We start from the raw sequence: 54,995 nt of genomic DNA on the forward strand, positions 1-54,995 counted from the left end.
CCGAAGCGCAGCGTAGGGCCCAGGTAGGGGCAAGATTTTTTGGTTTCTTTTTCATCGACTGGAAAAAGAAACTCGCGCGTAAGGCGCGAAACAAAACGTTCAGCACACGCGGTAATGCAGAAACACAAATGTCGCCTGGTAAACCGCAAGGTGCGCGGAGCACACCCTACAAAAGCGTCGCGCGTAAGGCGCGAAACAAAACGTCCAGCACACGCGGTGCAGAAGAACACCACCGCTCCCAGAAACCCCCAATCAAAACACCTCATTGGGCTGCACAATCCCATGCTTCTTCATCTTCCGATAAAGCGTCGACCGCGATATCCCAAAGCTCTGCGCAGCAGCCGTGATATTCCACTGATACTGCCGCAGCGTGGCATACAAATGCCGAACCTCATCCCCACCTAATTGCTCTGCCAGGCTATTGCTCAACAGCGCAACCGGCGCAACAGGCGCCACCCCAGCAACCTGCAATTCCGCCGGCAAACACTCCCGATCAATCACCCCATCTTCGGCCAGCGCCACGGCATAGCGCAGGCTATTGAGCAACTGCCGAATATTCCCTGGCCAGCCATACCCTAGCAGTCGCGCCCGCGCCTCGGCGTCCAGGCGCAAACCCTTGGCGCCCGGCTGCGCGGCCAACAACTGCTCGATCAATTCTTCGCGATCACTGCGCTCGCGCAACGCCGGCAAATGCAGGGTCATGCCACTCAACCGATAAAACAGATCCTCACGAAAGTGCTTGGCACTGATCATCCCGGCCAAGTCCTGGTGGGTGGCCGACACCACCTGCACATCCAACGCCACCGGTGCTTCAGCACCTATCGGTGAAATCTCGCGCTCGGCCAATACCCGCAACAATCGGGTTTGCAGATGCGCGGGCATATCGCCGATTTCATCGAGAAACAGCGTGCCGCCATTGGCCAGTTCCAGCTTGCCTTTCTGGCCTTTCTTGTTGGCGCCGGTAAAGCTGCCGCTGCGGTAGCCGAACAGTTCGCTCTCGATCAGGCTTTCCGGAATAGCCGCGCAGTTCAGCGCCACAAACGGCCCGCTGCGGCGAGCGCTGGCCTGGTGAATGGCGCGGGCGAAGGCTTCTTTGCCGGTGCCGGTTTCGCCGGTGATCAGCACCGCAATACCCTTGTCGAGCACCTTGCGAATGCGCCGTACGCCTTGTTGCAGCAGGGGGTCGTTGCCGCCTAACTGGTCGAGTTGCGGGTGTTGCGGCGCCGCCGGTTTCGCTGGCGGAGTAATCACTTGCGCCGGCCGCACCCGGCCCACGGGAATGCGCAGGCCCACGTCCACCAGGGCTTCATCCACCAAGGCGCGCATCTGCACGCCACGGGCGCCGCCGCTGGTCATGCTCAGCAGCTCGTCGACGCTGGCCGGCAGCAGGGTGTCGATACGCCGGCCGAGCAGCGCCTGGTGTTGCACCTGGTCGTAGGCGACAAAGGCCGCGCGGTTGGCGCCGATGATGCGGCCGCTTTCATCGACGGCCAGCAGTTGTTCGTTGGCCAGGTCGGTGATGTCGTCGCGCGGCTTTATGGCCAGGGTCAGGCAGTCGCGGTAGCGCTGGCGGAAGTGGGAGTTTTCGATCATCCGCGCGTACATGATCACCAGTTGCAGGGTCAGGTACTGCGCTTCTTTCGGCCCGTCGCTATTGAGGCTGGTGGCGTTCAGGCAACCGCGCAGCAAGCCCTGGGCATCGAAGATCGGCGCTACCGAGCAGCTCAGGCGAAAGTTGGAGGTCAGAAAGTGTTCTTCGCGGTGGATGGTCATCGCCTGCTCGGCCGCCAGTGCGGTGCCGATGCCGTTGGTGCCGGCCACCGCCTCATCCCAGCGGGCGCCGACGATCAGCCCCGACTGGGTATACGGGTCGCGCTGGTTGGGCAGGCGTGAGTCCAGGGTAATGCCGTGTTCATCGCTGAGCAGCACGGCAAAGCCGGCCTGCACCACGCGCTTGGCCAGGCCCGTCACGCCCTGGCTGGCGATGGCCAGGTAGTCCTGATGTTGCTGCTGGTGCTGGCGAATTTCTTCGGCGGTAAGGATATGTTTGACGTTCACCGCGCGCGGGTTGAGCCGGTGCAGGTTGACGCTTCTGTACAGCGATTCGGCAATCACCCGGTCGGGGCGAAAACTGCGCTCGGGGAAGTGGTCTTTGACAAATGCGGCCAGTTCGCTGGCGTTGGTTTCCACGGCATGCAAAGGCATAGCAGTACTCCCGGTGACCGATGCCGCTAGCGGGTGAGGCGAATCGGCGTCTTGTTGTTTTGGTCATGCGCGGTGCAGACATGTTTCGTACTGCAACCATAGCCCGATGGTCTACCTCTTGCAGTCATCCTTCCGTCGCATGCCGGCTGATGCAGCAAGCGACATGCCGTAAGCCCGGCATCCGGCCACAAGGCCCGAGCCAGCGCGCTGCAAGGCGTGCACGGTAGGAGAGGGTGGCCGGTGCAGGTGTGCCACGGATGACACACCTGTCGCAACGCGCTTGGCCAGGTGTCGCAGCGGCGCTACTAAATCAGGGGCAAAACTCGTTCGAAAGTAGCATTCGGGCAGTGGCACCCCCGGTGGTTAACTCAGGTAGCTGGTGAAAACCGGCACGTGCAAACGCAGTACTCACTCAACAAGAAGAGGATTGACCCATGTGGACTAAACCCGCCTACACCGACCTGCGTATTGGTTTTGAAGTGACCATGTACTTCGCCAACCGTTGAGCGGCTGACGTGCCCCGGCTTGCCGGGGCATTTGCTAAAGCGGCCCTCAATGAGATCGTCTTATGTATATCCAGATTCTCGGTTCCGCTGCCGGGGGTGGCTTTCCCCAGTGGAACTGCAATTGCCGTAATTGCCGAGGCGTACGCGCCGGCACCCTGCGCGCGCAGCCGCGCACCCAGTCGTCCATTGCCTTGAGCGATGATGGCGAACACTGGATTGTGTGCAACGCCTCGCCGGATATCCGCGTGCAGCTGGAGTCCTTCCCCACGCTGCAACCTGCGCGCAAGTTGCGCGACACCGCCATTGGCGCGGTGATTCTGCTCGACAGCCAGATCGACCACACCACCGGCCTGCTCAGCCTGCGCGAAGGCTGCCCACATCAGGTGTGGTGCACGGAGATGGTCCACCAGGACCTGAGCACCGGCTTTCCCCTGTTCCCCATGCTGACCCATTGGAACGGTGGCTTGCAGCACAACCTGATTGCGCTTGATGGCGAGCCCTTCAGCATTGCCGCCTGCCCGGCTCTGCGCATTACCGCCATCGCCCTGCGCAGCAGCGCGCCGCCCTATTCGCCGCACCGCGGCAACCCGCACCCGGGCGACAACATCGGCTTGTTTGTCGAAGACAGCCGCACTGGTCGCTCACTGTTTTATGCACCGGGCCTGGGCCAGGTAGACGACAAGGTGCTGGCCTTTATGGGCCGCGCCGATTGTGTGCTGGTGGACGGCACGCTGTGGCGCGACGACGAAATGCGTGTGTGCGAAGTGGGCGACAAGCTCGGCAGCGAGATGGGCCATCTGGCCCAGAGCGGGCCCGGCGGGATGATTGAAGTGCTCGATGGGCTGGTTCCGGATGGAAAGCCAGCGCCGCGCAAGGTGCTTATCCATATCAACAACACCAACCCGATTCTCAACGTCGACTCGCCCGAGCGCGCGATTCTTGAGGAGCACGGCATTGAAGTGGCGTGGGATGGGATGAGTATTGAGCTTTGACGGCCCAACCTCGTCGTCCTCGCGAAGGCGGGGACCCAGAATGCTGAATGGTGCGGGAGTTGGCGCACGACAGGAGATTCTGGATTCCCGCCTGCGCGGGAATGACGGCGAATAACCCGATGCAGCATCGATAACAATAAAAGGATCACTGCATGCAACGCACTGCCCTAACCCCCGCCGACTTCGAGCAGGCGCTGCTCGCCAAGGGCGCCTATTACCACATCCATCACCCCTTCCATGTGGCGATGTACGAGGGCCGCGCCAGCCGTGAACAGATTCAGGGTTGGGTTGCCAACCGCTTTTACTACCAGGTGAATATCCCGCTCAAAGACGCCGCCATCCTCGCCAACTGCCCCGACCGCGACACCCGCCGCGAGTGGGTGCAGCGCATCCTCGATCACGACGGCGCGCCGGGCGAGGAGGGCGGTATCGAAGCCTGGTTACGCCTGGCCGAAGCCGTGGGCCTGGACCGCGAGCAGGTGCTGTCGCAGGAGCTGGTTTTGCCCGGCGTGCGCTTTGCCGTGGACGCCTACGTGAACTTCGCCCGCCGCGCCAACTGGCAGGAGGCGGCCAGCAGTTCGCTGACCGAACTGTTCGCCCCACAGATTCACCAGTCGCGCCTGGACAGCTGGCCGCAGCACTACAGCTGGATCGACCCCGCCGGCTACGACTACTTCCGCACCCGCCTTAAACAAGCCCGTCGCGATGTGGAGCACGGCCTGCGTATCACCCTGGCGCACTACACCACCTTCGAGGCGCAGCAGCGCATGCTGAACATTCTGCAATTCAAGCTGGACGTACTGTGGACCATGCTCGACGCCATGAGCATGGCCTATGAACTCAAACGCCCGCCGTACCATTCGGTGACCGACGCCAACGTATGGCACCGGGGGATCACCTTATGAGCGCTGTTGTAGGGTGTGCTCCGCGCACCAAGCGATTCACCGGCGTGCGCCATGGTGCGCTGAGCACACCCTACGGGAGTTCGCCATGACACCTGTGGATAAAGTGCCGGTGCTGCGCCGTGGCTATCGTTTTCAATGGGAGCCGGCGCAAGCCTGCCACGTGCTGCTCTACCCCGAAGGCATGATCAAACTCAACGACAGCGCCAGCGAGATTTTCAAGCTGATCGACGGCCGGCAGGATGTGGCTGCCATCATCGCCAACCTGAGTGAGCGCTTCCCCGATGTGCCTGGCATAGACGAAGACATCTTCGCGTTTATGGAGGTGGCCAGTGCTCAGTTCTGGATCGACTTTCTCTAAGGTAGCGAGCGCTAAACCCAACGTGCCCAAACCCGGTCCGCCCCTCTGGCTGCTGGCCGAGCTCACCTACCGCTGCCCGCTGCAATGCCCGTACTGCTCCAATCCCCTGGACTTCGCCAAGCACGGTAAGGAACTGACCACCGCGCAATGGATTGAGGTATTTCGCCAATCGCGGGAGATGGGCGCCGCGCAGTTAGGGTTTTCCGGCGGTGAGCCGCTGGTGCGCCAGGACCTGGCCGAGCTGATCAAGGCTGCCCGCGACATGGGCTACTACACCAACCTGATCACCTCCGGTATCGGCCTTACCGAAAAGCGTATTGCCGAGTTCAGCGAGGCCGGTCTGGACCATATCCAGATCAGTTTTCAGGCCGCCGACGAGGAGGTGAACAATATGCTCGCCGGCTCGAAAAAGGCCTTTGCCCAAAAGCTGGCCATGGCCCGCGCGGTAAAAGCCCATGGCTACCCGATGGTGCTGAACTTTGTGACCCACCGGCACAACATCGACCGTATCGAACGCATCATCGATTTGTGTCTGGAACTGGAAGCCGATTTTGTCGAGCTCGCCACCTGTCAGTTCTATGGCTGGGCCGAGCTCAACCGTGCCGGGCTGTTGCCTACCCGCGCGCAACTGGCCAACGCCGAGCGCATCACCAACCAATACCGCGCGCGCCTGCAAGCGCAGAATCACCCGTGCAAGCTGATCTTCGTCACGCCCGACTACTACGAAGAACGCCCCAAGGCCTGCATGAACGGTTGGGCCAACCTGTTTCTCGATATCACCCCCGACGGCACCGCCTTGCCCTGCCACAGCGCGCGGCAATTGCCGGTTGAGTTTCCCAATGTGCTGGAGCACAGCATCAGCCATATCTGGAACGAGTCCTTCGGCTTCAACCGCTTTCGCGGCGACGACTGGATGCCCGAGCCATGCCGCTCGTGTGATGAAAAGCACAAGGACTTCGGCGGTTGCCGCTGCCAGGCATTTATGCTGACCGGAGATGCCAGCAATGCCGACCCGGTGTGCAGCAAGTCGGCCCATCATGGCGTGATTCTGGCGGCGCGCGAGGAGGCCGAGCGGGCATCGCAAGGTATGCAGGCGTTGACCATGCGTAATGAAAAGGCATCACGGTTGATCGTGAAGGTTTGATCGTTGCCCAGAGAGGCGTACGCTCTGGCGCATCAACCAGAGCCTGCTCTTATGCCCACTAGCGATGCGCGTTATGGTTTTTTCTCAAGCGACTGGTCGGCCCGCCACGCCGCGTCGGCCAGCCGCGACTTTGCCGAACTCAAGGTCAATGCCCACGGCCTGTTCTGGGTGGAATTCAACCCTGAAGATGGGCGCAATACGCTATGGCGCTGGCAAGGCCAGCAAGCCCACTGCCTAACCCCGGCGCACCTCTCCCTGCGTAGCCGCGTGCATGAATACGGCGGCGGCGTGTTTTGCCTCACCGAGGTCGGTGTGGCCTTCGTCAACGACAGCGATCAGCAGCTCTACGAACAGCGCCTGGACGACGGCAGCGTGCGGCGCCTGGGTGACGCCTCGCAATGCCGCTACGGCGATTTGCACTACGACCACGCAGGGCAGGCGCTACTCGCCGTGGAGGAATGCCACGGGCCGGGGCGGGTGCGTAACCGTCTGGTGAGCATTGCCCTGACTGACGGCTACCGAACTGTGCTGGCCGAAGGCGCCGACTTCTACACCTCGCCCGTGTTGAGCGCCGACGGTCAGCGCCTGGCCTGGATCGAATGGGATCGCCCCGCCCAACCCTGGACGCAAACCCGACTGTGCAGCGCCCGTCGTGACAGCCGTGGGCAGTGGCCGCTGCTGCGGGTGGTGGCTGGCGGCATTAGCGAAGAGTCCCTGCAACAACCGCGCTTTGATGAAGGCGGTCGGCTGATCTGCCTGAGCGACCGTGACGGTTGGTGGCAGCCATGGGGCGAAGTGGACGGGCAGTGGCAGCGCCTGCCCCATGGCGTCGAAGCCGACCATGGCAGCGCGCCCTGGCAACTGGGCGCGTGCAGTTATCTGCCAATAGGCCAAGGCGGGTTGTTGCTCAGCCGTCTGGTCAAGGGTTGGGGCGAATTGCTGACCCAGCGTGTTGACGGCGGCGAGCAACGACTGGCGACCGACTACAGCCGGTTTCGGGCGTTGGCGGCAGACGCCGATTTCTTCTACTGCATCGCGGCGGCGCCAGATCGCCTGTCGGCGGTTCTGGCAATTCGCCGCAGCGATGGCCAAATGCAAGTGGTAGCCGGTGGCGAACAGCCTTTGGCACCCCAGCACGTTGCCTTGCCCGAGCCCCTTGAATACCGCAGCAGTGGCGAGTGCGCCCAGGGCTTTTTTTATGCACCGCCGCAGGCGTCAGCGCTGGCCGAAAAGCCCCCGCTGGTGGTGTTTCTGCACGGCGGGCCGACGTCTGCGTGCTACCCGGTGTTCGATCCACGTATTCAATTCTGGACCCAGCGCGGCTTTGCCGTGGCCGACCTCAACTACCGTGGCAGCAGCGGGTTTGGCCGAGCTTACCGGCAGCGATTGCACGAGCAGTGGGGCGTGGTCGACGTGGAGGACGCGGTCGCAGTGGTCGCTCACCTTGGCGAAGCGGGGCGGATCGACCCGCAGCGAGCGTTTATTCGCGGAGGCAGTGCCGGCGGTTATACGGCGCTGTGCGCGTTGGCATTTCATGCCGTGTTCCGTGGAGGCGCGAGTTTGTACGGCGTAAGCGACCCGCTGGCGTTGCGGCGAGTGACGCACAAGTTTGAAGGGGACTATCTGGACTGGTTAATTGGCGACCCCATCGCCGACGCCGAGCGCTATGAAGCGCGCACGCCGTTGTTTCATGCCAAACGCATTACCGCGCCGGTGATCTTCTTCCAGGGCGGACGGGACGCGGTGGTGTTACCTGAACAGACGGCCAGTATGGTGGCGGCGCTGCAGGCGCAAGGGGTGTTGGTGGAGCAGCATTTTTACCCGGACGAGGGGCATGGATTTCGGCGGGCGGAACATCTGCAAGAGGTGTTGGAATTGGAGTTGGGGTTTTATCAGCGGTTGCTTTGAATTGTTGCGGTGGTCTTCAGTAGCGTGAGTGCTGTGGGTTTTGGTTTGCGCCTTACGTGCGACTTGCTTTGCCCTCCACTCTGCCTTCTGGGGCGGGTAGATCAAGATCAACTGCCCCTCACCCCAACCCTCTCCCGCACGCGGGAGAGGGGGCAGATCGAAGTGAGGCGGCCGCCATACGTCACCCCTCGCCCGTTAGGCCGGCCGGGCAGGCGAGAGGGGCTGTTGATTTGGCTCTTGATCTACCGCTTGTGATCTACCCGCCCCTTTAGCGCCAGGCCGAGCGGAGTCGTTGCGTAAGGGGTCGTAGCGGCCGGGAGCCGCGCAGAGGGATGAGGGCCATGGATGGCCCTTCAGCCCGGCCCCTGGAGCGACGACGTAGCGAGGGAAGTTTTCACGCAGTGAAAACCCCAGGTAGGGGCAAGATTTTTTGGTTTCTTTTTCATCGACTGGAAAAAGAAACTCGCGCGTAAGGCGCGAAACAAAACGCTCAGCACACGCGGTAACGAAGAAAATCGCCGCTCGCCGGAAAACCGAAAAGGTGCGCGGAGCACACCCTACAAAAGCCTAGCGCGTTGGGCGCGAAACAAAACGCTCAGCACACGCGGTAACGAAGAAAATCGCCGCTCGCCGGAAAACCGAAAAGGTGCGCGGAGCACACCCTACAAAAGCCTAGCGCGTTGGGCGCGAAACGAAACGTTCAGCGCACGCGGTAAGGAAAACCACCGCAACACTCCAAGCAACCATCCAGAAAGCACCCAAGCGCCATACCTTAAGGTCGCATTGCAATACCCCACCAATCCAGTAGCCTCACCCCCACTCAAAACAAAAAAACACCAGGCCCCTCGATGAGCCACGATCTCAGCCTTTTGCGTAAATTCGTATCCCCGGAAATCGTCTTCGGTGCCGGTTGCCGCCACCATGTTGCCAACTTCGCTGCCAACTTTGGCGCGCGCAAAGTCTTGGTGGTCTCCGACCCCGGCGTACTCGCCGCCGGCTGGGTCGCCGATATCGAAGCCAGCCTGCAAGCGCAGAACATCGCCTATTGCCTGTACACCGACGTCTCGCCCAACCCCCGCGTGGAAGAAGTCATGCGCGGCGCCGAGGTGTACCGCGAGAACAACTGCAACGTCATCGTCGCCGTCGGCGGCGGCAGCCCCATGGATTGCGCCAAGGGCATTGGCATTGTGGTGGCGCACGGGCGCAGCATTCTTGAGTTCGAAGGGGTGGACACCATTCGCGTGCCCAGCCCGCCGCTGATCCTTATCCCCACCACCGCCGGCACCTCGGCGGATGTCTCGCAGTTTGTGATCATCTCCAACCAGCAGGAACGGATGAAGTTTTCCATCGTCAGCAAGGCGGTGGTGCCCGATGTGTCGCTGATCGACCCGGAAACCACGGCCAGCATGGATCCGTTTCTCTCCGCCTGTACCGGCATCGATGCGCTGGTGCATGCCATCGAGGCCTTTGTGTCCACCGGCCACGGCCCGCTCACCGACCCCCATGCCCTGGAGGCCATGCGCCTGATCAATGGCAACCTGGTGCAGATGATCGCCAACCCGCAAGACATCGCCCTGCGCGAAAAAATCATGCTCGGCAGCATGCAGGCCGGGCTGGCGTTCTCCAATGCCATTCTGGGCGCCGTGCATGCCATGTCCCATAGCCTGGGCGGCTTTCTGGATCTGCCCCACGGCCTTTGCAATGCCGTGCTGGTGGAGCATGTGGTGGCGTTTAACTACAACTCGGCGCCGGACCGCTTCAAGGTGATTGCCGAAACCCTGGGCATTGACTGCCGTGGGCTTACTCACAATCAGATTCGTGGCCGTCTGGTAGAACACTTGATCGCTCTCAAACACGCCGTGGGCTTTCGCGAAACCCTGGGCCTGCATGGCGTCGGCACCTCGGATATTCCGTTCCTGTCGCAACACGCCATGGGCGACCCGTGCATCCTTACCAACCCCCGCGAGTCGAGCCAGCGGGACGTCGAGGTCGTGTATGGCGAGGCCCTCTGAGGCGCAGCAAAAGGCTCTGGCCGGCTTGCTCGGCCTGGGCAGTCAGTCGGCGCGCAAAAGCCATTACCCGGAACTGTTAGCGCGGCTGGAGGAGTTGGAAACCGAGCGCAACCGCTATAAATGGCTGTTCGAGCATGCAGTGCACGGCATCTTTCAGGCCAGCCTGCTTGAGGGCTTGCGAGCCGCCAACCCGGCGCTGGCGCGGATGCTCGGTTATGACGACCCGCAGCAGGTGCTCTGGACCCTCACCGATATGGCCAGCCACCTGTTTATGGGCGGTGAGGCTGAGCTGTTGCATATTCGCGAGCGGCTGCGGGTTGATGGTGGCCTGTTCGGCTATATCACCCGCTTGCGCCGTAAAGACGGCAGCCATGTCGATGTGCTGATGAACTTGCTGCTCAAGCCCGATGAAGAAGGGTTGGTGGAAGGCTTTGTCGCCGACATCACCGAGCGCATTCAGGCCCAGCAGCGTTTGCAGGCCTTGAACGACGAATTGGAAGAGCGGGTGGCCAGCCGCACGGCCCAACTGCAAACCCTCAACCAGCAACTGCGCGAGGCCCGCGATGTGGCCCAGGCGGCGAACCTGAGTAAAGACAAATACCTGGCCGCTGCCAGCCATGATCTGCTGCAGCCGCTGAATGCGGCGCGGCTGCTGGTGTCGACCCTGCGTGAGCGGCAATTGCCGGCCGCCGAAATTCTGCTGGTGGAGCGCACGCACCAGGCACTAGAAGGCGCCGAAGATTTGCTCACCGACCTGCTGGATATTTCCAAGCTGGACCAGGCGGCGATCAAACCGGATATCGATGTATACCGTCTGGACGAAGTGCTGGCGCCCTTGGCCTCGGAGTTTCAGTCGGTAGCAGCCGCTGCGGGGCTAACGTTGCGCGCGCGCATTCCAAACTATGCCATTCACACCGACCTGCGCCTGCTCACCCGCATTCTGCGCAACTTTCTCAGCAACGCCTGTCGCTACACCAGCCAAGGCGGCGTATTGCTGGCGGCGCGGCGCCGTGGTGAGCGGCTGGTGCTGGAGGTATGGGACAGCGGGCGGGGGATTGCCGCAGACCAGCTTTCGGCGATCTTTCTGGAGTTCAATCAGCTCGATGTGGGGCGCGCCGCCGACCGCAAAGGGGTAGGGCTGGGGCTGGCGATTGTCGAGCGCATTGCGGCCATCCTTGGGTGCCCGGTGCAGGTACGCTCCAGGCCCGGCCGCGGCTCGGTATTCAGCATTGACGTGCCGCTGTGCCGTGACGTACCGGCACCAGTGGCGGTGGCCACACCACAGCCGGTGATCGGCAACCCGCTGCCAGGGCGGCGTTTGCTGGTGCTGGATAACGAAGTGAGCATTCTTGAAAGCATGGCCGCGCTATTGGGCCAGTGGGGCTGCGAGGTACTGACCGCCACTGATCAGGAGGCCGCCTTGCAGGTGCTGCAAGAACAGGCACCGGAGTTGATTCTGGCCGACTTTCACCTCGACCACGGCATCACCGGATGCCAGGTGGTGCAGCATTTACGCGAACATTTCGGGGTGGCGATACCGGCGGTGATGATCACCGCCGACCGCAGCAACCGCTGCCGCCAAGCGCTTCAAGCGCTGGGGGCGCCGTTGCTCAACAAGCCGGTGAAACCGGGGAAGTTACGCGCGGTGTTGAGTCAGTTGTTGCGTTAACCCGCAGGCGAGCCGATAAAAACCCAGATCAACCGCCTCCCTGCGTATGCTTTTTGCCATCGAACCTGGATCCCAGCCTGCGCTGGAATGACGCAGGAGGGTACAAAAAACACCGTCGTCCCAGCGCAGGCTGGGACCCAGAGTTTCGCAGGAGCACGGCGCTCCTGCTGCGAACCAAGCGCTCTGCTGTTGATCTGGCTGCTGATTGGCCTTTACTCAATCGCCTCATACGGCAAGCCCACATAGTTCTCCGCAATGGTTTTGCGCCCCGCTTCGGAGCTGACAAAGTAGTCCAGCTCCGTCTGCTGCATCCGCAGGCTAAACGCATCGGTATCGGGAAAACGGTGCAGCATCGAGGTCATCCACCAGGAAAAGCGCTCGGCCTTCCACACCCGGCGCAGACAAATCTCGGAGTATTTCTCCAGCAAGTCGGTGCGCCCCTCGCCGTACACCTTGAGCAGAATGCGGTACAGCGTGCTCACGTCACTGGCCGCCAGGTTCAAGCCCTTGGCGCCGGTAGGCGGCACGATGTGGGCGGCGTCGCCGAGCAGAAACAGCCTGCCGTATTGCATCGGCTCGACCACGAAGCTGCGTAGCGGCGCGATGCTTTTTTCTATCGACGGCCCCGTGATCAATCGCGCCGCGACCGGCGCCGGCAAACGGGCTTTGAGCTCGTCCCAGAAGCGCTCGTCGGACCAGTCCTCCACTTTCTCATCGCTACCCACCTGCACGTAGTAACGGGTGCGTGTGGGCGAGCGCATGCTGCACAGGGCAAAGCCGCGCTCGTGGTTGGCGTAAATCAGCTCTTCGTTTACCGGTGGCGTGTCGGCCAGGATGCCCAGCCAGCCGAAGGGGTAAACCCGTTCGAATTCCTTGAGCACACCGGCAGGGATAGCTTGGCGAGACACGCCATGAAAACCGTCGCAGCCGGCGATGTAGTCGCAGTCCAAACGCAGGGTTTCGCCGTTGTGCTCAAAGGTAACGTAGGGCTGCTCGCCCTTGAGGTCGTGGGGCTGCACGTGGCTGGCGCTGTAGTAGGTGGTGGCGCCAGCGGCCTCGCGGGCGTGCATCAGGTCGCGGGTGACTTCGGTCTGGCCGTAGACCATCACGGTCTTGCCGCCGGTCAGGCCCTTGAGGTCGATATGTTCACTGCGCCCGTCAAAGGCCAGTTCGAAGCCGTCGTGTACCAGGCCTTCTTCGTCCATGCGCTGGCTGACACCGGCTTCGCGCAGCAGATCGACCATGCCTTGTTCCAGCACGCCGGCACGGATGCGGCTGAGTACATAGTCAGGGGTTTGGCGTTCGATGATGACGTTGGCGATACCGGCGTTGTGCAGCAGTTGGCCGAGCAACAAACCGGACGGGCCGGCGCCAATAATGGCGATCTGGGTTTTCATGGGCGTTTTCCTGTCTCTGTCGAGACTTAGTTGTTTTTATAACGCCTGTATTTTTTGTGGTTAATGCCTGGCTTAGAAGGCAATATCGAACAGCTTTCTGGTACTTTTCGTGGGTGTTGCTTGTGCTCAAAACCGCAGAAAATCCCGTTCCGGTATTCAAACTCTATGGTGAAACCGGCGCCTGGCCGACGCCGGACCTGTTTCATTGCGAGTCCATTCCCGAGCGCAGCCGCTTGCACCATTGGGAAATCAAACCGCACCGCCACAGCGACCTGGTGCAGTTGTTGTATGTGCAATCGGGCCAGGCGCAGTTGCAGGTGGAGGACGTGTTGACCCAGGTGGTCAGCAGCTCCTTGCAGGTGGTACCGGCACTTTGTGTGCACGGGTTTCGGTTTTCCGATGATGTGCAGGGCTACATCCTCAGCCTGGCCCAACCGCTGGCCGAACAACTGGCCGCAACATTGGACAGCCAGGTGCTGCGCACGCCGGCCTGCTTTGCTATCGGCAGCGAGGGGCGCTATCTGGACGCCCTGTTCGAGTCGATTGCCGCCGAGTACGACCAGCAGCAGAGCGGCCGCGACCTGATGTTGCAGTCGCTGATCAGCGTATTGCTGGTGTCGCTAAGCCGCCGCGCGCGGGCGCAGTCGTCTGCGCAGGGGCCGGACCGTGGCCGTGAGCATGTGGATGCCTTTACCCGCCTGCTTGAAGCCCATTACCGCCAGCACCTGCCCATCGAGCATTACGCCAGCGCGCTTTCCATCAGCGCGGCGCACCTCAATGCCCTGTGCCGACGTCTGGCCGGGCAATCGGCGTTGCAGATGATCAATCAACGGCTACTTTTAGAAGCAAAACGCTGCCTGGTGTACAGCGCCATGACCGTTAATCAGGTCTCCGACAGCCTGGGGTTTTCCGATCCGGCCTATTTTTCCCGCTTCTTCAAGCGCGGCACGGGGCTCTCGCCCAAGGGCTTTCGCATTCAGCGCTAGCGTTGCCAGCAAGCGCTTGCTAGCTTCAAGGGTGTGGCCCACACGCGGTGTCGGTGCGCTGAAAAAAGTTGCCTATGATTTCTAATAAGCCGTTCAACTGAGAGTGAGCTCATGGATATAGAAACACTGTTCGCCGACCTGCACGCCCTGCCCAGCATTCCCAAGGTAGCCCTGGAACTGATTCAGCAATTCGACAGCCCCACCTCCAGCCTGGACGCCGTGGCCCGCAATATCGCCCTGGACCCGGTAATCGCCGCGAAGGTGCTGCGCCTGGCCAACTCTTCGCGCTACCGTGGCGCGCGTGAATCCACCAGCATTGAGGACGCCGCCTCGCGCCTGGGCTTCAACACCTTGCGTACCCTGGTGATGGCCTCGGCCGTGACGGGCGCGTTCAAGGCCGACGCCACGTTCGATCTCAAGGGCTTCTGGATTCACAGCTTTCAGGTCGCCAGTATCAGCCGCCTGCTGGCCAAGCAAGCCGGCCAGGACGCCGATACCGCCTTTACCTGCGGCATGATGCACAACATCGGTGAGCTGCTGATTCAGACTGGCGCCCCGCAATACGCGCCCAAATTGAACGCCAGCAAGCATGGCAACGCCGCTGGCCGTGCCGCCAATGAAACCCTGCAACTGGGCTTTGGTTACCCGGAAGTGGGCGCCGAACTTGCCCGGCGTTGGCAGTTGCCCAAGTTGATCCAGACCGCTATCGCCCTGCAGGGCAAGCCGTCCCAGGCCCCGGCCGATAACCCGTTGCCCAAAACCCTGGCGCAGGCGGTGCTGATTGCCGAAGCGCTGCAAGAACACGGCGGCGCGACCGAGGAGGCCAAGGAATCGTTGAGTGGGCCGTTGGTGGAAGACCTGGATTTGGACGCGGTGTTTGCCGCGTTGCCAGCGGTGCTGGAAGCGGATAAAGCCTTTGCCGAATTGCTGGGTTAACTGCGGTCCCTTTTGCCGGTTAATCACGTACCTGGATCCCCGCCTGCGCGGGGACGACGGAAGTTTTTGCTGCTACCACCGTCGTCCCCGCGTAGGCGGGGACCCAGGCGCGGAGGTCTTCCATTCATCCTGGCCTAAAGCCGAGCCGGCAGCTCATCCTCTTGCGGCAACCGACACCGCCCCACCTCCCACCACGTCGGTAATAGCCGCCGTACCGCCGCTTGGCTAAAGCGGTCATCCATCAGATAAACCACCCCTGAATCCTGCTGCGTGCGGATCACGCGCCCGGCCGCCTGCACCACTTTCTGTAAACCGGGGTAGAGGTAGGTGTAGTCGTAGCCGCTGCCAAACATGGCCTGCATGCGTTGCTTGATCTGCTCGTTGATCGGGTTGATCTGCGGCAGCCCCAGGGTGGCGATAAAGGCGCCGATCAGGCGGTTGCCGGGCAAATCGATGCCTTCGCCAAACGCGCCGCCCAGCACAGCAAAGCCGATGCCCTGGCCGCTTTCCTGAAACCGTTCGAGAAAATGGTGGCGCTCGGCTTCGTCCATTTGTCGCGATTGCACCCAGATTGGCACCCGCGGGTGCGCCGCCACGAACTGGTCGCGCACCTGCTCCAGGTAGGCGTAGCTGCTGAAAAACGCCAAGTAGTTGCCGGGCCGCTCGGCAAACTGGCGGGCCATCAGCGCGGTGATGGGGGCCAGCGAGCGATCACGGTCGACGTAGCGGGTGGAGAGGTTGCTCACCGCCTGTACCTGCAACTGCTCGGCAAGAAACGGCGATTCCACATCCAGCCACGGCGTCTGTTCCGGCAAGCCGAGCAGGTCGGCGTAGTAGTTGGCCGGGCTCAGGGTGGCAGAAAACAGGGTGCAGCTATGGGCCGCGGCCAGGCGCGGGGCCAGAAACGGTGCCGGCACCACATTGCGGATACACAGGGTGGACTGCGACTTGCCGCCCGGGCCCAGGTGGCGGCTGATGTCGAACAGCGAGTGCGCACCAAACACCTCGGCCAGGCGGCAGAACAACATGGCATCGAGGTAGAAATGCAGCAGCTCGGCTTCGTTGCCGGTGGGTTGGTCGGTAAGGTGGTCGGTGATGGCGCTGACGGCTTTTTGCAGGGCCATGATGAACAGGTCCGGTGCGGCAGGGTACACCTGGTACAGCGCTTCCTGGTCTTGGTGCAGCTGGTTCCAATGCCGGTTGACCCGGTCCAGCACGCTTTTCAGGGCCTTGGGCGCCAGGCCGCGCATGATTTTGAAGCGCGCCTGCTGCAATTCGGCGCTGTACATGCCACGGCCGCGCTCCACCAGGTTGTGCGCTTCGTCCACCAGCAGGGTGACTTTCCATTCGTTGAGCTGGGTAAGGCCGTAGAGCAGGGCGGTCATGTCGAAGTAATAGTTGTAGTCGCACACCACCACATCGCTCCAGCGGCACAGCTCCTGGCTCAGGTAATACGGGCAGATGCCATGGGCCAGGGCGGCATCGCGCACGGCGTTCTGGTTGAGCCACTGGCTGTCGAGTGCGGCTTTGCGCGCGGCGGGCAGGCGGTCGTAGAAGCCTTTGGCGAGCGGGCAGGAATCGCCGTGGCAGGCTTTGTCCGGGTGTTCGCAGGCTTTGTCGCGGGCCACATGTTCCAGCACCCGCAGGGCGATTTTCGGCTCCTGGGCGCGCAGGGTTTGCAGGGCATCCAGCGCCAGGCGCCGGCCCGGGGTTTTGGCGGTGAGAAAAAACAGCCGGTCGAGCTTTTGCTCAGGGAAGGCTTTGAGTTGCGGAAACAGCGTGCCGATGGTTTTGCCAATGCCGGTGGTGGCCTGGGCCATCAGGCTGTGGCCATCGCGGGCGGCGCGGTACACCGCTTCGGCCAACTGCCGTTGGCCGCTGCGAAAGCTGGCGTGGGGGAAACGCAGTTGCTCCAGGCTGGCATCGCGCGCAAGGCGGTGCGCCTGTTCCTGCTTGGCCCAGGTGATAAAGCGCTGGCAATGCAGTTCGAAAAACGCCTGCAAGGCGCTGGCGCTGAAGGTTTCGCGAAAGCTGGTTTCCTTGTGGGTGAGCACATTGAAATACACCACCGCCAGGTCGACTTCTTCCAGCTCGTACTGCGCGCACAGCAGCGCGCCGTACACCTTGACTTGCGCCCAGTGCAGCAGCCGGTGGTTCTCCGGTATGCGCGAAATATCGCCACGGTGGGTTTTGATTTCTTCCAGCAGGTTGTCGTCGGGGTTGTAGCCGTCGGCACGGCCGCGTACCCGCAGCCCTTCATATTCGCCGGCGAGCGGCAGCTCGGCGATATAGCCCGAGCCGCGCCGGGCCACCACGCTCATATGCCCGGCAATGCCTTCCTGGGCGGTGGGCGAGGGGGTGAAGCGCAAGTCGAGGTCACCCTGCTTGGCGGTGAACTCACACAAAGCCCGAACGGCTACCTGGTAGATCATGCCTCGCTTGCCCATTGCACATAACAGACGTCCACCGGCATACCGTGCTCGGCGCAAAAGGCCAGCCAGCGTTTCTGGTTGTCTTGCAGGCGGTCGCCGGGGCCTTTTACCTCGATCATCCGGTAGCGCTGTTCGGCCGGCCAGAACTGGATCAGGTCGGGCATGCCGGCGCGGTTGGCTTTGATATCGCCCAACAGGCGCTGGAACCACGCGCGCAGGTGGGCGGCGGGCAGGCAGGCGAGGGCCTGTTCCAGCAATTCTTCGGTCAGCAAGCCCCAGTACACGAAGGGCGACTGGATGCCGAATTTTTCCTGGTAAGCGGCACGGATGCGGGTTTTATAGGCCTCGCTGTCCAGCGCGGCCAGGCAGTCGGCGAATAGCGCGGCGCGGCGCTGGGAAAAGTCGGCGCGGAGCAAATCCACCGGGCCGCTGTGAAACGGGTGGAAAAACGCCCCCGGCAGCGGCGCGTAAATGGCCGGCCAGCACAGCAGGCCGAACAGGCTGCAGATCAGCGTGTTTTCCACGTAATGCACCGGCGCATGCGCTTCGCCCAGGTGCAGTTGCACCCGTTGTTCCACGCTGAAATCCGGGTGAAAGGGCAGCGTCAGCTCGATCAGCCCAGCCTCCACCTTGGGTGGCTTGCTGGCTTTGGCCAGGCCCAGTTGCCGGTTTAGGCGCGCAAGGGCGCGGGCCACCAGTTGTGCTTCGGCATCATTGACCGGCGCGGCCGCCGCCTGCTGCGCCAGGGCGTGGGCCTGTTCGTAATGGGTGAGACGTTCCAGCACGCGGATCTGCCGTTGCCGTGCCTGTGGATAAGCGCTCACGCCATACAAAGCCAAGGCATGCTCCAGCTCGCCGAGGCGCTCCAGATGCTGGCCGATGGCGAAAAGCAGCTTGCCGCGCCGCTCCACCAGCAAGGGGTTGTCGGTGTGCACCTCGCCAATCTGCTCCAGCACCTCGGTCAGCGGCTCGCCGGCCTCGAAGCGTTGACGGCACTGCCACAGGTGCAGGTAGGTATCCACGTCTTCACGGCGGGTGAAGCCGCGTGAGTCGGCGCCCAGTTCCACGTATTCGTAGCGGAAGATGCCCAGGTCCGAGAGCACAAATTCCACCCAGTCCTGGTGCAGGTTGCCAAAGAACATCAGGCGCAGGCGGTCGACGAGTTCGCCAATGCCCAGGGTCAGCAGCGGGTCGTCCAGCTGCGGGCACCACTGGCTGAATGGCCGTTCGCCTTCAAGCTGGCTTTCCAGCTGTTCGAGCAGTTGCGGTTTATTGGCGCTGCGGCTGGCGAGCAGGGCGCCGAATTGGTGTAGCACCTCGTCTTTGCGCAAATAGGCGAAGAGTTCCTGCACGCTCAACGCGTATTGGTTGCTGACCCAGCCGTGGGCAAGCAGTGGCTCGGCTGCCTGGCGCGGGCAGCCGATTTCCTCGTAGCTCAGTTTGCTGGCGCGAAAGTGCGGGCCCTTGCGCATGATCATGCGCGTGAGCAGGGCCTGGGAGGCCAGCGGCAGCTCGGAAAATTGACGCACGAATGCCGCTTCGTGCGCGTCGAACAGGTCGTTGTAGCGCGCAGCCAGCCAGGCCAGCGCTTTATGAAAGTTGGCCAGGTAATAGAAACGGGGATCGTCGAGGGAGTGCATCGGTACGCCAAACCACTGTGTGCATGTACAGATACCAGCGCAGCGGCGCGCTGGCAATCGCAAATTGATCGGTGGCGGCGTAGCGGTCGGTTAGGTTCAGTTGTAGGTGAAGGTGAGCACCTGATTGTCGACGCTGGCTTCGCCGGGGTTGAGCGGCAGGTATTGGGTTGTAAAGGCGGGGAAGTCACGGGCGCAGGTGCTGGGGTTGCAGGTTGGGTAGACGATCGAGCCTTCGAACTGCAGGGTGCCGCCGTCGGCAAAGGCGGGCAGGGTGGCGACGAGGGCGAACAGCAGGACAGCGAGGCGGGTAGGCATGGTAATGGCTCCGGGGTTAGCTTGCAGGGGCAAGTTAAGAGCGGAGGAGAGCTGTCTGCCAGATAGATAATTTTGTTTTGTAGGCGTGTTCTGGAAAAGAGCATTTTCTGAACACTGTAGGACGGGGTGCTGTGGTTATCTGAAGGTTTGCGCCGGGTTTTGCGGGTTCGCCCCTATCTGCCTTCGGCCGAACTGCCCGACGACGACTGCGTGCCATCGTGATCGGCTCTGAATCGCTTGGTGCGCGGAGCACACCCTACAAACGCTGAGCGTGCGGGCATAAAAAAGCCCCGCACTGGGCGGGGCTCTTCACAACGGTATGGGCTTAGCTGCCTTTCACCGCTTTGCCGTCGACGCTGCCGTCTTTGAGCATGATCTGGTATTCCTTGCCGTCTTTCTCTACCTGGAACAGGCGCACCAGCAGGTAGTTCCAGTCTTTGGCGAACCACAGCACGGTTTTGCGGCTGCTCTGGGTAGGGTCGCGCACGCGCTCTACCTTGATGGCGTCTACGCTGCCGGCCATTGTTTCGACCTTCTCTTCGCCCAGCACGCGAAAGTCGTAGGTTTCGATATCGCCGCCGTCCACCACTTGGTAGCTCATGGTTTTCTTGCCGGCTGCCACGTCGGCTTGCAGCACCACCTGGTAGGTGGATTTATCTTGCACGCCACGGTTGAGCGGCAGGGAAACCTGGTCGCCACGGTCACTGCCGATGACTTTCTTGGCGTCCCAATCGAAGTCCAGCTCTACGGTTTTGCCCTTGCCCAGGCCGCTGCGTTCGTAGCGGTAGGTTTGTGGCAGGAAGGATGTGCCGTCCAGACGGAAGACGCTTTCTTCGGTGAGGCCGGCCACCAGCATGGAGGCTTTGAAGTTCAGCAGCCAACGGCCGTCAGCCTGCTTTTGCAGACTGCGCTCGGCAGTACCGCTAACGGGAACCTGCTTCCAGTCGGCGGTGTAGCTGGCCGAGAAGGGTTTGAGTTCCAGGGCCTGCGCCGGCAGGGTGAGCACGGCGAGGACGAACAGCAAGGCACGACGCATAAAGTCTCCTAGGTTCGGATCAGGTGGCCGGTGGCCGGTAGCAACTGCTCGTTCAGCATTGCCCCCTCGCTACCAAGACGCAAGTCGCCATTGGCGAACCAGCGCACAGCGAGCGGGTATATCTGGTGTTCTTGTGCATGTACACGGTTGGCCAGGCTTTGTGCCGTGTCATCCACGCGTACCGGCACAACAGCTTGTACGACCAGAGGCCCCCCATCGAGTTCCTCTGTAACGAAATGCACGCTGCAGCCGTGTTCGCTGTCGCCGGCATCCAGCGCCCGTTGGTGGGTGTGCAGGCCTTTGTATTTGGGCAGCAGGGAGGGGTGGATATTCAGCAGCCGCCCTTCATAGTGGCGCACAAAGGCACCACTTAAAATGCGCATAAAACCTGCCAGCAGCACCAGGTGCGGTTGGCAGCTGTCGATCAGCGCCATCAGCGCGGCGTCGAAGGTTTCACGGTCGGGGAAGTTTTTGTGGTCGAGCACATGGGTGGCGATGCCGGCTGCCTTGGCCCGTTCCAGGCCAAAGGCATCGCTGCGGTTGGAAATTACGGCGCAGATCCGGGCGGCGCTTTCGCTGCCCTGAATGTCATCGATCAACGCCTGCAGGTTGCTGCCCGAGCCGGACAGCAACACCACCACATTGCAGGGTGAGGCGTTGGGCATCAGTGGGTTTTCAGGTTGTTCAACACAACACGTTCGGCATCAGCGGCACCTGCGTTGATCTGGCCGATGACCCACGGTTGCTCACCGCTGGCGCGCAGGTTGGCCAGGGCGCTTTCCACGTGCTCCTGGGCTACGCAGATCACCATGCCCACGCCGCAGTTCAGCACGCGGTGCATTTCGGTTTCGTTAACGTTGCCTTGCTCTTGCAGCCAGTCAAACACCGCCGGGCGTTTCCAGCTGGCCACGTCCACCACCGCTTGCGCGCCGTCTGGCAGTACGCGTGGAATGTTGTCCAGCAGGCCGCCACCGGTGATGTGGGCCATGGCTTTCACGGCGCCGGTGTCTTTGATCAGCTTGAGCAGCGGTTTTACGTAGATGCGGGTCGGCGCCATCAGCAGTTCGGTGAGGGCTTTGCCTTCGAGCTGCACGGTTTGGATATCAGCGCCGGATACTTCGATAATCTTGCGGATCAGCGAATAGCCGTTGGAATGCGGGCCGGACGAGGGCAGGGCGATCAGCGCGTCGCCGGTGGCCACTTTGGAGCCGTCAATGATTTCGGCTTTTTCCACCACGCCCACGCAGAAACCGGCCAGGTCGTAGTCTTCGCCTTCGTACATGCCCGGCATTTCGGCGGTTTCACCGCCCACCAGCGAGCAGCCGGCCAGTTCGCAGCCAGCGCCAATGCCGGTGACCACGGTGGCGGCCACGTCAACATTGAGTTTGCCGGTGGCGTAGTAGTCGAGGAAGAACAACGGCTCAGCGCCGCACACCACCAGGTCGTTGACGCACATGGCGACCAGGTCCTGGCCGATGCTGTCGTGCTTGTTCAGGTTCAGCGCCAGGCGCAGCTTGGTGCCCACGCCGTCGGTGCCGCTGACCAGAACCGGTTGTTTGTAGCCGGCCGGAATTTCGCAGAGGGCGCCGAAGCCACCCAAGCCGCCCATCACTTCCGGACGCGCAGTGCGCTTGGCCACGCTTTTGATGCGCTCGACCAGGGCTTCACCTGCATCGATATCGACGCCGGCGTCCTTGTAGCTAATGGAGGGTTGCTTGCTCATAGATCCAGGCCTTTATGAAAGGGATGTTCGGGGAGCGACCGGAACATGAGGTGGCGGTTAGCCTGGCCGGTCTGCGAAGGCGCGCGATTTTATCAGGCTTGCCGGCAGGCGGCCATCCGCACAGCCGGACGGCCTTGAAAAATCCACAACTTAAGTGGCCTACAACCGAAAACGATCCACCGACAACGACAACTTGCCCGCCAACCCCGACAGTTCATCCGTCGTTGTAGCGGTTTGGTCTATCACCGTACTGTTGCTAACCGACATGCTGGCAATGGTTTCCACCTGATGGGCGATCTCGTTGCTGGCCAGGCTTTGCTCGCCAATCGTGCGGGTGATGTCGTTCACCAGTTGGGTGGTGCTGAGCGTCGCTTCGAGAATTTCGCGAATCGCCTTTTCCACGTCGGCGGTCACCGCCATGCCTTTATCCACCTGGGCCACGCCGGCTTCCATGCTGGTGGCGGCATCGCGTGTGCTGGTTTGAATACGCTGCACCATGGCGGCGATTTCCTGGGTGGAGGCGCTGGTACGCCCGGCCAGGCTGCGCACCTCATCGGCGACCACGGCAAAACCGCGGCCCTGTTCACCAGCCCGCGCGGCTTCGATGGCCGCGTTCAGGGCCAGCAGGTTGGTCTGGTCGGCAATGCCCTTGATTACCTGAATGATGCCGAAGATCTGCTCCGACTCCTGGTCCAGTGTGCGGATCACCTGCGCCGACTGCTGCACCGAACGGGCGATGCCGTCCATGTCCTGCACCACTTGATGGATGACCTTGCCGCCGTCTTTGGCCAGGCGTTCGGCCTGGTTGGCCATATCCAGCGCCTGCCCGGCGTGGCGGGTGATTTCCTCGATGCTGGCGGTCATCTCGCTTGCTGCTGCCGCCATGGTGTTGGCCGCCTCGCTCTGCTGCGTGCTGCTATTGGCCACCTGATGGCAGCCGGCGCTCAACTGCTGGCTCAGATCATTCACGCTGTCGGCATTGCTGCGCACCACGCCGATCATGCCGCGCAGGTCGCGCTGCATAGTTGCCAGGCTGCGAATCAGAGCGCTGGCTTCGTCTTGTTGGGTCGGTTGTTCGATGTTGCGGCCCAGGTCGCCCTGGGCAATGCGGCTGGCAATGTGGCTGGCCGCCAGCAGGGGCCGCATGATGCCGCCGATAATCCACGCACCTTGCACCACCAGTAGCACCAGGCTGGCAATCAGCACGATGGTGAGGGTGAGGTTGGCGGTGCTGAGCGCGCTTTCGGTGTCTTTGCTGGTCTGCTCGGTGTTGCCTTCAATCAGCTCGCTGAGGCTGGCCATTTCGCCTTCCAGTTGGGAGAAGGCGGCATTGAAGGTAGGCAGTTGGCCCTGGGCGGCCTCGGGGTTGGTCAGGGCCTGGCCGACGATGGATTCGGCGGCGGCGATATACGAATCGAGGCTGGGTTTGACCTTGTTAAGCCCGCCCTTGATGGCAGCGTTCACTGGCAGCTGGAGGTTTTCCGTCAGCACTTCGCGAAAATGCCCGGCGTGTTCTTCCAGGCTCGACCGTGCTTCATCGGCACTGGTGGGGCTTTTGCCCAGGCCCACCAGCATGGCGGCCAGCACATCAGCGCGCAGGGCGTCGTGCATCATGTCCGCTTCCATGTGGTTGCGCAGGGCACTAAGGCTCACCTGGTTGGCCCGTACCGCGTCGGCCACCTGATGGTTACCGATGAAACTCACCAGACTGAGAATCAGCGCTGCCACCAGGCCTGTGCCGGTCAACAGCAGCAAACGTAATTTTATCGACACCGCAGGTACCTCTTTTTATGTGTTTGCTATGCGCGCACAGGCGCCGTACTGAAAACGTATCGGCTGGCCGTTACGCTTGTTGAATACCTCTTTGTTTAGCCTAGTTAAGCCGCTAATTGGCAGTGCTGCTCGACAGCGCCCAAGTGGGCTGTTTAAGGTAGAGCACTTTGTCGCAGCGCCTTGCATTGCAGGCGTGTCGCCACCTCCCGAGCTGAGAGCCCACCATGCGTTTTTCTGCCTCACTGTTCAGTCCGTTGTTGGCCCTTGGGCTGTCGTTTTGCAGCGTTGTCGCCCAGGCCGCGCCCGTTGAAAACCTTTACCAAGTGCGCCAGCCGGTCGCCAGCCAGCAATCGGCCGACCGCGCCACGGCGCTTAGCAGCGCCCTGGACACCCTGGTGCTGCGCCTGACGGGCGACAGCAAGGCCCTAAGCAACCCGGCGATTGCCGCACTGCGCAAAGACCCACAACAGTTGGTGAGCCAATACGGCTACGAAAACGGTCCGCCTCAGGTATTGGTGGTGGATTTCGATGCCATCAGCACCGACCGCAGCCTGCGCCAGGCGGGCATTTCCCTGTGGAGCGCCAATCGTCCGGCCGTGCTGGCCTGGTGGCTGAACACCAGCACCGACGGCGCCAGTTTGGTGGGCGATAGCCAACCCGCCGCCGCACCGCTGCAACGCGCCGCACAAAACCGTGGCCTGCCGCTGCGTTTGCCGATTGCCGACCTGAACGAACAGCTTGCCGGCACCGCCGAAAACCTCACCGCCAGTAACCCCGATGCCTTGAAAGAGCCCTCGGCCCGCTACGGTGCCGACGCCCTGCTGGCCGTGAGCGCCCAGGAAGATGGCGGCAAATGGCAGGCGCAATGGCGCCTGTGGCTGGGCGACAGCCGCGAGCAAGGCAAAGTCGAAGGTGCTGATGCCGACGCCGTGGCCGACGCGGTACTGCTGGCCGTGAGCCAGCGCCTGGCCACGCATTTTGTCGCCGCCCAAGGGGCCGCGCAGGACTTGACCCTCGATATCCAGGGCGCCGACCTCAACCGCTACGCCGAACTGCAACGCCTGCTCGAACCTTTTGATGCACGCCTGCAAAGCGCGGTGGGTGATCGCCTGACGTACCGCGTCAAAGCCAGCGGCGAGCAATTGCGAGCGCAACTGGCCCTGGCCCGTATGCGTGAACTGCCGCCGGAGCCGGTTGCGGCGGCGCCGGTAGATGCCAGCGTCACTCCACCTGGCCAGGCCCCGAGCCCAGTTGAGCCAGTGCCAGCAACTGCTACCAACGTGCTGCATTACGGCTGGTAAAAACAGGTTGGTAAAAAACAGGCTGGTGAACCCTTTTCCCCTGAGGTTTTTTGAGCATGACTGACACCCGTCATTGGCTATGGATTGCCGCGCTGTTTCTGCTCGGTGCGTTGTTGTGGGCCATTCACCCGATTCTTTCGCCCTTTCTGATTGGCATTCTGCTGGCCTATATGGGCGACCCGATAGCCGACCAACTGGAACGCTGGAAACTCTCGCGCACCTGGGCGGTGATCGTGGTGTTCAGCGTGTTCACCCTGATTCTGGTGATCGCCCTGCTGGTGCTGGTGCCGATGCTCGGCAAACAACTGGTGCGCTTGTACGAACTGGCCCCGCAAATGATCGACTGGGCGCAAAACAGCGCCTTGCCCTGGGTGCAGGCCAAACTCGGCCTGGGCGAAGGCTTCTGGAAGTTCGACAAGATCAAAGCCGCCGTTACCGAGCACTTGGGCCAGACCACCGATATCGTCGGCACAGTGCTGGCCTCGGCTGGCGCCTCCAGCCTGGCGCTGCTCGGCTGGCTGGGTAACGTGGTGTTGATTCCGGTAGTGAGTTTCTACCTGCTGCGCGACTGGGACATCATGATCGCCAAACTGCGCGGCCTGCTGCCACGCAGCCGCGAAGGTTTTATCGTGCAACTGCTCGGCGAATGCCATGAAGTGCTTGGCGCGTTCTTGCGCGGGCAACTGCTGGTGATGCTTGGCCTGGGCATCATCTATTCCGCCGGCCTGATGCTGGTAGGCCTGGAACTGGGCCTGCTGATCGGCATCATCGCAGGCTTGGCCAGCATCGTGCCGTACATGGGCTTTGTAATCGGGTTTGGCGCCGCCATTACCGCTGGCTTCTTCCAGTTCGGCACCGAGTTCTACCCGCTGCTGGGTATTGCCGCGGTCTTTACCGTCGGCCAACTGCTTGAAGGCATGCTGTTGACGCCGCTGCTGGTGGGTGATCGCATCGGCCTGCATCCGGTGGCCGTGATCTTCGCCATTATGGTCGGCGGCCAACTGTTCGGCTTCACCGGCATTCTGCTGGCGCTGCCCGTGGCGGCGGTGATCATGGTGGTGCTGCGCCACGCCCATGACTTCTATAAACAGTCGGATATTTACGACGATGGGCAGGCGGTGGAAACGGTAGAGGTGGTTGAGGTGGTGCCGGTAACACCGACCGAATAGAACTCGTGCACTACCCGTACGAGCGGCTTCAGCCGCGATGCTCTTCAAGGTCAACAGCATCGCGGCTGAAGCCGCTCCTACGGGAGTGGCGTGGTGCTACGCCACCGGATAATCCCCTTCGGTAAACCCCTTCTTGCCGCGATTCAAATCCGCATGAAGGCGGCGCAGGTCGACCAGGCGAACACCGCCCACCATCACACTCGGAACCATCCCAATTTCGACCCAGTTGCGTACCTTGTCGGCCGGTAATTTCAGCATGGTGGCGAAGGTACCCACGCCGCAAAAGTCGAAGCCTAATTCTGCATTTTTCATCACACTTACTCCTTGTCCTTGAGTTGTTGGGTTAGTAGCACCACATTCACCATCGTGTGTTTGCCCAGCTTCTGTGTGGGCAGGTAGCCTTTTCGTATCCAGCCCCACACGGTGGGGTACTCGTTGTTCATCTGGATCCAGTCGGCAAATTGCCGCCAGGGCATCAAAGGCGGCGCAATAAATACGCTGTATCGCGGGGAGGGGCTTTCTTCCACGTCCATGGGCTTTCCTGCACTATGTTGGCTATTGTTGGTTGCGGTTGTTAATTAAGGCTTAACACTATGTGCAAACGCTAACATGCACTTTGTGTTTGGACATAGTCGGAAGCCATTGAGAAGTAGGTTCTAAATGTCCATTACAGATAGAGCTTTGCTATTAATTGGCATGGCGAGTCTCACCAGTCTTTCCCAAGCAGGAGAGACCAATTACCCGCGTTGGGTCAGCATCAAGCGAGGCAGGGCGCGGGTTGGCGCCGAGGAGATAGAAATTCTGGGGAAGGTGTTCCCCGCGTTCCGCTGGTGGCTGATTACCGGCGAGGTGCTACCAGAGATCGGGCAAGTCAGCCCTGAATCGGTAAACGAACCTACGGATGCCTGAGTAGCTTCACTGGCAACGGACAGGAATCCGATTACAGGCAAACCGAGAAAGGTTGGCTTTTGCCATCAATGACTTAGCCGCAATAAGCCGATAAACTTCGCCCCCTTTGCTGTGCGCCTCCCCGGCGCCACCCGGAACCGCCTTACTCCTGCATGAAACCGATACAGCTCCCCCTTGGTGTGCGTCTGCGTGATGACGCCACATTTGCGAACTATTACCCCGGGGCCAACGCCGCGGCGCTTGGCTACGTTGAGCGTTTGTGCGAGGCCGATGCCGGCTGGACGGAAAGCCTGATGTACCTCTGGGGCAGCGATGGCGTGGGCCGTACCCACCTGTTGCAGGCGGCGTGTCTGCGCTTTGAGCAGCGCGGCGAGCAGGCGGTGTATTTGCCGCTGGCGGACGTGGTGCAGCACGGCACGGAGTTGCTGGATAACCTGGAGCAGTGCGAGCTGGTGTGCCTGGATGACCTGGACGCCATTACCGGCAATACGGTGTGGGAAGAGGCGCTATTCCATTTGTTCAACCGCCTGCGCGACAGCGGCCGGCGGTTGCTGTTGGCCGCCGGTAGCTCGCCGCGCGAGTTGGCGATAAAACTGCCGGACTTGAAGTCGCGCCTGACCCTGGCGCTGGTGTTTCAGCTGCAGACCCTGTCGGACGAAGACAAGCTGCGTGCGCTGCAATTGCGCGCGTCGCGGCGCGGGCTGCACCTGACCGATGAGGTGGGGCGCTTTATTCTCACCCGCGGTACCCGCAGCATGAGTGCGCTGTTCGAGTTGCTGGAGCAACTGGACCAGGCCTCCTTGCAGGCCCAGCGCAAGCTGACCATTCCTTTCCTGAAAGAAACCCTGGGCTGGTAAGCCAACCACCGTCGTCCCCGCGTAGGGCGAATATCCGCTTGCGGATATCCGCCGTTACGGTTTCACGTCATGCGTATCGGCGGATATCGCCTGTGGCGATATTCGCCCTACGTGACGATGGTTTACAGCCGAACCCATTACTCGCCGGCCAACTTCCGATCATGCTGAAACCGCCAGCGGGTGTAGAGCAGTGCGCTGGTGAACAGTGCCAGGCTCAGCAGTGCTTCGCTCCAGCCCAGCCAGCTGCGGTGCGGGTCGAACGCGGCCAATACGCCTTTGATGAAGTACAGGTTCACTACAAAGCAGGTCCAGGCGTGGGCGCGGGCGTTGCCTAGCAGCAGGCCGGGGGCGAGCATGGCCAATGGGCCGAGCTCGATACACAGAATCACCCAGGTGCGCGCGCCGTGCAGGTCGGCGTACACCAGGTTCCAGGTCAGCAACAGTGCGGCCAGGGCAAAGAAGCTGATGAGGGTAAGCACGCGGCTAATGGTCAGGCGCGGGGCCAGCCAGTCGAGTGCTGGCAATGGCTTCGGGGTTTTAGCCACGGGTGGTCTCCAAACGTAGCGCAGTGTTGCCCAGCCGTTGACCGAGGGCGCGGCACAGGCTGATTTCATGTTCGTCAAGGGCGCGTTTGCCGTCGGCACCGGCATGGTGGCTGGCGCCGTAAGGCGTGCCGCCGCCACGGGTTTCCAGCAGCGCGGTTTCGCTGTAGGGCAGGCCGGCGATGAGCATGCCGTGGTGCAGCAGCGGCAGCATCATCGACAGCAGGGTGGTTTCCTGACCGCCGTGCAGGCTGGCAGTGGAGGTGAACACGCCAGCAGGTTTGCCGACCAACTCGCCGGTGAGCCACAGGCTGCTGGTGCCGTCGAGAAAGTATTTGAGCGGCGCGGCCATATTGCCGAAACGGGTCGGGCTACCGAGCGCCAGGCCCGCGCAGTTTTTCAGGTCCTCGAGGGTGGCGTACAACGCACCTTCGGCAGGAATGCTCGGCGCCACGGCTTCGCATTCGGTGGAGATGGCTGGCACGGTGCGCAGGCGCGCGTCGAGGCCGGCCAGTTCTACGCCCCGGGCGATCTGCTTGGCCATCTCGAGGGTGGCGCCGTGGCGGCTGTAGTAGAGCACCAGAATGTACGGCTGGCTCATGGCAACAGCTCCAGAATGCGCTCAGGTGGGCGGCCGATGACGGCGCGGTCGCCTGCCACCAGAATCGGGCGCTCGATCAGTTTTGGGTGTTCGGCCATGGCGGCGATCAACTGGGCTTCGGTGAGGCTGGCGTTGCCGAGGTTGAGGGTCTTGTACTCGTCTTCGCCGGTGCGCAGCAACTGGCGGGCAGTGAGCTTCAGCTTGCCGAGCAGGGCCGTGATTTGGGCGGCACTTGGCGGGGTTTCCAGGTAACGAATGACGGTGGGCTTCAGGCCACGGGCCTCGAGAAGCTCCAGCGCGCCACGGGATTTTGTGCAGCGCGGGTTGTGATAAAGCGTCAGGTCGGTCATGTGCGTATCGCATCTTGCCTAGGGTGGCGGCTATTCTACCCGCGTCGGCAGCCTGGCCTGAACATGGCATCGCGTTCTCGCGGCGATTTACTACTAAACAAGGGAGTGGGCATGCGCCAAGGTTTCGATGATTTTGTGGAATTCTGGCGATTCCTGTTGGCGCGTTTTCTCGCGGATCACGGCCCTAACAGCGCGGCGGCGCTCACCTATACCACGCTGTTCGCGGTGGTGCCGATGATGACGGTGACGTTTGCCATGCTCTCGGCGGTGCCGGCGTTTTCCGGCGTGGGCGAACAGATTCAGCACTTTATCTTCCATAACTTTTTGCCCGCGTCCGGCGAGATGGTGCAGGAGTACCTGAACAACTTCACCACCCAGGCCCGGCAGTTGACGTGGATTGGTGTGGTGTTTCTGGCCGTCACCGCGTTTGCCATGTTGGTGACGGTGGAGAAAGCGCTGAACAACATCTGGCGGGTGCGCCAACCACGTCGCGGCATTTCCAGTTTTCTTCTGTATTGGGCCATTCTCAGCCTCGGCCCGCTGCTGCTGGGCGTGGGCTTTGTGGTGAGCACCTATATCACCTCGCTGTCGATGATCTCCGGCCCCGATGCGGTAATTGGTGCCAAGGCGTTGTTGCGCCTGACGCCGCTGATGTCGAGCGTCGCAGCCTTCACCCTTATTTATGCCTCCGTGCCCAATACCCGCGTGCCGCTGAAAAATGCGTTGCTGGGCGGCGTGTTTGCGGCGGTGCTGTTCGAGATTGCCAAGGCGCTGTTCGGTTTGTACGTGCGCCTGTTCCCCGGCTTCCAATTGATTTACGGCGCCTTCGCCACGGTGCCGCTGTTTTTGTTGTGGGTGTATCTGTCGTGGCTGATTGTGCTGTTTGGCGCCGAGCTTGCCTGCAACCTCGGCTCCTCGCGGCACTGGCGCCGCCGTGCATTGCCGCGCTTGCTGGTGATGCTCGGCTTGCTTCGCATGTTTCACGATGCCCAGGTGCGTGGCGAAGTGTTGCGCCTGAACGACGTGCATGCCTTGGGCTGGCGCTTGCCTGAGGATGAGTGGGACGAGATTGTCGAGTTTCTCGAAAACGAACTGCTGATTTGCCGCGCCAGTGGCGGTGGCTGGGTGCTGTGCCGAGACCTGGGCCAATACAGCCTGCATCAGTTGTTGCTGCACAGCCCCTGGCCAATGCCGCGCCTGGAGCAATTGCCGGCGCACATGGATGAGGCGTGGTACCCGGGTTTGCATGCCTCACTCAAAGCGCTGTATCAGCACAGCGAGCAGTTGTTTGGTGCCAGCTTGCTGCAATGGCTGCAAGCAGCGCAGGAAAGCGAGGGCGGGGCCGACTGACAAAAAACGTCAGTTTGCGCGTAGCGGTGCGGACGTGGGCGGCTGGCGCAGCGGTGCAGCCCACGAAATGGACTACCTTTCACTTGGCACGTTTTTGGCTCTCTCCTCGTAGATTGCTATCAAACTGCCAGCCTGGCACGGGCTAGCCAAGGAATTCGGGTGCTATGAGTAACCCCAAAAGCCACACCGGTAAAAAACAGGGCACTGTCGTTGCCCTGCAACACAGCCATCCTGAGCAGGCGCTGGAAGGGCTCAACCGCATTACCGGGTTGAATTTCGCCCGCTGGCCGGAATCGTTGGTGCCCCACACCGCGGCGGTTGCCACGCAAGATGCCGACGCCGAGTTTGCCCCGGAGCGGGTGAGCTGCAACGGTACGCCGCGCTAGCCGCCAATCGCCCCTCTCCCGCCCTTCGGGCACCCTCTCCCGCAAGCGGGCGAGGGGATTGGCCCAGAGACCGTGATTTAACTGAAACAAAAAGCCCGCGAAAATCGCGGGCTTTTTGTTTTTACCGCCAGTGTTCAAGCCAGCGCTGTGCGGCTCTGCGCCACGGCCACTTCCACGGCCTGCACAAACAGTTCTTCCACTACCAGGCTGGTGGCGGGAACGGCCGAACGCAGGCACACCTGCATGTCTTCAATTTTCTGTTTGACCGGCAGCCGCCCGATGCCGGACAGCAGTATTTTGCCCTGGCCATTCACTTTGCCGTGGTCCACCAGCACTTCACGACGAGCGCCGGCATCGCGGTAGGTAATCAGCAGCGACACCGGCAAGTTGGCCAGGCCCGGCAGTTGCAGCCAGGCGGCGACGTTGAAGTCGGCTACGCGACCGTCGTATTCGGTAACGGCCAGGCGGGCGGTGTCGGTAATGCGCGATGGCACAGGGCCGATCAGCTTGTCGTGGGCTTGGGACATAGTGGCTTCCGAGCTGATTTTGGAATGATGGCGTACAAGGCAATGGGCGAAATTATAGGCACGGCGGTACCTGCAAACTGTGCGCTTGGCCGCCGCTGCGCGTGACCGGTCTCGCACTTTTGACCATTAAGCCAACTTCAATGGGTGGCGGCTGACCGAAGCGGTTTCGAGGTTGGCAGGGGGCAGGGGCAGCGCGGCCTGGTTGTTGACGCTCACCAGTTGCAGCCACAGGTTTTCCCCGGCACTGAACTGGCCATTGGGCAACCACAGCCCGTGGTTCCAGCCGCCGCCGGCCACGGGCGTGCTTTGTAATACTCCTGGGTGGGTCTGCGTGCTGGGGCTGCGGCGCAGCCACACCGGGCGCGGCAAGCCTTTGAGGTAACGCAGGCCCAGGTGCAGGCCTTCGGCGTTCTGATGGCGCCAGCGCAGCAGCGCAAGCGTGGGCGTGCCGCTGTTGCTCAGCAGCAACACCAGTTGGCCGACTGGCAGCAGACGGCCCTGGTCGGCGTGGCATAGCAGGCGCGCGCCGCCGGGGCTGGTGTCGAGCATCTGCGCGGCGCAATGGCCAGGGCGGTGTTCCAGCAGTTGCGCGTGAATAGCGGGCAGGCCCACCACCAGGCTGCAATCGCCCACTTGGTCGGAACGCTCGTGGCGACGCTGTTGGCGGCCCATCCAGTGGTGGCGCACGCGCTGCAGCAGCTCGCGCTCCTCGTCGGTTTGCAGCGGCGCCGGCTCATGCAAGGCCACTAGCAATGCGCCCAGCTCGAAGCGGCGCAAATACGTGGGGTCGCCTTCTACCGGCTGTTCGAAGGCCAGGCAGGCTTGCGACTCGCTGAGGTCCACAATCGGGCCTTCGGCATCGTCTTCTTCGTCATCCCATGACAGCAGGCGCCCCAGCTTGGCCAACGGCGCCAGGGCGCTGAACAGCAGCGGGCTTTCGCCTTCGGCGAGGTGGAATGGGTTGCTGAGGGCCAGCAGCAGCATTTGCTGATAGAGGCCGCGCAAGGTGCTGGCCGGCAGCGGGTGGAAGGCGGCAGCGACGGGCTCGTCGAGGCAGTCCTGGCGTTCGCCGATCCAGTACAGCAGGTGGCTGTCGCGCCACAGGCTGGCAGGCGGTTCCTGATAAAGCTGGTAATGACGCAGCAGGCTCTGGGCGAGAAAGTGTTGGGCCATATACAGGCACCAGGCCAGGTGCGGACGCGACGGCTGCCGGCCTTGCAGAATCTGTAGCAGCAAGCGTTTGAAGCCGACGGCCATTTCCCCGCAAAAACGCACGAACAGCATCGGCGGGGTGCCGCCTTGGCGGTAGAAGTCGGCGTAGTGGCGGTACTCTTCGCTCAGGCTTTGCAGCGCGCGTTGCCTTTCGAGTAAGGTCATGGCGCTGCGATTAAGGCTGAACAGCAGGCCCAGCACCAGGTGCAATGCGCTTTCGTGCGATTGCTTGCGGGCCTCTGATAAACGCTCGTTGAGGTCGCTGAGCGGTGCCGCCACTTCGTCGAGGATGTCCGGCACTTCCAGGCGTAGGGCGTCCAGTGTCATATCAACCCTGCTGGTGCGAGGATCGAATGCATGGCTGCGCCTTTGCGTATGGTCATTAAGAAAGTGCTCATGGGGCAGATTGCCTTGGGGTTGTGTGCCGGGCTTCTGTTGGCCGGCTGTGCTGAGGACTATGGCCTCGATCAGCATGGAAGAAAGGTAACGGCTGAGCAGATGGAAGGCCAGTGGTTAGTGATTAATTACTGGGCCGAGTGGTGTGGCCCTTGCCGCACCGAGATCCCCGAGCTCAACGCCCTGGAGGAGCAGGTAAAGGATAAGCACGCCACGGTGCTCGGGGTGAACTTCGATGCCTTGCAGAACGAGGCATTGAGCAAGGCCGCCGACACCATGGGCATTCGTTTTACCGTGCTGGCACAAGACCCGGGCGAGCGCTTCAAGCTGCCGCGCAGCGAAGCCTTGCCGGTGACTTATCTGGTAGACCCCAAAGGCCAGGTGCGCGAGCGCCTGATGGGCGAACAAACCGCAGCCGGCCTGAGCAAGCGCCTGGCTGAGCTGCAAGCGAAGGAGTAGGGCGATGGCGCGTATCTGTTTGCACGGTTATGTGAGCGGCAAGGTGCAGGGTGTGTTTTTTCGCCAGAGCACCGAGACCGAAGCCACACGGCTCGACCTGGATGGCTGGGTGCGCAACCTGGCGGATGGGCGGGTCGAGGTGTTGTTCGAAGGCGAGGAGCAGGCCGTGCGGGAGCTGGCGGCGTGGCTTGAGACCGGGCCGAAGAAGGCCAAGGTGACCGGGGTGGAGTTGGACGAGCATCCGGTGCAGGGGATTGCGGGGTTTATAGTTCGCGGGTGAATCGCGGCGTTGCGCAAATCGGTGTAACGGCGGATATCGCCTATGGCGATATTCGCCCTACGGTTGCGGGACAAGGTAGGGCGAATATGCGCGAAGCGTATATCCGCCGATGCGATGCAATTTTTTCGATTACGGTTTTACGTACCAATAATCCTGCCAATACCCCACCACTTTTCCCGAGTAGGTGGTCTTGCCCAGACTCCCGTTGTACCTGGCCAACGCCCGATTCAAGTCGCCGTTCTCTTTCTTCAGGTAGTAGCTGAGGATGGTGCAGCCGTAGCGCAGGTTGGTGGCGTTGTCGGTGAGGTTGTCTTGCTCGCGGCCCAGCTCGGCTTTCCAGAACGTCATCACCTGCATCATGCCCTGGGCGCCCACCGAGGAAATGGCGAAACGGTCGAAGCGGCTTTCCACGTGAATCAGCGCCAACACCAGGTCGGGCTTGAGCCCAGCCTTGCTGGCTTCGTGGTGCACTTGCTTGAGGAGGGTCAGACGCGCTTGGGCGTCGGGCATATAGCGGCTAAGGCGGGTGGACATGTCCAACAGCCAGACTTCAGCGTCGTAGCGATCTACAAAACTGTCGGCTTCGGACACGGTGCGTTGCAGCAGGTCACGCAGTTCGGGTTCGGGGGCTTGGCGCACGTTGGCGCCAGCAGGTAGGGCCAGCCATAACAGGCACAACAGCGCCAGGCGGATGCACGCTGTCATGCTGGGGCTCAGTGACTGGCGCCCGGATCGGCCACCAGGCGGCCAGCGTCCTTGCGCAGCGACTTGAGAAATTCCTGCTGCAACTCGGGATCGTTGCGGGTCAGCTCGATCAGGCTTTGTTCCAGCTCGTTGGCCTCTTCTTCCAGGCCAAGGTCGGACAGGCGTTTAACCCGGTGCACCCACTGCGATACCTCGTCGTCTTCGAGGTCGTCGTAGATCAGCGCGTGCGCTTCGAGGAGCTTGCCGCGCAGGGTTTTGCTCACTTGCAGGCTGGCCTCGGCGCGGGTGTTGTCTTGCTCGTCTTCCACGCTTAACAGCAATTTGCCGACGCGGCTGACGTCTTGTTCGGCAAACGGGCCATCGAGCAGGTTGAGGCGCAGCACGCCGTTGCGGTCGGTGCTCAGCTCGTGGGTTTGGGGGCCGGCGGTAATCAGCACCGGGCGCTCGGCCCAGGGAAGGCTCGAGTATTCGGTGCGTTGGTCTTTCTGTTGTTCGTTGATGCGCGCCAGGTTCTGTTGTGAACGCCCATTGGACTGGGTGTTCATAAATGGGTTGAGCCCCGCAAAGCCGTAGTCGATCCAGCCTTTGGTGGCCGTTTCCGGCACGTTGCCGAGCAGCACCACATTCAGCACGTTGGCACCCACGCCTGCTACCACAGCCACCGCGCCCAGGGGCACTTCATACAACTCGCGCCAAGCCTGGTAGGGCGTGTAGCGGTCGTAAACGCGGGTGACTTCGAACTCGGTGACTTCGAAGGTTTTCTGGTCCTGAATGCGTACGCGCCGCTGCGGCAGTTCGAGTACGTCGGGTTGCCCCACGTCGATCTGCAGGCTGTGGTTGAGCAATTTGCGCTCAGCGCGCTCCTCGTGCTCGGCACGCTGCGACATGTGGTTGGCGCAGCCGCTGAGCAGCAAGGCGCCGCACAGGGCGGCGCCGATGAGGCTGGTAGAACGTGGCTTGAACATGGGGGCTCGGGTTAACAATCTCTGGCTGACAATCAACGACCGGTACGGGCCTGGATAAAGGACAACACGTCTGCCACGGGAATGGCTTGCGCCTCGGTGTCGCGACGGTTCTTGTATTCCAGATTGCCGTCGGCCAGACCACGGTCGCTGATCACGATGCGGTGCGGGATGCCGATCAGTTCCATGTCGGCAAACTTGATGCCGGGGCTGGTTTTCTTGTCACGGTCGTCCAGCAGCACTTCGAAGCCGGCAGCCGTAAGGTCGGCATACAGCTTGTCGGTGGCGGCGCGTACGTCTTCGTTCTCGTAGCGCAGTGGCACCAGGGCAACCTGGAACGGTGCCAGGGCTTCAGGCCAGAGAATGCCGCGCTCGTCGTTGTTCTGCTCGATGGCGGCTGCCACCACGCGGGACACGCCGATGCCGTAGCAGCCCATGGAGAGGATGGCAGGTTTGCCGTTCTCGCCCATTACGGTGCAGTTCATAGCTTCGCTGTATTTGCTGCCCAGTTGGAAAATATGCCCAACCTCGATGCCGCGTTTGATTTCCAGGGTGCCCTGGCCATCCGGGCTTGGGTCGCCGGCAACCACGTTGCGCAGGTCAGCCACTTCCGGCAGCGGCAAGTCGCGCTCCCAGTTCACGCCGAAGTAGTGTTTGTCGTCGATGTTGGCGCCGATGGCGAAGTCGCTCATCAGGGCAACCGAACGGTCAATCACGCACGGCAGTGGCAGGTTCAGCGGGCCGAGGGAGCCGGCGCCGGCGCCAATGGCGTTGCGCAGTTCGGCTTCGGTGGCGAATTCCAGCGGGCTGGCCACCTGCTCGAGGTTGGCGGCCTTGATTTCGTTGAGCTCGTGGTCGCCACGAACGATCAGCGCCACCAGCTTGCCTTCTTCGGCAGCGTGCACCACCAGGGTCTTGATGGTTTTTTCGATTGGCAGGTTGAAGCCTTCTACCAGTTCGGCGATGGTTTTCGCATTCGGGGTGTCGACCAGGCGCATTTCCTCGGTGGCGGCGCCACGGGACGTTTCGCGCGGAATAGCTTCGGCTTTCTCGATGTTCGCGGCGTAGTCGGAGACGTTGCTAAAGGCGATATCGTCTTCACCCGACTCGGCCAGCACGTGGAATTCGTGCGAGCCGGTGCCGCCGATGGAGCCGGTGTCGGCCTGTACCGGGCGGAAGTTCAGGCCCAGGCGGCTGAACACATTGCAGTAGGCTTGGTGCATGCGGTCGTAAGTGACCTGCAGGGATGCCTGGTCGCTGTGGAAGGAGTAGGCGTCCTTCATGGTGAACTCGCGGCCACGCATCAAACCGAAGCGTGGACGGATTTCATCGCGGAATTTCGTCTGAATCTGGTACAGATTGATGGGCAGCTGTTTATAGCTGCTTAGCTCGTTGCGCATCAGGTCGGTGATGACTTCTTCGTGGGTTGGGCCCACGCAGAATTCACGGCCATGACGGTCTTTCAAGCGCAGCAACTCTGGGCCGTATTGTTCCCAGCGACCCGATTCCTGCCACAGCTCAGCCGGTTGAATGGCAGGCATCAGCACTTCGAGCGCGCCGGCCGCGTTCATTTCTTCGCGAACGACGGTTTCCACTTTGCGCAATACACGCAGGCCCATCGGCAGCCAGGTGTACAGGCCGGAGGCCAGTTTGCGGATCATGCCGGCACGCAGCATAAGCTGGTGGCTGACCACGACGGCGTCGGTTGGGTTTTCTTTCAGGGTCGAGAGCAAATACTGACTGGTACGCATGTTTGGCCGTTATATCAGTTGCGAAGGCAAGGAAGTGCTCGGCATTGTACGGGGCCTGTACAGCCGCGTACAGGATTCAGGCCATTGCAATGTAAGGGGTTTCCAGTGACCGCGTTGACTGCTGAACAAGTGCAAGCACTCATCCGCTTCGGTGTGCCGATGGCTGAGGATATCGACCTGTGCGTCGACCGCCTGGACGCTGATAACGCCTACGCTCGCGTGCCGTTCCAGGCCAAATTGGTGCGCCCCGGCGGCACCGTTTCAGGGCCCACCATCATGGCGCTCGCCGATGCCGCCATGTATGCCGTGGTGCTGGGGCGGCTGGGCAAGGTGGAGATGGCGGTGACGGCTAACCTGAACATCAACTTTCTCGCCAAACCCAAACCCGTGGACTTAATTGCCCATGCGCAAATTCTGAGAATAAGTCGGCGCCAGGCTGTTTGCGAAGTGTCGTTATATTCGGCAGGCGATGATGACAATTTAGTGGCTCATGTAACGGGCACATATGCATTGCCGCTTTAAGTTAGTTAATCCGTACCAAGTAGCAGACGAAAAAAAGCCCGGCTAATGCCGGGCTTTTTCTTATATCGAATTACCTGCTGGATTCTGGATTACAGAATGCTCAGTGGGTATTCGACGATCAGGCGCAGTTCGTCGATCGAAGGCGAACCGTAGTAAACGCCATCAGCCGAACGGTAAGTCGCTTGACGTACACGCAGGCTCAGGTCTTTAGCAGGGCCGTCTTGCAGAACGTATTTAACATCCACGTCACGTTCCCACTCTTTACCGCTGTCGGTGCCTTCAACGTTGGCGCCTTTACCGGTTACATAACGGGTCATGAAGGTCAGGCCCGGAACGCCGAGAGTGGCGAAGTCCAGTTTGTAGGTAGCACCGTAGGATTTCTCGTCTTCGGCGTTGAAGTCCGAACGCGCGATGGAGTTGGCGAGGAATACAGTGCCGCCGCCGTCTACGCCGTAGCCATAGTCGCCGTCGCCGGAAACTTGCTGGTACGACAGACCGAAGGTGTGAGCGCCGATGGTGTAGGAACCAAAGATGCTGGCAACGGTGTTGTCCAGTTTGTCGCCGTCATAGGCGGTGTACAGGTCTTTGCCCGAGCTCTTGGTGTCATAGAGGTTGAAGTCGAAAGCCAGGGACTGGTCTTCGGCCAACGCCAGGGTGTAGTTGACGTTGGCGTAGTATTTGCGCCAGTAGTCTTCTACTTTCGAGTAGTACAGGGTGGTGCTCAGGGTGTCGGTGAAGGCATAGGTGCCGCCGAACACGTCGGCTTGGGTCAGGCCCAGGCTGTCGTGGTTGGTTTCCGATTGAGCGTTGGAAGCGGTGAAGTGACCTGCGTTGAGCTCCAGGCCTTCGATTTCCTTGCTGGTAACCAGGAAGCCTTCGGTGGTTTCTGGCAGCAGGCGGCTATCGTCAGTTGCGAATACCGGCATAGCGGTGAACTGGGTGCCGTACTTCAGGACGGTGTTGGAAACGCGCATTTTGACCGCGCCGCCCGACTCGCCGTAGCTATCTTGCGAGCTGCCATCGCTGTCAGTCGGGAACAGACCCGAAGCGTTACGGCCACGGCCGCTGTCCAGTTTGATGCCGGCCAGGCCGATAGCATCAACGCCGAAACCTACGGTGCCTTGGGTGAAGCCGGACTCGAAGGTGCCGATGAAGCCCTGGCCCCATTCACGGGTCTGGGTGTTTTCGGTGTTCGGGTTGTTGCGGAAGTCACGGTTGAAGTAGAGGTTGCGAGCCAAAACGCTGAGGCTGCTGTCTTCTACAAAGCCCTTCGAATCGGACTGTTCACTGGCTACTGCCAATTGGGTGCTGCCCGCCACTGCGAGGGCGATCAGGCTCCACTTCATCACTTGCATCGTGATTGCTCCTTTGGTTTAGAAGAGTTGCGCTGCCCATCTTATTTGTTGTATGGGCGGCTCTTTCTTTTTGTGTCGGCGCTCAAGTTATATCACGGCGACAATGTTGGCGACAGATAGTGCATGGTCCTTACAAATTCTTAACGGCGATGTCGCAAAAGCTTATGGGACATGTCGCAAATTCGTAGTTTTACGCTTGCATCCCAGCGATAACTTTTCCGTGATTTCTGATGATTAAAGTGCCGATAAAAACCGGTCTCATTAATCCCCTGTTGAGCCCAGCCGTTAATTCTTGTCCCTTGAGTTAACTGCTGCACTAAGCAAGGTCCACAAACACTGTTGGGTGTCGGTGTTCATTGATCTTGCTAGGCATAAAGCAATTAGCGTGCACAAAAGCCAAAAGCCTCGAGAAAAAATTGCGATGTGCGATTTTTTGAGCGCTACGTCGTGGAAAAAACAACAGGGCGGCGGCGTGCCGCCTGCTTCTGGCGCACTTGACTGCCTGCCAATGCGTTACTGCCGGTGGCAATGGCAGGGTAAAAGTGGGGCTTGTGGCGCTTGGGTAACAGGATGTGCACAGCTTGGGTGCGCGAAATTTCCCTTCGTGCGTAGCGACAGCGCTTTTTTGGTGCGAGGTGTGAGTCGGTGTTTCATACCGGCGAGTGATGAAACAGTTGTGCGCTGTTTTCGAGCAGTGGAACGGTTTTGGGTGAGGGCGAGTTTTTTCGCCCATAGGGGTATCCTGTGCGGAAAACGTGCTGCCGTTCACCTGGAACTGTTGTAGCTATATAAGTAGGAGTCTGTATGTTCGCCCTGGATTCACGTTTGCAGAACGACACCGTGCTGATGGGTGATTTCCCGCTTTGCCGGTTGTTGTTGATGAATGACGATCACTATCCATGGTTCATTCTGGTTCCGCGCCGTGAAGAGGTCAGCGAGTTGTTTCAGCTCAGCAGCGATGAGCAGAAACAGCTGTGGCACGAGACGGTCACCCTGACTGAGCTTTTAAAGGACACTTTCGCTGCCGACAAGATGAATGTCGCCACCCTGGGTAATGTGGTCAGCCAGTTACATATGCATGTGGTTGTCCGTCGCCGTAGCGATGCTGCCTGGCCGGCTCCGGTTTGGGGTAAGTTTGCCGCTCAGGCTTACGGGGCTGAGCAGGTGGCGGCGATTCGGGCCAAGTTGCGTCTGGTGCTGGGCGGCGACTTTGTGTTTTCCGAGGAGTAAGCGATGAGTCTGGAATTGCGTGTGATGGAGCTTGAAACGCGCCTGGCGTTTCAGGACGACACTATTCAGGCCCTTAACGATGAGCTGGTGGCGCAGCAGCGCAACATTGAGCGTTTGCAGCTGCAGATCGCTGCTTTGGCCAAGCGACAGGAAGACATGCAGAGCGGCTTTGGCATGTCGGAGGAAGAGGCGCCGCCGCCCCACTATTAATAGAGGGGCTGCTCATAACGAAAAAACCCGCCATCGGCGGGTTTTTTTGTGGCTGTGCCGCCTTGGTTAGCGGCGTTGCGGCAGGGCAGCGATCACGTCTTCGGCTTGCAGGCCTTTGTCACGCTGCATGACGGAGAACTCTACACGCTGGCCTTCGACCAGTACGCGATGGCCTTCGCCACGGATGGCGCGAAAGTGCACAAAGATATCGTCGCCCGAGTCGCGGGAAATAAAGCCAAAGCCTTTGGAGGTGTTGAACCACTTTACGGTACCGGTCTCGCGATCACCCAGGTCTTGCGGTGCGGCAGCACTACGCCCCTTGATGCGCAGGTTGGCGGCCAGATGCAGTACCACGGCCAGCAGTACGGTCAGTAGGCTGAGCAGAACAGCCGGCTGCCCGCCAATAACAGGCAATGGAGCAAGCAGAATCAGAACTTGCAGCACGACGGCCAGGACCAGCAAAGCGCTAACCAGCCCTTGGACCTGTTGGCGTGCGCCCATGTGCCAGATGGGGAGAAGAGGAGCGAGCAGCAAGTTGGTCAAACCGAAGAGGGCGAGGTAAATGGCATCGGGTTGTTGCAGGTAAGGAAGACTCTCGGCGTGAAGGCTGGGGATAAATGAAAGGAGCAGTGCAGCAACTCCTACAAGCAGGTGGACGATTTTCAGCATGTGTATTGAACTCACTTATAAGGATGGATCAGCAGAAGAGCTGGCGTGACGCGGGTTGCCGTAAATAAAGATCGGCTCTGGGCACGCGCTGGCACCAGCCTATGCGCCGCACAGGGCGGCGGCACGGAGGGTATTTAACAGCAAAGCGTAGGGCTACTCAAATCAAGCGCTTAGCGCAGGCTCTGGTAGATGAGGGTGAACTTGATTGCGGCCACTGCGTTTGGCTTGATAGAGCGCGTCGTCGGCCCGCGTAAGCAGGCTTTCGAGGTTGTCACCCGGTTCGGCCAAGGCAAAACCGAAAGAGGCGGTGATGGTGTCAAGAATCTGGTCGGTGCGCCGTACTTTTACCCGCAGGGCCTGAATTTTCAGGCGCAGGTGTTCGGCGAAGGCATGGGCGGTTTCCAGTTCCGTGCAGTCGCGCAAAATCACACAGAACTCTTCGCCACCGTAGCGGGCAGCCATGGCGCGCGGCGGCAGCAGTTCGCGCAGCAACTGGCCAACATGTTGCAGCACGCGGTCGCCCAGTGGGTGGCCGTACTGGTCGTTGAATTGCTTGAAGTGGTCGATATCCAGCATCACCAATGCGACGCCCTGATGGCCAGCGGCCAGGGTTTGTTCCAGCAGGCGGGTAAAGGCGTGGCGGTTGAAAACGTTGGTCAGGCTGTCCAGGGTCGCTGCCATATGGGCGCGTTCCAGCTGGCCACGCAGGTGCGAAATTTCTTCCTGAGCGCTGCGCAGGCGGTAGAGGAATTTTTCTTGCTGGTCCTGCATCAGTTGCGTGCTTTGCTGCAAGTCGTTGAGCACGCTTGGCAGGTCGTCGATCAGCGGCTCCTGCAGGGCACTCAAGCCGTGGTTGAGGCTGTCCTGATAGGCCTTGCTGGTTGTTACGCTATGGCTGATGCCACCTTCTATATCGTCGACCAGCTCGATGACTTGCTGCTGGCCGGCACGGGCTTCTTCCAGTTCGCCACGAATGATGTAGTCGCGGAACAGTTTGGCGGCGGTTTCCGGCGGGAAACTGTCGAAATCTTTGACGGTCTTGTCGAGCCGACGATTGAGCTCCGGTTCCAGCCCTTTGCTGTACGTGTACCAGAGTGCGTAATGCATGGGGTTGGGCGGAATATCGTGACGCATCATCAGCGGTACGGCTTGTTTGAGCAGGTCCGCTGCCTCGCGGGTCTCCTCCGGATAGAGACTTAAAATACTGGGCGATTTCGGCGGCTGGCTCATTCGTCGTACAAGTTCAAACTATTGATTGCCAGAGCATAGAGCAGCACTGCCGCTTGCGCCTAGCAAAAGGCCCGGTTTTGCGCCGGGCCTTTGCCGTTTTTTTGTGTTGGGTGTGCTTACACGGCCAACAGGCTGCGCAGCATCCAGGCGGTTTTTTCGTGAACCTGCATGCGCTGGGTGAGGAGGTCAGCGGTCGGCTCGTCGCTGACCTTGTCCAGTAGCGGGAAAATACCGCGGGCGGTGCGCACCACGGCTTCCTGGCCCTGGACCAGTTGCTTGATCATGTCTTCAGCGCTCGGCACGCCTTCTTCCTCTTTGATCGAGGACAGGCGCGAGTAAGCCGCGTAAGTGCCCGGTGCCGGGAAGCCAAGGGCGCGGATGCGCTCGGCAATGGCGTCGACGGCCAACGACAGTTCGGTGTACTGCCCTTCGAACATCAAGTGCAGGGTGTTGAACATCGGGCCGGTGACGTTCCAGTGAAAGTTGTGGGTTTTCAGGTACAGGGTGTAGGTGTCGGCGAGTAAGCGGGACAGGCCTTCGGCGATAGCAGCGCGGTCCTGTTCGGCAATTCCGATATTGATTTCCATGGCATTTCTCCTTGTTCAGGCTGATAAGGCGGTCTAAAACGATGGCTAGAGCCTAGCATGGGCCTTGGGGGGGATGTCTCGGGGGCGCGGTCAATAAATGCTATTGGCCAAATACATAGCGCGCTTGGACGCCTGCGCCATTCAGTGCGTCGGTTTTCTGGGTAATTGACGGTTATTGGGGTTTGCCAAGCACGGTTTTTGGGTTTATTGACGGGCGCGATCCGTCATATACTCCCGCACCTTGTTGCGAGGGGCCGCGCCACGCGGTTTCGCGGCACAGCCGGGGCCAGCCCCGAGCTGATTTTGCAGAACGCAAGCCGAGATGAGCCAATGCCAATTTACGATTACCAATGCGCTTCCTGTGGCCATCAGATGGAAGCCATTCAGAAATTCAGCGATTCGCCTCTGGTCGATTGCCCGACCTGCAAGGCCCCCGAGTTGAAGAAGTTGTTGTCCATGCCCGGCTTTCGCCTCAAAGGCAATGGCTGGTACGAGACCGATTTCAAGACCGGCGCTAAAAAGAACCTGGCTGGCGGCGACAAAGCCGATTAAGCAGCACCCGAATAGTCGAATTACGAGAAGCGAACCACCATCATGATGCGCAGCCATTATTGCGGCCAGTTGAACGAGAGCCTGGAAGGTCAGGAAGTCACCCTTTGCGGTTGGGTACATCGCCGCCGAGACCACGGCGGAGTGATTTTCCTCGATATCCGCGACCGTGAAGGTCTGGCCCAGGTGGTGTTCGACCCGGACCGCGCGCAAACCTTCGCCAAGGCTGACCGCGTGCGCAGCGAATATGTGGTGAAGATCACCGGCAAGGTGCGTCTGCGCCCGGCCGGCGCCAACAACGCCAACATGGCCTCCGGCGCTATCGAAGTGCTGGGCTATGAGCTTGAAGTGCTGAACGAAGCGGAAACCCCGCCGTTCTCGCTGAACGAATACACCGACGTCGGTGAAGAAACTCGTCTGCGCTATCGTTTTATCGACCTGCGCCGTCCGGAAATGGCTGAAAAGCTGAAGCTGCGTTCGCGCGTGACCAGCAGCATTCGTCGCTACCTCGACGAAAACGGCTTTATCGACGTGGAAACGCCGATTCTCACCCGCGCCACGCCTGAAGGCGCCCGTGACTATCTGGTCCCCAGCCGTACCCACCCCGGTAGCTTCTTCGCCTTGCCGCAATCGCCCCAGCTGTTCAAACAACTGCTGATGGTGGCCGGCTTCGACCGTTACTACCAGATTGCCAAGTGCTTCCGCGACGAAGACCTGCGTGCCGACCGCCAGCCGGAATTCACCCAGATCGACATCGAAACCAGCTTCCTCGACGAAGACGACATCATCGGTATCACCGAGAAGATGATCCGCAAACTGTTCAAGGAAGTGCTGGACCTGGAATTCGGCGAATTCCCGCATATGCCGTTCTCCGAGGCCATGAGCCGCTACGGTTCCGACAAGCCGGACCTGCGTATTCCGCTGGAACTGGTAGACGTTGCCGACCAGCTCAAAGACGTGGACTTCAAAGTATTCAGCGGCCCGGCCAATGATCCGAAGTGCCGTATCGCCGCCCTGCGTGTACCTGGCGGTGGCGCCATGCCGCGCAAGCAGATCGACGATTACACCAAGTTTGTCGGCAACTACGGGGCCAAGGGCCTGGCGTACATCAAGGTCAATGAGCGCGCCAAAGGCGTTGAAGGCCTGCAGTCGCCCATCGTGAAGAACATTCCGGAAGCCAACCTCAACGTCATTCTTGATCGTGTAGGTGCTGTGGACGGCGACATCGTGTTCTTCGGTGCCGACAAGACCAAGATCGTGTGCGACGCCTTGGGCGCGTTGCGTATCAAGGTTGGACACGACCTCAACCTGCTTACCTGTGAGTGGGCGCCGATGTGGGTCGTCGACTTCCCGATGTTCGAAGAGGCCGAAGACGGCAGCCTGAACTCGCTGCACCACCCGTTCACCTCGCCCAAGTGCACCCCGGCCGAGCTGGAGGCCAACCCGGCCGCCGCGCTGTCGCGCGCTTACGACATGGTGCTCAACGGCACCGAGTTGGGCGGCGGTTCCATCCGTATTCACGACAAGGCCATGCAGCAGACCGTATTCCGCGTGCTAGGCATTAGCGAAGCCGAGCAGGAAGAGAAGTTCGGCTTCCTGCTCGATGCCCTGAAATTCGGTGCGCCGCCCCACGGTGGTCTGGCCTTCGGTCTTGACCGTCTGGTGATGTTGATGACCGGGGCGCAGTCGATCCGTGAAGTGATCGCCTTCCCGAAAACCCAGAGCGCCGCCGATGTAATGACCCAGGCGCCGGGCGAAGTCGACCCGCGTCAGCTGCGTGATCTGCACATTCGTTTGCGCGAGCAGGTTAAAGCCGACTAAGAAGTCTTGGCCTTCGGGCCGGGCTTTCTTGCAGCGCCCCTCTCTCATTCGGGACAGGGGCGTTTTCAATTCAAGAATTTGTTATTGGGTAGGACGGAGCGCGTTATGGCGGGTCATTCCAAATGGGCCAACATCAAGCATCGTAAAGGGCGTCAGGACGCCAAAAAGGGCAAGATCTTCACCAAGCTGATCCGCGAGCTGACGGTTGCGGCCAGCCAGGGTGGCGGTATTGCAGCCGATAACCCGCGCCTGCGTCTGGCGGTGGACAAGGCCCTCGGCGCCAACATGACGCGCGACACCATTGATCGCGCCATTGCTCGCGGTGTGGGTGCCGACGATGGCACCAAGGTAGAAGAGCTGAGCTATGAGGGGTACGCGCCGAATGGCGTGGCGGTGATTGTCGAAGCCATGACCGACAATCGCAATCGCACGGCGGCCGCTGTACGCCATGCGTTTACCAAGTGTGGCGGTAACCTCGGCACCGATGGCTCCGTGGCCTATATGTTCGACCGCAAGGGGCAGATCAGCTTTGCGCCCGGCGTAAACGAAGACGCCTTGATGGAAGCAGCGCTGGAAGCCGGTGCCGACGACGTGGTGACCCACGAAGACGGCTCCATCGACGTGTTCACCAGCTTTGTCGACTTCATTTCGGTGAACGAGGCGCTGACCAAGGCTGGTTTTAAAGGTGAGGAAGCGGAGATCAGCATGATCCCGTCGATCACCGTAGAGCTCACTGAGTTGGAGGTGGCGCAGAAGGTGCTCAAGCTGATCGACATGCTTGAAGACCTGGACGACGTGCAGAACGTGTATTTCAACGGCGAGATTCCGGAAGAAATCATGGAGCAGGTTGGCTAGTAGGAGCGAGCTTGCTCGCGAACCCTGCAAACCCCGATATCCGAACGGGCCCCGCAGCCATCCTTCGCGAGCAAGCTCGCTCCTACATGTATAAGCTGGCGTCTTTATTTCGCCGTTAAATTGCAGGTGTTATGACCCTTATTCTCGGCATTGACCCCGGTTCGCGTATCACTGGTTACGGCGTGGTGCGTGACATTGGCCGTGGCTGTGAATACGTCGCCTCGGGTTGCATTCGCACCGGTTCCGGGGAGCTGCATGAGCGCTTGCAGATTGTGTTTCGCGGTGTGCGTGAGGTGATCGAAACCTACGGGCCGGTGACCATGGGCATCGAAAAGGTGTTTATGGCCAAGAACGCCGACTCGGCGCTCAAGCTCGGTCAGGCCCGTGGCGCGGCCATTGTCGCGGCCGCCGAGCACGGGCTGGAGATTGCCGAATACACGGCCACCCAGGTCAAACAGGCCATCGCCGGCACGGGCGGCGCCGACAAGCAGCAAGTGCAACTGATGGTGATGCATTTGCTCAAGCTGACACAAAAACCGCAGATCGATGCCTCCGATGCGCTGGCAATTGCCTTGTGCCATGCCCACACTCGCGCAAGCCTTATTCCTCACGGTCTGGTGGGCGCTCGCAGCCGCGGTGGGCGCCTGCGTCTGTGAGGCCGTGCTTCTTTATTAAGGAACTGATGTCGTGATTGGACGCTTGCGCGGGACCTTGCTGGAAAAGCAGCCGCCGCACCTTATCGTTGATGTGAATGGTTTGGGCTACGAGCTGGAAGTGCCGATGACCACGCTCTATCGTTTGCCCTCGGTGGGCGAGCCGGTAACCCTGCATACCCACCTGGTGGTCCGCGAAGACGCTCACTTGCTGTTCGGTTTTGCCGAAAAACGCGAGCGTGAGCTGTTTCGCGAATTGATTCGCCTTAATGGCGTAGGCCCGAAGCTGGCGCTGGCACTGATGTCCGGTCTGGAAGTGGATGAACTGGTGCGTGCCGTTCAGGCGCAGGATGCCTCGGCGCTTACCCGCGTTCCGGGGGTTGGCAAGAAAACCGCCGAACGCCTGCTGGTCGAGCTGAAAGATCGCTTCAAGGCGTGGGAAACCGTTCCCGGCATCGCCACCTTCGTTACTGAACCTCGTGCCGGTGGCACAGTCTCAAGTGCGGAGAATGATGCCGTGAGCGCCTTGATTTCGTTGGGGTTCAAGCCGCAAGAGGCGAGCCGCGCGGTATCTGCCGTGCAGGAAGAAGGCTTGAGTAGCGAAGAATTGATCCGTCGTTCATTGAAAGGAATGGTTTAAGTGATAGACGCCGATCGCCTGATCACCGCTTCCGGCCGTGACCGCGATGAACAACTGGATCGCGCCATCCGGCCGCTGCGTCTGGCCGAATACATTGGTCAGCCGAAAGTGCGTGAGCAGATGGAGCTGTTTATCCAGGCCGCTCGCGGCCGCCAGGAATCGCTCGACCACACCTTGATTTTCGGTCCGCCGGGTCTGGGTAAAACCACCTTGGCCAATATCATCGCCCAGGAGATGGGTGTTTCGATCAAGAGCACTTCAGGGCCGGTATTAGAGCGCCCAGGTGACTTGGCTGCGATGCTGACCAACCTTGAGCCCGGTGATGTGCTGTTTATCGACGAGATTCATCGTCTGTCGCCCATCGTCGAAGAAGTGCTGTACCCGGCGATGGAGGATTTCCAGCTTGACATCATGATTGGCGAGGGTCCGGCGGCTCGTTCCATCAAGCTCGACCTGCCCCCTTTTACCCTGGTCGGCGCCACCACGCGTGCCGGCATGCTGACCAATCCGCTGCGTGATCGTTTCGGCATCGTGCAGCGTCTGGAGTTCTACAGCACGACCGACCTGGCCACCATCGTGCAGCGTTCGGCCGGTATTCTCGGTTTGCCGCTGGACCCCGAAGGTGCTTTCGAAATCGCACGTCGTGCCCGTGGCACGCCGCGCATCGCCAACCGCTTGCTCCGTCGGGTGCGCGACTTTGCCGAAGTGCGGGCGCAGGGGCACATCACCCGAGCTATCGCTGACCTTGCGCTTAACCTGCTGGATGTCGACGAACACGGGTTTGACCATCAGGACCGTCGCTTGCTGTTAACCATGATCGAGAAGTTCGATGGTGGCCCGGTGGGCGTCGATAGCCTGGCCGCGGCCATCAGCGAAGAGCGTCATACCATTGAAGATGTGCTGGAGCCTTACCTGATTCAGCAGGGCTACATCATGCGCACGCCGCGCGGTCGCGTGGTGACCCGGCATGCCTATCTGCACTTTGGCTTGAATGTGCCCAAGCGTATGGGCGACCTGCCGCAGACCGATATGTTTGCGGTGGATGAGTAAGCATGGCGATAGCATTGCAAATGGTTAAAAAACAGTTGGTTTGCCCGATTGGCAACCTGGGGAGTAAGCACTAGAGTATGCGCGCGCAAAATGGGCTGGAGCCGTTCACGCATCGCTGTCGCGTTTATTACGAAGACACCGATGCCGGCGGCATCGTTTATTACGTCAATTACCTTAAATTCATGGAGCGGGCTCGTACCGAGCGGCTACGTGATCTGGGCTTTGCTCAGTCACAGCTGGCTGGGGAGATGCTGTTTGTCGTGCATTCCAGCGAAGCGCGTTACCACGCGCCGGCGCGTCTGGACGATGAACTGCTGGTCAGCGCCGAAGTAACCGAATTAAACCGTGCCAGCCTGCGCTTTCGTCAACAGGTCAGGCGGGCTACGGATAAAACGCTGCTCTGTGAAGGGCAGTTCCTGGTGGCCTGTGTGCGCGCCGACAGTTTGAAACCCCGGGCCATTCCCGAAGCGTTGCGTTTAGCCTTTGCCGGCTTGAGCGACGCGGGTACATCTAAAGCAGGAGATTAAGCGTGGAAGCCACCGTCGTCGACCATACCTCTATGTGGAGCCTGATCAGCAACGCCAGCATCGTGGTACAGCTGGTCATGCTGGTCCTTGTAGGCGCATCGGTAACCTCATGGATCATGATTTTCCAGCGCAGCACCATGATTCGTGCCGCGCGCCGCTCGCTCGAAACCTTCGAGGAGCGTTTCTGGTCGGGCATCGACCTGTCCAAGCTGTACCGCCAGGCCGGCGCCAACCCCGACCCGGATTCGGGCGTTGAGCAGATATTCCGTGGCGGTTTCAAAGAGTTCTCGCGCCTGCGCCAGCAACCGGGTGTTGATCCAGACGCGGTCATGGACGGCGTTAACCGCGCCATGCGTGTAGCCATTTCCCGTGAAGAAGAAAAGCTCGAGCAGAGCCTGCCGTTCCTTGCCACTGTAGGTTCCACCAGTCCGTATATCGGTCTGTTCGGTACCGTGTGGGGCATCATGAACTCCTTCCGCGGCCTGGCCTCGGCGCAACAAGCCACGCTGGCCACCGTTGCTCCGGGTATTGCCGAGGCCCTGATCGCCACCGCCATCGGCCTGTTTGCTGCGATCCCGGCCGTAATCGCCTACAACCGCTTTGCCGCTCGTGGCGAAACCCTGATCGGCCGTTACTACACCTTCGCCGATGAATTCCAAGCCATCCTGCACCGTAAAGTGCACACCAGCGACGAGTAAGCCGCGGGTTTTACTGAAGGCTTTAGGAAAGGTTTAACTCATGGCACGTATTCGTAAGAGACGTAAACCAGTTGCCGAAATGAACGTGGTGCCCTACATCGACGTGATGCTGGTGCTGCTGGTGATTTTCATGGTGACTGCCCCGATGCTCAACCAGGGGGTGAAGGTCGACTTGCCCAAGGTGTCTAGCGATGCCTTGCCGCAAGACAACAACACCCAGGTGCTGACCATCTCGATCAAGGCCGACAAGACCTACTACTGGAATCTGGGTAGCGAAGTGGACACCGACAAGGTGCAGGCCAAAGCCCTGACCCTGCCGGAAATGACCACCGCCGTGACGGCGATCATGAATCAGAGCCGCGCGCAGGGTAAGCAGACCCAAGTGTTTATCCGTGCCGACAAAGTGGTCGACTACGGCGCTGTAATGGCCGCCATGGGCGGGCTGCAGCAGGCCGGTGTGGGTAACGTCGGCCTGATTACCGAGGCGCCCTAATGCAGGAACGCGAGCGCTCCTCATCGGAAGGCTTTTTCTGGCCAAGCATCTGGGCGATAGGGCTGCACGTTCTATTGTTCGGCATGCTGTTTGTCAGCTTTGCTTTTACGCCGGAGCTACCACCCGCCAAACCGATTGTTCAGGCTACGCTCTACGAGCTCAAGTCCAAGAGCCCGGCGACTGTGCAAACTAACCAGAAAATTGCTGGCGAAGCGAAGCAGACCAAAGCCAAGCAGTACGAAGTTGAGCAGTTGGAAGCCAAGCGGGTTGAGCAAGAAAAGCAGGCCGTAAAGGCAGCGGAACAAAAGAAAGCGGACGAAGCTCAAAAAGCCGAAGCGGCTGAGCAAGCCGAAGCGGAGGCGGCCAAGGCAGCTGAAGCGAAGAAAGCTGAAGAAGCGAAAAAGGTCGAGGAAAAGAAACTCGCCGACATCGCCAAGAAGAAAACCGAAGAAGAAAAGAAAAAAGCTGAGGAAGAGGCAAAGAAAAAGGCCGACGCCGAAGCTGCCAAGAAAGCGGCTGAAGACGCTAAGAAGAAAGCGGCAGACGCGGCTAAAAAGGCCACCGAGAAGAAGCTGGCAGACGCCGCAGCCGCCAAGAAAAAGGCTGCCGAGGCTGCGCGCAAGGCGGCAGAAGACAAGAAAGCTCAGGCCCTGGCCGAGTTGCTGTCGGACACCACAGAGCGCCAGGCGACAACCGCTGATGAAGTGGGCGACACCGTCTCCGGTAACTTTGACGACCTGATTCGGATGCGTGCTTCTGAAGTGTGGAGTCGCCCCCCAGGCGCTCGGAACGGCATGGCCGTGGTGCTACAAATCACCATGCTGCCCGACGGCACCATCACCAGTGCCACGATTGCGAAGTCTAGCGGTAGCGCACCATTTGATAACTCTGCTGTAGCGGCAGTGAAAAACATTGGGCGTTTAGTAGAAATGCAGGGTCTGAGTCCTAGCGACTTCAATCCCTATCGTTCGTTCAAGATGACCTTCAAACCTGAGGATCTAGATTTGTGATCAACATTCTTCGCGGATTGCTAGTAGTCCTTTGTTGCGCTGCGGGAATGGCGGCAGCAGAGGAAAAAAACATTCTGGTGGGCACCGGCCAAGACCGTGCCATCCCGATTGCAGTGGTTCCATTTGGCTGGCAGGGCGGCACCGTTTTGCCTGAGGACATCTCCGATGTCGTCGGTAAGGACCTGCGCAACTCCGGCATCTTCGAGCCAATTCCTCGCCAGAACATGATCAGCCTGCCGTCCCAGGCCAGCGAAGTGATCTACCGCGACTGGAAAGCGCTTGGGGCTCAGTACGTGCTGGTGGGCAATATCGTGCCCAACGGCGGCCGTCTGCAGATCCAGTTCGCGCTGTTCAACGTGGCCACCGAGCAGCAGGTATTCGCGGGCAGCGTAGGCGGTACCACTGACCAACTGCGCGACATGTCGCACTACATCTCGGATCAGGCATTCGAGAAACTCACCGGTATCAAGGGCGCGTTCTCCACCCAGATGCTGTACGTGACGGCCGAGCGCTTCTCCGGTACCAATACCCGCTACACCCTGCAGCGTTCGGACTATGACGGCGCTCGCGCAGTCACCCTGCTGCAGTCGCGCGAGCCGATTCTGTCGCCGCGTTTTGCCAGCGATGGCAAGCGCATCGCCTATGTGTCGTTCGAGCAGAAGCGTCCGCGTATCTTCATCCAGCACATTGACACCGGTCGCCGCGAGCAGATCACCAACTTCGAAGGCCTCAATGGTGCCCCGGCGTTCTCGCCTGATGGCAGCAAACTGGCGTTCGTGTTGTCGCGCGATGGCAACCCGGAAATTTATGTGATGGATCTGGGCTCGCGCCAGATGACCCGTGTGACCAATCACTATGCAATTGATACCGAACCCTTCTGGGGCAAGGATGGTCAGACCATTTACTTCACATCCGACCGCGCCGGGAAACCGCAGGTCTATAAAACCAATATTGCTGGCGGTGCAGTTGACCGGGTGACCTTTGTAGGTAACTACAATGCCAACCCCAAACTGTCTGCTGACGAGAAGACGTTGGTGATGATTCACCGTCAGGACGGTTTCACCAATTTCAAAGTTGCGGCGCTGGACTTGCAGTCGTCCCGGTTAAAGATTCTTTCCGATACCAATCTGGATGAGTCGCCTACTGTCGCGCCCAACGGCACCATGGTAATCTACGCCACCCGCCAGCAGGGCCGTGGAGTCTTGATACTTGCCTCCATCAATGGACGAGTAAAACTCCCGATTCCAACCGCGCAAGGCGAAATCCGAGAGCCATCCTGGTCGCCCTTCCTGAACTGACGCGGCGCTACACCTTTTACTTAACACACTGGGGTTCATTAGGAGTTTTACTATGGAAATGTTGAAATTCGGTAAGTTCGCAGCTCTGGCTCTGTCCATGGCCGTAGCAGTAGGTTGCTCCTCCAAAGGCGGCGACAACGCTGGCGAAGGCGCTGTTGATCCAAACGCTGGTTACAACGCCAACAACGGCGCTGTAGACGGTAGCCTGAGCGAAGAAGCTGCTCTGCGCGCTATCACCACCTTCTACTTCGAATACGACAGCTCGGACCTGAAGCCAGAAGCCATGCGCGCTCTGGACGTTCACGCCAAGGACCTGAAAGCTAACGGCGCTCGCGTTGTTCTGGAAGGCAACACCGACGAACGCGGCACCCGTGAGTACAACATGGCTCTGGGCGAGCGTCGTGCGAAAGCCGTTCAGCGCTACCTGGTTCTGCAAGGCGTTTCCCCAGCTCAGCTGGAACTGGTTTCCTACGGTGAAGAGCGTCCTGTTGCTACCGGCAACGACGAGCAATCCTGGGCTCAAAACCGTCGCGTTGAACTGCGTAAGTAATTCGACATGCGAACGTGCCGTCGTGCTCTGACTATATTGACTCTCAGCCTGCCGCTTGCGGCTTGGGCTGCGGTTCCGGTGGAAGACAGCAACGCCAGTGATGGCGGTGGTAGTTACCCACCAGCGGGTTATGGCACGACCGGCGCCTATGCAGGGGGAGGGGTTACGGCCCCTGCCTCGGCACAGGGCGAGCTGTTCATGCAGCTGCAACAGATGCAAGACGAGGTCGCGCGTTTGCGTGGCATGGTCGAGGAGCAACAAAACGAAATTCAGCGTCTGAAACAAGAAGGCTTGGAACGTTACCAAGACCTCGACAGACGTATAGCCGGCGGCGCCTCTGGTGCACCTGCCGCTACTCCAGATTCCAGCAATGCCGGTGCTATCAATGCCGGTGCTGCTCCTGTTCAGCCAGCAGCGCAACAGCCTGCGGCGAGCACCGAGCCGGGCGATCCGGCGAAGGAAAAGCTCTATTACGATGCGGCCTTCGACCTGATCAAAGCCAAGGATTTCGACAAAGCCAGCCAGGCCTTCAGTGCCTTTCTGCGCAAATACCCACAGAGCCAATACGCCGGCAACGCGCAGTATTGGCTGGGTGAAGTGAACTTGACCAAGGGCGACCTTCAGGGCGCCGGGCAAGCATTTGCCAAGGTCAGCCAGCTGTATCCGACCCATAACAAGGTGCCGGATTCGCTCTACAAGCTGGCTGATGTCGAGCAGCGCCTCGGTCACACCGACAAAGCCAAAGGCATTCTGCAGCAGGTCATTGCTCAATACCCTGGCAGCTCGGCAGCGCAACTGGCTCAGCGTGATTTGCAACGCCTGTAAAGCCTGACCCGTCGTTCAATAAAACCCGCGCCTGTCGCGGGTTTTTTCGTTAGAATCGCCGCCCCAATTCCCGCAACGGAGGCGGATGGCCTGTTTCGCCGTCACGCCCGTGGCCGATATGCAAAAAAACCTGCGCATTACCGAGATTTTTTACTCGTTGCAGGGCGAGACGCGCACTGCCGGTTTACCGACAGTGTTCGTGCGCCTGACTGGCTGCCCACTACGCTGCCAGTACTGTGACACCGCCTACGCATTCAGCGGCGGCGAAATCATGTCCCTGGACGCCATAGTCGAGCAGATCGCCGCGTATAAGCCGCGTTATGTCTGCGTCACCGGTGGCGAGCCACTGGCTCAGCCCAACTGCATTCCCTTGCTTGAACGCCTGTGCGACGCCGGCTATGAGGTGTCACTGGAAACCAGTGGCGCGCTCGATGTGTCGGCGGTGGACCCGCGCGTCAGCAAAGTGGTTGACCTGAAGACGCCCGGCTCAGCTGAGATGGCGCGCAATCGCTACGAGAACATCGAATTC

Annotated in this window: 58 protein-coding genes and 1 pseudogene (1 of these 59 running past the window's edge); 35 read left to right on the forward strand and 24 right to left on the reverse strand. The window is 60.6% G+C overall.

From position 1 onward, the window contains the following. Positions 1-252 precede the first annotated feature (252 nt). On the reverse strand, positions 253-2,205 hold the full coding sequence (locus tag PKE98_RS22365) for a sigma-54-dependent Fis family transcriptional regulator (RefSeq protein ID WP_271197618.1): 1,953 nt from the start codon (positions 2,203-2,205) through the stop codon (positions 253-255). 434 nt (positions 2,206-2,639) lie between these two features. Here PKE98_RS22365 and pqqA point away from each other — a divergent pair, with 434 nt between their 5' ends. From pqqA to PKE98_RS22405, 8 genes are all read left to right on the forward strand, one after another. Next, a complete protein-coding gene (pqqA, locus tag PKE98_RS22370) occupies positions 2,640-2,711 on the forward strand; it encodes a pyrroloquinoline quinone precursor peptide PqqA (protein WP_003243383.1) in 72 nt (23 codons plus the stop codon). A 62-nt stretch (positions 2,712-2,773) separates the two neighbouring features. Continuing rightward, complete coding sequence (pqqB, locus tag PKE98_RS22375; protein ID WP_271197620.1) at positions 2,774-3,703, forward strand: pyrroloquinoline quinone biosynthesis protein PqqB; 930 nt, start codon at positions 2,774-2,776, stop codon at positions 3,701-3,703. Positions 3,704-3,855: 152 nt separating this feature from the next. Continuing rightward, positions 3,856-4,608 carry a pyrroloquinoline-quinone synthase PqqC gene (gene pqqC, locus PKE98_RS22380; RefSeq protein WP_271197621.1) on the forward strand — a complete coding sequence of 251 codons (753 nt, stop codon included), beginning with the start codon at positions 3,856-3,858 and terminating at the stop codon, positions 4,606-4,608. A gap of 85 nt (positions 4,609-4,693) precedes the next feature. Continuing rightward, positions 4,694-4,966, forward strand: coding sequence for a pyrroloquinoline quinone biosynthesis peptide chaperone PqqD (gene pqqD / locus PKE98_RS22385; RefSeq protein ID WP_271197622.1), 273 nt, complete (start codon positions 4,694-4,696; stop codon positions 4,964-4,966). A 22-nt stretch (positions 4,967-4,988) separates the two neighbouring features. Beyond that, on the forward strand, positions 4,989-6,110 hold the full coding sequence (gene pqqE, locus PKE98_RS22390) for a pyrroloquinoline quinone biosynthesis protein PqqE (RefSeq protein WP_271197623.1): 1,122 nt from the start codon (positions 4,989-4,991) through the stop codon (positions 6,108-6,110). A gap of 51 nt (positions 6,111-6,161) precedes the next feature. Then, positions 6,162-8,018, forward strand: coding sequence for a S9 family peptidase (locus tag PKE98_RS22395; protein WP_271197624.1), 1,857 nt, complete (start codon positions 6,162-6,164; stop codon positions 8,016-8,018). 848 nt (positions 8,019-8,866) lie between these two features. Next, a complete protein-coding gene (ercA, locus tag PKE98_RS22400; protein WP_271197625.1) occupies positions 8,867-10,030 on the forward strand; it encodes an alcohol dehydrogenase-like regulatory protein ErcA in 1,164 nt (387 codons plus the stop codon). Further along, entirely contained in the window at positions 10,014-11,699 is a 1,686-nt protein-coding gene (locus PKE98_RS22405) for a hybrid sensor histidine kinase/response regulator (RefSeq protein WP_271197626.1), read from the forward strand. The genes ercA and PKE98_RS22405 overlap by 17 nt, the downstream gene beginning before the upstream one ends. Positions 11,700-11,911: 212 nt before the next feature. Here the strand turns inward: PKE98_RS22405 and pobA are convergent, their stop codons facing one another. Continuing rightward, complete coding sequence (gene pobA, locus PKE98_RS22410; protein ID WP_271197627.1) at positions 11,912-13,096, reverse strand: 4-hydroxybenzoate 3-monooxygenase; 1,185 nt, start codon at positions 13,094-13,096, stop codon at positions 11,912-11,914. Positions 13,097-13,218: 122 nt separating this feature from the next. Here pobA and PKE98_RS22415 point away from each other — a divergent pair, with 122 nt between their 5' ends. Next, positions 13,219-14,082: a helix-turn-helix domain-containing protein gene (locus tag PKE98_RS22415; protein ID WP_271197628.1), complete on the forward strand. Its 864-nt coding sequence runs from the start codon at positions 13,219-13,221 to the stop codon at positions 14,080-14,082. A 111-nt stretch (positions 14,083-14,193) separates the two neighbouring features. Beyond that, positions 14,194-15,018 (forward strand): HDOD domain-containing protein, encoded by an 825-nt coding sequence (locus PKE98_RS22420; RefSeq protein WP_271197629.1) that lies wholly within the window; start codon positions 14,194-14,196, stop codon positions 15,016-15,018. A 134-nt stretch (positions 15,019-15,152) separates the two neighbouring features. Here PKE98_RS22420 and PKE98_RS22425 read toward each other — a convergent pair whose 3' ends face one another. The 7 genes from PKE98_RS22425 to PKE98_RS27325 all read right to left on the reverse strand — a co-directional run bounded on the left by PKE98_RS22425 (position 15,153) and on the right by PKE98_RS27325 (position 23,937). Then, positions 15,153-17,450: an ATP-dependent DNA helicase gene (locus PKE98_RS22425; RefSeq protein ID WP_271197630.1), complete on the reverse strand. Its 2,298-nt coding sequence runs from the start codon at positions 17,448-17,450 to the stop codon at positions 15,153-15,155. Further along, positions 17,447-19,090 carry a VRR-NUC domain-containing protein gene (locus tag PKE98_RS22430; RefSeq protein WP_271197631.1) on the reverse strand — a complete coding sequence of 548 codons (1,644 nt, stop codon included), beginning with the start codon at positions 19,088-19,090 and terminating at the stop codon, positions 17,447-17,449. Before PKE98_RS22430 ends, PKE98_RS22425 begins: the two co-directional genes overlap by 4 nt. Before the next feature lie 96 nt (positions 19,091-19,186). Beyond that, on the reverse strand, positions 19,187-19,405 hold the full coding sequence (locus PKE98_RS22435) for a hypothetical protein (protein ID WP_271197632.1): 219 nt from the start codon (positions 19,403-19,405) through the stop codon (positions 19,187-19,189). Positions 19,406-19,730: 325 nt separating this feature from the next. Next, positions 19,731-20,441, reverse strand: coding sequence for a DUF3108 domain-containing protein (locus PKE98_RS22440; protein WP_271197633.1), 711 nt, complete (start codon positions 20,439-20,441; stop codon positions 19,731-19,733). A gap of 8 nt (positions 20,442-20,449) precedes the next feature. Then, a complete protein-coding gene (purN, locus tag PKE98_RS22445; RefSeq protein ID WP_271197634.1) occupies positions 20,450-21,106 on the reverse strand; it encodes a phosphoribosylglycinamide formyltransferase in 657 nt (218 codons plus the stop codon). Next, on the reverse strand, positions 21,106-22,164 hold the full coding sequence (purM, locus tag PKE98_RS22450; RefSeq protein WP_271197635.1) for a phosphoribosylformylglycinamidine cyclo-ligase: 1,059 nt from the start codon (positions 22,162-22,164) through the stop codon (positions 21,106-21,108). Before purM ends, purN begins: the two co-directional genes overlap by 1 nt. 159 nt (positions 22,165-22,323) lie before the next feature. Beyond that, positions 22,324-23,937 (reverse strand): methyl-accepting chemotaxis protein, encoded by a 1,614-nt coding sequence (locus PKE98_RS27325; RefSeq protein ID WP_271197636.1) that lies wholly within the window; start codon positions 23,935-23,937, stop codon positions 22,324-22,326. A gap of 224 nt (positions 23,938-24,161) precedes the next feature. Here PKE98_RS27325 and PKE98_RS22460 point away from each other — a divergent pair, with 224 nt between their 5' ends. After that, positions 24,162-25,238 (forward strand): DUF2066 domain-containing protein, encoded by a 1,077-nt coding sequence (locus tag PKE98_RS22460; protein WP_271197637.1) that lies wholly within the window; start codon positions 24,162-24,164, stop codon positions 25,236-25,238. Between the two features lie 56 nt (positions 25,239-25,294). After that, positions 25,295-26,407 carry an AI-2E family transporter gene (locus PKE98_RS22465; protein ID WP_271197638.1) on the forward strand — a complete coding sequence of 371 codons (1,113 nt, stop codon included), beginning with the start codon at positions 25,295-25,297 and terminating at the stop codon, positions 26,405-26,407. 96 nt (positions 26,408-26,503) lie between these two features. On the opposite strand, the gene PKE98_RS22470 is transcribed toward PKE98_RS22465, so the two are convergent. Both PKE98_RS22470 and PKE98_RS22475 read right to left on the reverse strand, forming a co-directional pair. Continuing rightward, positions 26,504-26,719, reverse strand: a complete 216-nt coding sequence (locus PKE98_RS22470; RefSeq protein ID WP_271197639.1) for a hypothetical protein — start codon at positions 26,717-26,719, stop codon at positions 26,504-26,506. Positions 26,720-26,724: 5 nt separating this feature from the next. Then, positions 26,725-26,940: a DNA-binding protein gene (locus PKE98_RS22475; RefSeq protein WP_271197640.1), complete on the reverse strand. Its 216-nt coding sequence runs from the start codon at positions 26,938-26,940 to the stop codon at positions 26,725-26,727. A 127-nt stretch (positions 26,941-27,067) separates the two neighbouring features. On the opposite strand from PKE98_RS22475, the gene PKE98_RS22480 reads away from it, so the two are divergent. Then, positions 27,068-27,316: a DNA-binding protein gene (locus PKE98_RS22480; protein WP_271197641.1), complete on the forward strand. Its 249-nt coding sequence runs from the start codon at positions 27,068-27,070 to the stop codon at positions 27,314-27,316. Positions 27,317-27,468: 152 nt separating this feature from the next. Further along, complete coding sequence (gene hda / locus PKE98_RS22485) at positions 27,469-28,173, forward strand: DnaA regulatory inactivator Hda (protein WP_271197642.1); 705 nt, start codon at positions 27,469-27,471, stop codon at positions 28,171-28,173. Positions 28,174-28,310: 137 nt separating this feature from the next. Here the strand turns inward: hda and PKE98_RS22490 are convergent, their stop codons facing one another. The 3 genes from PKE98_RS22490 to arsC are packed head-to-tail and all read right to left on the reverse strand — an operon-like array spanning position 28,311 to position 29,666. Next, a complete protein-coding gene (locus PKE98_RS22490) occupies positions 28,311-28,718 on the reverse strand; it encodes a DUF2069 domain-containing protein (RefSeq protein WP_271197644.1) in 408 nt (135 codons plus the stop codon). Beyond that, positions 28,711-29,316, reverse strand: a complete 606-nt coding sequence (gene wrbA, locus PKE98_RS22495; RefSeq protein ID WP_271197646.1) for an NAD(P)H:quinone oxidoreductase — start codon at positions 29,314-29,316, stop codon at positions 28,711-28,713. Before wrbA ends, PKE98_RS22490 begins: the two co-directional genes overlap by 8 nt. Then, the gene (arsC, locus tag PKE98_RS22500; RefSeq protein WP_271197648.1) at positions 29,313-29,666 is read right to left on the reverse strand and encodes an arsenate reductase (glutaredoxin); all 354 of its coding nucleotides are present in this window, start codon (positions 29,664-29,666) and stop codon (positions 29,313-29,315) included. Before arsC ends, wrbA begins: the two co-directional genes overlap by 4 nt. 111 nt (positions 29,667-29,777) lie before the next feature. Here arsC and PKE98_RS22505 point away from each other — a divergent pair, with 111 nt between their 5' ends. Together PKE98_RS22505 and PKE98_RS22510 are read left to right on the forward strand one after the other, a co-directional pair. Continuing rightward, a complete protein-coding gene (locus tag PKE98_RS22505; protein ID WP_271197649.1) occupies positions 29,778-31,016 on the forward strand; it encodes a virulence factor BrkB family protein in 1,239 nt (412 codons plus the stop codon). 164 nt (positions 31,017-31,180) lie between these two features. Continuing rightward, positions 31,181-31,402 carry a hypothetical protein gene (locus PKE98_RS22510; RefSeq protein ID WP_271197650.1) on the forward strand — a complete coding sequence of 74 codons (222 nt, stop codon included), beginning with the start codon at positions 31,181-31,183 and terminating at the stop codon, positions 31,400-31,402. 134 nt (positions 31,403-31,536) lie between these two features. Here the strand turns inward: PKE98_RS22510 and PKE98_RS22515 are convergent, their stop codons facing one another. Both PKE98_RS22515 and PKE98_RS22520 read right to left on the reverse strand, forming a co-directional pair. Beyond that, the gene (locus PKE98_RS22515) at positions 31,537-31,929 is read right to left on the reverse strand and encodes a hypothetical protein (protein ID WP_271197651.1); all 393 of its coding nucleotides are present in this window, start codon (positions 31,927-31,929) and stop codon (positions 31,537-31,539) included. Between the two features lie 126 nt (positions 31,930-32,055). Then, positions 32,056-33,468 (reverse strand): cyclic-di-GMP receptor FimW-related protein, encoded by a 1,413-nt coding sequence (locus tag PKE98_RS22520; RefSeq protein ID WP_271197652.1) that lies wholly within the window; start codon positions 33,466-33,468, stop codon positions 32,056-32,058. A 30-nt stretch (positions 33,469-33,498) separates the two neighbouring features. Here PKE98_RS22520 and PKE98_RS22525 point away from each other — a divergent pair, with 30 nt between their 5' ends. Together PKE98_RS22525 and PKE98_RS22530 are read left to right on the forward strand one after the other, a co-directional pair. Beyond that, on the forward strand, positions 33,499-33,996 hold the full coding sequence (locus tag PKE98_RS22525; RefSeq protein ID WP_373877903.1) for a TlpA disulfide reductase family protein: 498 nt from the start codon (positions 33,499-33,501) through the stop codon (positions 33,994-33,996). A gap of 4 nt (positions 33,997-34,000) precedes the next feature. Beyond that, the gene (locus tag PKE98_RS22530) at positions 34,001-34,276 is read left to right on the forward strand and encodes an acylphosphatase (protein ID WP_271197653.1); all 276 of its coding nucleotides are present in this window, start codon (positions 34,001-34,003) and stop codon (positions 34,274-34,276) included. 129 nt (positions 34,277-34,405) lie between these two features. Here PKE98_RS22530 and PKE98_RS22535 read toward each other — a convergent pair whose 3' ends face one another. Genes PKE98_RS22535 through PKE98_RS22545 form a run of 3 tightly spaced genes read right to left on the reverse strand, consistent with a single transcriptional unit; the run spans position 34,406 to position 37,694 of the window. Further along, on the reverse strand, positions 34,406-34,981 hold the full coding sequence (locus PKE98_RS22535) for a transglycosylase SLT domain-containing protein (RefSeq protein ID WP_271197654.1): 576 nt from the start codon (positions 34,979-34,981) through the stop codon (positions 34,406-34,408). A gap of 8 nt (positions 34,982-34,989) precedes the next feature. Further along, a complete protein-coding gene (locus tag PKE98_RS22540) occupies positions 34,990-35,946 on the reverse strand; it encodes a hypothetical protein (RefSeq protein WP_271197655.1) in 957 nt (318 codons plus the stop codon). A gap of 32 nt (positions 35,947-35,978) precedes the next feature. Further along, complete coding sequence (locus PKE98_RS22545; RefSeq protein WP_271197656.1) at positions 35,979-37,694, reverse strand: proline--tRNA ligase; 1,716 nt, start codon at positions 37,692-37,694, stop codon at positions 35,979-35,981. Positions 37,695-37,808: 114 nt separating this feature from the next. Here PKE98_RS22545 and PKE98_RS22550 point away from each other — a divergent pair, with 114 nt between their 5' ends. Beyond that, the gene (locus PKE98_RS22550) at positions 37,809-38,216 is read left to right on the forward strand and encodes a PaaI family thioesterase (protein WP_271197712.1); all 408 of its coding nucleotides are present in this window, start codon (positions 37,809-37,811) and stop codon (positions 38,214-38,216) included. A gap of 89 nt (positions 38,217-38,305) precedes the next feature. Here PKE98_RS22550 and PKE98_RS22555 read toward each other — a convergent pair whose 3' ends face one another. After that, positions 38,306-39,571, reverse strand: a complete 1,266-nt coding sequence (locus tag PKE98_RS22555; protein ID WP_271197658.1) for an OprD family porin — start codon at positions 39,569-39,571, stop codon at positions 38,306-38,308. Positions 39,572-40,375: 804 nt separating this feature from the next. Between PKE98_RS22555 and PKE98_RS22560 the strand changes: the two genes are divergently transcribed. After that, on the forward strand, positions 40,376-40,801 hold the full coding sequence (locus PKE98_RS22560; RefSeq protein WP_271197659.1) for an HIT domain-containing protein: 426 nt from the start codon (positions 40,376-40,378) through the stop codon (positions 40,799-40,801). Positions 40,802-40,804: 3 nt separating this feature from the next. Continuing rightward, entirely contained in the window at positions 40,805-41,011 is a 207-nt protein-coding gene (locus PKE98_RS22565; RefSeq protein ID WP_271197660.1) for a SlyX family protein, read from the forward strand. A gap of 66 nt (positions 41,012-41,077) precedes the next feature. Here PKE98_RS22565 and PKE98_RS22570 read toward each other — a convergent pair whose 3' ends face one another. From PKE98_RS22570 to PKE98_RS22580, 4 genes and pseudogenes are all read right to left on the reverse strand, one after another. Beyond that, the gene (locus tag PKE98_RS22570; protein WP_162998724.1) at positions 41,078-41,302 is read right to left on the reverse strand and encodes a cold-shock protein; all 225 of its coding nucleotides are present in this window, start codon (positions 41,300-41,302) and stop codon (positions 41,078-41,080) included. Between the two features lie 57 nt (positions 41,303-41,359). After that, positions 41,360-41,680 (reverse strand): annotated as a pseudogene (locus PKE98_RS26955) (cold shock domain-containing protein membrane protein); the annotation flags it as partial. Between the two features lie 162 nt (positions 41,681-41,842). Next, a complete protein-coding gene (locus PKE98_RS22575; RefSeq protein WP_271197661.1) occupies positions 41,843-42,910 on the reverse strand; it encodes a GGDEF domain-containing protein in 1,068 nt (355 codons plus the stop codon). 116 nt (positions 42,911-43,026) lie between these two features. Further along, positions 43,027-43,497, reverse strand: coding sequence for a Dps family protein (locus tag PKE98_RS22580; protein ID WP_271197662.1), 471 nt, complete (start codon positions 43,495-43,497; stop codon positions 43,027-43,029). Between the two features lie 330 nt (positions 43,498-43,827). Between PKE98_RS22580 and PKE98_RS22585 the strand changes: the two genes are divergently transcribed. The 14 genes from PKE98_RS22585 to queE form a co-directional block, all read left to right on the forward strand. Further along, positions 43,828-44,049, forward strand: a complete 222-nt coding sequence (locus PKE98_RS22585; RefSeq protein WP_110616213.1) for an FmdB family zinc ribbon protein — start codon at positions 43,828-43,830, stop codon at positions 44,047-44,049. Between the two features lie 42 nt (positions 44,050-44,091). Beyond that, entirely contained in the window at positions 44,092-45,867 is a 1,776-nt protein-coding gene (gene aspS, locus PKE98_RS22590) for an aspartate--tRNA ligase (protein WP_271197663.1), read from the forward strand. Between the two features lie 105 nt (positions 45,868-45,972). Beyond that, positions 45,973-46,722 (forward strand): YebC/PmpR family DNA-binding transcriptional regulator, encoded by a 750-nt coding sequence (locus PKE98_RS22595; RefSeq protein ID WP_271197664.1) that lies wholly within the window; start codon positions 45,973-45,975, stop codon positions 46,720-46,722. A gap of 131 nt (positions 46,723-46,853) precedes the next feature. Then, positions 46,854-47,378, forward strand: coding sequence for a crossover junction endodeoxyribonuclease RuvC (ruvC, locus tag PKE98_RS22600; protein WP_271197665.1), 525 nt, complete (start codon positions 46,854-46,856; stop codon positions 47,376-47,378). Between the two features lie 31 nt (positions 47,379-47,409). Beyond that, a complete protein-coding gene (gene ruvA, locus PKE98_RS22605) occupies positions 47,410-48,015 on the forward strand; it encodes a Holliday junction branch migration protein RuvA (RefSeq protein WP_271197667.1) in 606 nt (201 codons plus the stop codon). Further along, positions 48,016-49,065, forward strand: coding sequence for a Holliday junction branch migration DNA helicase RuvB (gene ruvB, locus PKE98_RS22610; protein WP_271197669.1), 1,050 nt, complete (start codon positions 48,016-48,018; stop codon positions 49,063-49,065). Positions 49,066-49,142: 77 nt separating this feature from the next. Next, positions 49,143-49,592 (forward strand): tol-pal system-associated acyl-CoA thioesterase, encoded by a 450-nt coding sequence (gene ybgC / locus PKE98_RS22615; protein ID WP_271197670.1) that lies wholly within the window; start codon positions 49,143-49,145, stop codon positions 49,590-49,592. Positions 49,593-49,594: 2 nt separating this feature from the next. Further along, complete coding sequence (gene tolQ, locus PKE98_RS22620; protein ID WP_271197671.1) at positions 49,595-50,290, forward strand: protein TolQ; 696 nt, start codon at positions 49,595-49,597, stop codon at positions 50,288-50,290. A 40-nt stretch (positions 50,291-50,330) separates the two neighbouring features. Further along, positions 50,331-50,783 carry a protein TolR gene (gene tolR / locus PKE98_RS22625; RefSeq protein ID WP_110616220.1) on the forward strand — a complete coding sequence of 151 codons (453 nt, stop codon included), beginning with the start codon at positions 50,331-50,333 and terminating at the stop codon, positions 50,781-50,783. Then, the gene (tolA, locus tag PKE98_RS22630) at positions 50,783-51,793 is read left to right on the forward strand and encodes a cell envelope integrity protein TolA (protein ID WP_271197672.1); all 1,011 of its coding nucleotides are present in this window, start codon (positions 50,783-50,785) and stop codon (positions 51,791-51,793) included. Before tolR ends, tolA begins: the two co-directional genes overlap by 1 nt. 47 nt (positions 51,794-51,840) lie before the next feature. Further along, entirely contained in the window at positions 51,841-53,091 is a 1,251-nt protein-coding gene (gene tolB, locus PKE98_RS22635; protein WP_271197673.1) for a Tol-Pal system beta propeller repeat protein TolB, read from the forward strand. Between the two features lie 52 nt (positions 53,092-53,143). Then, positions 53,144-53,641 (forward strand): peptidoglycan-associated lipoprotein Pal, encoded by a 498-nt coding sequence (gene pal, locus PKE98_RS22640; protein WP_110616223.1) that lies wholly within the window; start codon positions 53,144-53,146, stop codon positions 53,639-53,641. A gap of 6 nt (positions 53,642-53,647) precedes the next feature. Beyond that, entirely contained in the window at positions 53,648-54,466 is an 819-nt protein-coding gene (gene ybgF / locus PKE98_RS22645) for a tol-pal system protein YbgF (RefSeq protein WP_271197675.1), read from the forward strand. A gap of 118 nt (positions 54,467-54,584) precedes the next feature. After that, positions 54,585-54,995: the 5' portion of a 7-carboxy-7-deazaguanine synthase QueE gene (queE, locus tag PKE98_RS22650; RefSeq protein WP_271197714.1), read on the forward strand. Its footprint extends 237 nt past the window's final position; the window shows 411 of its 648 coding nt (coding positions 1-411); the start codon lies at positions 54,585-54,587; its stop codon lies beyond the right edge, outside the window.

Origin of the sequence: Pseudomonas turukhanskensis, from assembly GCF_027922365.1 — a bacterium.
Taxonomy (GTDB): Bacteria; Pseudomonadota; Gammaproteobacteria; order Pseudomonadales; family Pseudomonadaceae; genus Aquipseudomonas; species Aquipseudomonas turukhanskensis.

Excerpts from the sequence above, each read along its gene's own strand:
- ybgC (WP_271197670.1), top strand. The coding sequence starts at position 49,143 with ATGCGCGCGCAAAATGGGCTGGAGCCGTTCACGCATCGCTGTCGCGTT.
- PKE98_RS22585 (WP_110616213.1), top strand. The coding sequence starts at position 43,828 with ATGCCAATTTACGATTACCAATGCGCTTCCTGTGGCCATCAGATGGAA.
- PKE98_RS22530 (WP_271197653.1), top strand. The coding sequence starts at position 34,001 with ATGGCGCGTATCTGTTTGCACGGTTATGTGAGCGGCAAGGTGCAGGGT.
- tolR (WP_110616220.1), top strand. The coding sequence starts at position 50,331 with ATGGCACGTATTCGTAAGAGACGTAAACCAGTTGCCGAAATGAACGTG.
- PKE98_RS22395 (WP_271197624.1), top strand. The coding sequence starts at position 6,162 with ATGCCCACTAGCGATGCGCGTTATGGTTTTTTCTCAAGCGACTGGTCG.
- PKE98_RS22365 (WP_271197618.1), bottom strand. The coding sequence starts at position 2,205 with ATGCCTTTGCATGCCGTGGAAACCAACGCCAGCGAACTGGCCGCATTT.
- PKE98_RS22580 (WP_271197662.1), bottom strand. The coding sequence starts at position 43,497 with ATGGAAATCAATATCGGAATTGCCGAACAGGACCGCGCTGCTATCGCC.
- aspS (WP_271197663.1), top strand. The coding sequence starts at position 44,092 with ATGATGCGCAGCCATTATTGCGGCCAGTTGAACGAGAGCCTGGAAGGT.
- ercA (WP_271197625.1), top strand. The coding sequence starts at position 8,867 with ATGAGCCACGATCTCAGCCTTTTGCGTAAATTCGTATCCCCGGAAATC.
- tolB (WP_271197673.1), top strand. The coding sequence starts at position 51,841 with ATGGCGGCAGCAGAGGAAAAAAACATTCTGGTGGGCACCGGCCAAGAC.
- wrbA (WP_271197646.1), bottom strand. The coding sequence starts at position 29,316 with ATGAGCCAGCCGTACATTCTGGTGCTCTACTACAGCCGCCACGGCGCC.
- hda (WP_271197642.1), top strand. The coding sequence starts at position 27,469 with ATGAAACCGATACAGCTCCCCCTTGGTGTGCGTCTGCGTGATGACGCC.
- PKE98_RS22430 (WP_271197631.1), bottom strand. The coding sequence starts at position 19,090 with ATGCACTCCCTCGACGATCCCCGTTTCTATTACCTGGCCAACTTTCAT.
- PKE98_RS22405 (WP_271197626.1), top strand. The coding sequence starts at position 10,014 with ATGGCGAGGCCCTCTGAGGCGCAGCAAAAGGCTCTGGCCGGCTTGCTC.
- ybgF (WP_271197675.1), top strand. The coding sequence starts at position 53,648 with ATGCGAACGTGCCGTCGTGCTCTGACTATATTGACTCTCAGCCTGCCG.
- pqqD (WP_271197622.1), top strand. The coding sequence starts at position 4,694 with ATGACACCTGTGGATAAAGTGCCGGTGCTGCGCCGTGGCTATCGTTTT.
- PKE98_RS22565 (WP_271197660.1), top strand. The coding sequence starts at position 40,805 with ATGAGTCTGGAATTGCGTGTGATGGAGCTTGAAACGCGCCTGGCGTTT.
- PKE98_RS22575 (WP_271197661.1), bottom strand. The coding sequence starts at position 42,910 with ATGAGCCAGCCGCCGAAATCGCCCAGTATTTTAAGTCTCTATCCGGAG.
- PKE98_RS22480 (WP_271197641.1), top strand. The coding sequence starts at position 27,068 with ATGTCCATTACAGATAGAGCTTTGCTATTAATTGGCATGGCGAGTCTC.
- PKE98_RS22510 (WP_271197650.1), top strand. The coding sequence starts at position 31,181 with ATGAGTAACCCCAAAAGCCACACCGGTAAAAAACAGGGCACTGTCGTT.
- PKE98_RS22520 (WP_271197652.1), bottom strand. The coding sequence starts at position 33,468 with ATGACACTGGACGCCCTACGCCTGGAAGTGCCGGACATCCTCGACGAA.
- PKE98_RS22540 (WP_271197655.1), bottom strand. The coding sequence starts at position 35,946 with ATGTTCAAGCCACGTTCTACCAGCCTCATCGGCGCCGCCCTGTGCGGC.
- PKE98_RS22435 (WP_271197632.1), bottom strand. The coding sequence starts at position 19,405 with ATGCCTACCCGCCTCGCTGTCCTGCTGTTCGCCCTCGTCGCCACCCTG.
- PKE98_RS22460 (WP_271197637.1), top strand. The coding sequence starts at position 24,162 with ATGCGTTTTTCTGCCTCACTGTTCAGTCCGTTGTTGGCCCTTGGGCTG.
- PKE98_RS22515 (WP_271197651.1), bottom strand. The coding sequence starts at position 31,929 with ATGTCCCAAGCCCACGACAAGCTGATCGGCCCTGTGCCATCGCGCATT.
- PKE98_RS22535 (WP_271197654.1), bottom strand. The coding sequence starts at position 34,981 with ATGACAGCGTGCATCCGCCTGGCGCTGTTGTGCCTGTTATGGCTGGCC.
- purM (WP_271197635.1), bottom strand. The coding sequence starts at position 22,164 with ATGAGCAAGCAACCCTCCATTAGCTACAAGGACGCCGGCGTCGATATC.
- PKE98_RS22595 (WP_271197664.1), top strand. The coding sequence starts at position 45,973 with ATGGCGGGTCATTCCAAATGGGCCAACATCAAGCATCGTAAAGGGCGT.
- pobA (WP_271197627.1), bottom strand. The coding sequence starts at position 13,096 with ATGAAAACCCAGATCGCCATTATTGGCGCCGGCCCGTCCGGTTTGTTG.
- PKE98_RS22425 (WP_271197630.1), bottom strand. The coding sequence starts at position 17,450 with ATGATCTACCAGGTAGCCGTTCGGGCTTTGTGTGAGTTCACCGCCAAG.
- PKE98_RS22420 (WP_271197629.1), top strand. The coding sequence starts at position 14,194 with ATGGATATAGAAACACTGTTCGCCGACCTGCACGCCCTGCCCAGCATT.
- pqqB (WP_271197620.1), top strand. The coding sequence starts at position 2,774 with ATGTATATCCAGATTCTCGGTTCCGCTGCCGGGGGTGGCTTTCCCCAG.
- tolA (WP_271197672.1), top strand. The coding sequence starts at position 50,783 with ATGCAGGAACGCGAGCGCTCCTCATCGGAAGGCTTTTTCTGGCCAAGC.
- purN (WP_271197634.1), bottom strand. The coding sequence starts at position 21,106 with ATGCCCAACGCCTCACCCTGCAATGTGGTGGTGTTGCTGTCCGGCTCG.
- PKE98_RS22505 (WP_271197649.1), top strand. The coding sequence starts at position 29,778 with ATGCGCCAAGGTTTCGATGATTTTGTGGAATTCTGGCGATTCCTGTTG.
- PKE98_RS22440 (WP_271197633.1), bottom strand. The coding sequence starts at position 20,441 with ATGCGTCGTGCCTTGCTGTTCGTCCTCGCCGTGCTCACCCTGCCGGCG.
- PKE98_RS22560 (WP_271197659.1), top strand. The coding sequence starts at position 40,376 with ATGTTCGCCCTGGATTCACGTTTGCAGAACGACACCGTGCTGATGGGT.
- arsC (WP_271197648.1), bottom strand. The coding sequence starts at position 29,666 with ATGACCGACCTGACGCTTTATCACAACCCGCGCTGCACAAAATCCCGT.
- PKE98_RS22545 (WP_271197656.1), bottom strand. The coding sequence starts at position 37,694 with ATGCGTACCAGTCAGTATTTGCTCTCGACCCTGAAAGAAAACCCAACC.
- ruvC (WP_271197665.1), top strand. The coding sequence starts at position 46,854 with ATGACCCTTATTCTCGGCATTGACCCCGGTTCGCGTATCACTGGTTAC.
- pal (WP_110616223.1), top strand. The coding sequence starts at position 53,144 with ATGGAAATGTTGAAATTCGGTAAGTTCGCAGCTCTGGCTCTGTCCATG.
- PKE98_RS22555 (WP_271197658.1), bottom strand. The coding sequence starts at position 39,571 with ATGCAAGTGATGAAGTGGAGCCTGATCGCCCTCGCAGTGGCGGGCAGC.
- PKE98_RS22465 (WP_271197638.1), top strand. The coding sequence starts at position 25,295 with ATGACTGACACCCGTCATTGGCTATGGATTGCCGCGCTGTTTCTGCTC.
- PKE98_RS22475 (WP_271197640.1), bottom strand. The coding sequence starts at position 26,940 with ATGGACGTGGAAGAAAGCCCCTCCCCGCGATACAGCGTATTTATTGCG.
- PKE98_RS22470 (WP_271197639.1), bottom strand. The coding sequence starts at position 26,719 with ATGAAAAATGCAGAATTAGGCTTCGACTTTTGCGGCGTGGGTACCTTC.
- pqqC (WP_271197621.1), top strand. The coding sequence starts at position 3,856 with ATGCAACGCACTGCCCTAACCCCCGCCGACTTCGAGCAGGCGCTGCTC.
- PKE98_RS22525 (WP_373877903.1), top strand. The coding sequence starts at position 33,499 with ATGGCTGCGCCTTTGCGTATGGTCATTAAGAAAGTGCTCATGGGGCAG.